At 68.7% G+C, this 51,951-nt stretch carries 29 protein-coding genes; 12 read left to right on the top strand and 17 right to left on the bottom strand.

Translation table 11 applies throughout. The annotated features are described in order from the left end of the window. Positions 1-132 precede the first annotated feature (132 nt). Together DB30_RS24860 and DB30_RS24855 are read right to left on the bottom strand one after the other, a co-directional pair. Positions 133-843 carry a hypothetical protein gene (locus tag DB30_RS24860; RefSeq protein WP_146660480.1) on the bottom strand — a complete coding sequence of 237 codons (711 nt, stop codon included), beginning with the start codon at positions 841-843 and terminating at the stop codon, positions 133-135. A 78-nt stretch (positions 844-921) separates the two neighbouring features. Beyond that, entirely contained in the window at positions 922-6,273 is a 5,352-nt protein-coding gene (locus tag DB30_RS24855) for an AAA family ATPase (RefSeq protein WP_052553294.1), read from the bottom strand. A 285-nt stretch (positions 6,274-6,558) separates the two neighbouring features. On the opposite strand from DB30_RS24855, the gene DB30_RS24850 reads away from it, so the two are divergent. Continuing rightward, the gene (locus DB30_RS24850) at positions 6,559-13,839 is read left to right on the top strand and encodes a condensation domain-containing protein (RefSeq protein WP_052553293.1); all 7,281 of its coding nucleotides are present in this window, start codon (positions 6,559-6,561) and stop codon (positions 13,837-13,839) included. A gap of 1 nt (position 13,840) precedes the next feature. Here the strand turns inward: DB30_RS24850 and ypfJ are convergent, their stop codons facing one another. Continuing rightward, positions 13,841-14,689 carry a KPN_02809 family neutral zinc metallopeptidase gene (ypfJ, locus tag DB30_RS24845; protein ID WP_052553291.1) on the bottom strand — a complete coding sequence of 283 codons (849 nt, stop codon included), beginning with the start codon at positions 14,687-14,689 and terminating at the stop codon, positions 13,841-13,843. A gap of 138 nt (positions 14,690-14,827) precedes the next feature. Between ypfJ and DB30_RS24840 the strand changes: the two genes are divergently transcribed. Then, positions 14,828-16,165, top strand: a complete 1,338-nt coding sequence (locus tag DB30_RS24840) for a cytochrome P450 (RefSeq protein ID WP_052553303.1) — start codon at positions 14,828-14,830, stop codon at positions 16,163-16,165. Here the strand turns inward: DB30_RS24840 and DB30_RS24835 are convergent. The 3 genes from DB30_RS24835 to DB30_RS24825 form a co-directional block, all read right to left on the bottom strand. Next, positions 16,095-18,821, bottom strand: coding sequence for a cation-translocating P-type ATPase (locus DB30_RS24835; RefSeq protein WP_276204378.1), 2,727 nt, complete (start codon positions 18,819-18,821; stop codon positions 16,095-16,097). The two genes, DB30_RS24840 and DB30_RS24835, sit on opposite strands and share 71 nt — an antisense overlap. Before the next feature lie 201 nt (positions 18,822-19,022). Continuing rightward, a complete protein-coding gene (locus DB30_RS24830; protein ID WP_052553289.1) occupies positions 19,023-19,532 on the bottom strand; it encodes an O-acetyl-ADP-ribose deacetylase in 510 nt (169 codons plus the stop codon). 69 nt (positions 19,533-19,601) lie between these two features. Beyond that, positions 19,602-20,822, bottom strand: a complete 1,221-nt coding sequence (locus DB30_RS24825) for a beta propeller repeat protein (protein WP_146660476.1) — start codon at positions 20,820-20,822, stop codon at positions 19,602-19,604. 110 nt (positions 20,823-20,932) lie between these two features. Here DB30_RS24825 and DB30_RS24820 point away from each other — a divergent pair, with 110 nt between their 5' ends. Then, complete coding sequence (locus DB30_RS24820) at positions 20,933-22,633, top strand: CotH kinase family protein (protein ID WP_052553285.1); 1,701 nt, start codon at positions 20,933-20,935, stop codon at positions 22,631-22,633. A 13-nt stretch (positions 22,634-22,646) separates the two neighbouring features. Here the strand turns inward: DB30_RS24820 and DB30_RS24815 are convergent, their stop codons facing one another. From DB30_RS24815 to DB30_RS24805, 3 genes are all read right to left on the bottom strand, one after another. Then, entirely contained in the window at positions 22,647-23,510 is an 864-nt protein-coding gene (locus DB30_RS24815; protein ID WP_052553283.1) for a poly(ADP-ribose) glycohydrolase domain-containing protein, read from the bottom strand. 70 nt (positions 23,511-23,580) lie between these two features. Continuing rightward, positions 23,581-24,144 (bottom strand): hypothetical protein, encoded by a 564-nt coding sequence (locus DB30_RS24810; protein WP_146660473.1) that lies wholly within the window; start codon positions 24,142-24,144, stop codon positions 23,581-23,583. Between the two features lie 85 nt (positions 24,145-24,229). Continuing rightward, positions 24,230-29,599: a type I polyketide synthase gene (locus tag DB30_RS24805; RefSeq protein WP_052553281.1), complete on the bottom strand. Its 5,370-nt coding sequence runs from the start codon at positions 29,597-29,599 to the stop codon at positions 24,230-24,232. 127 nt (positions 29,600-29,726) lie between these two features. Here DB30_RS24805 and DB30_RS24800 point away from each other — a divergent pair, with 127 nt between their 5' ends. The 3 genes from DB30_RS24800 (at position 29,727) to DB30_RS24790 (ending at position 35,748) form a co-directional block, all read left to right on the top strand. Beyond that, positions 29,727-31,460 (top strand): glycosyl hydrolase family 28-related protein, encoded by a 1,734-nt coding sequence (locus DB30_RS24800; protein ID WP_052553280.1) that lies wholly within the window; start codon positions 29,727-29,729, stop codon positions 31,458-31,460. A gap of 65 nt (positions 31,461-31,525) precedes the next feature. Further along, positions 31,526-32,137: an RNA polymerase sigma factor gene (locus DB30_RS24795; protein WP_052553278.1), complete on the top strand. Its 612-nt coding sequence runs from the start codon at positions 31,526-31,528 to the stop codon at positions 32,135-32,137. Further along, positions 32,137-35,748, top strand: a complete 3,612-nt coding sequence (locus DB30_RS24790; RefSeq protein WP_052553276.1) for a WD40 repeat domain-containing serine/threonine protein kinase — start codon at positions 32,137-32,139, stop codon at positions 35,746-35,748. Before DB30_RS24795 ends, DB30_RS24790 begins: the two co-directional genes overlap by 1 nt. Positions 35,749-35,921: 173 nt before the next feature. Here DB30_RS24790 and DB30_RS24785 read toward each other — a convergent pair whose 3' ends face one another. Continuing rightward, positions 35,922-36,434: a DUF421 domain-containing protein gene (locus DB30_RS24785; protein ID WP_052553273.1), complete on the bottom strand. Its 513-nt coding sequence runs from the start codon at positions 36,432-36,434 to the stop codon at positions 35,922-35,924. 102 nt (positions 36,435-36,536) lie between these two features. After that, complete coding sequence (locus tag DB30_RS24780; RefSeq protein WP_052553271.1) at positions 36,537-37,034, bottom strand: hypothetical protein; 498 nt, start codon at positions 37,032-37,034, stop codon at positions 36,537-36,539. Between the two features lie 385 nt (positions 37,035-37,419). Here DB30_RS24780 and DB30_RS24775 point away from each other — a divergent pair, with 385 nt between their 5' ends. After that, complete coding sequence (locus DB30_RS24775; protein WP_052553269.1) at positions 37,420-39,006, top strand: vanadium-dependent haloperoxidase; 1,587 nt, start codon at positions 37,420-37,422, stop codon at positions 39,004-39,006. A gap of 30 nt (positions 39,007-39,036) precedes the next feature. Here the strand turns inward: DB30_RS24775 and DB30_RS24770 are convergent, their stop codons facing one another. Together DB30_RS24770 and DB30_RS24765 are read right to left on the bottom strand one after the other, a co-directional pair. Beyond that, entirely contained in the window at positions 39,037-40,338 is a 1,302-nt protein-coding gene (locus tag DB30_RS24770) for a nucleotide sugar dehydrogenase (protein WP_052553267.1), read from the bottom strand. Between the two features lie 5 nt (positions 40,339-40,343). Further along, the gene (locus DB30_RS24765; protein ID WP_165703930.1) at positions 40,344-41,648 is read right to left on the bottom strand and encodes a glycosyltransferase family 2 protein; all 1,305 of its coding nucleotides are present in this window, start codon (positions 41,646-41,648) and stop codon (positions 40,344-40,346) included. A gap of 382 nt (positions 41,649-42,030) precedes the next feature. Between DB30_RS24765 and DB30_RS24760 the strand changes: the two genes are divergently transcribed. The 4 genes from DB30_RS24760 to DB30_RS24745 are packed head-to-tail and all read left to right on the top strand — an operon-like array spanning position 42,031 to position 46,310. Beyond that, complete coding sequence (locus DB30_RS24760; protein WP_052553264.1) at positions 42,031-43,434, top strand: sigma-54-dependent transcriptional regulator; 1,404 nt, start codon at positions 42,031-42,033, stop codon at positions 43,432-43,434. After that, positions 43,431-44,870: a HAMP domain-containing sensor histidine kinase gene (locus DB30_RS24755; protein WP_052553261.1), complete on the top strand. Its 1,440-nt coding sequence runs from the start codon at positions 43,431-43,433 to the stop codon at positions 44,868-44,870. Before DB30_RS24760 ends, DB30_RS24755 begins: the two co-directional genes overlap by 4 nt. Continuing rightward, a complete protein-coding gene (locus DB30_RS24750; RefSeq protein WP_052553259.1) occupies positions 44,867-45,502 on the top strand; it encodes a hypothetical protein in 636 nt (211 codons plus the stop codon). Before DB30_RS24755 ends, DB30_RS24750 begins: the two co-directional genes overlap by 4 nt. A gap of 55 nt (positions 45,503-45,557) precedes the next feature. Continuing rightward, complete coding sequence (locus tag DB30_RS24745; RefSeq protein WP_052553256.1) at positions 45,558-46,310, top strand: hypothetical protein; 753 nt, start codon at positions 45,558-45,560, stop codon at positions 46,308-46,310. Positions 46,311-46,414: 104 nt separating this feature from the next. Here the strand turns inward: DB30_RS24745 and DB30_RS24740 are convergent, their stop codons facing one another. The 3 genes from DB30_RS24740 to DB30_RS24730 form a co-directional block, all read right to left on the bottom strand. Next, complete coding sequence (locus tag DB30_RS24740; RefSeq protein WP_052553253.1) at positions 46,415-46,645, bottom strand: SRPBCC family protein; 231 nt, start codon at positions 46,643-46,645, stop codon at positions 46,415-46,417. 6 nt (positions 46,646-46,651) lie between these two features. Next, a complete protein-coding gene (locus DB30_RS24735) occupies positions 46,652-48,703 on the bottom strand; it encodes a S8/S53 family peptidase (RefSeq protein ID WP_146660468.1) in 2,052 nt (683 codons plus the stop codon). Positions 48,704-48,922: 219 nt separating this feature from the next. Then, entirely contained in the window at positions 48,923-50,350 is a 1,428-nt protein-coding gene (locus tag DB30_RS24730) for a hypothetical protein (RefSeq protein WP_146660467.1), read from the bottom strand. A gap of 208 nt (positions 50,351-50,558) precedes the next feature. Here DB30_RS24730 and DB30_RS41650 point away from each other — a divergent pair, with 208 nt between their 5' ends. Further along, entirely contained in the window at positions 50,559-51,236 is a 678-nt protein-coding gene (locus DB30_RS41650) for a hypothetical protein (RefSeq protein ID WP_052553247.1), read from the top strand. Positions 51,237-51,348: 112 nt separating this feature from the next. Here DB30_RS41650 and DB30_RS24720 read toward each other — a convergent pair whose 3' ends face one another. Beyond that, complete coding sequence (locus DB30_RS24720; RefSeq protein WP_146660466.1) at positions 51,349-51,882, bottom strand: hypothetical protein; 534 nt, start codon at positions 51,880-51,882, stop codon at positions 51,349-51,351. Between the last annotated feature and the right edge of the window lie 69 nt (positions 51,883-51,951).

The raw sequence follows: 51,951 nt of genomic DNA, 5'->3' as shown, positions 1-51,951 counted from the left end.
ACGCGGACGCCCCCGGCCCGGGCGCGCTCGGCGTGGAGCTCGACGCTGCTGCGCGCGGCGTCTGGCCGCTCCCGGCCTCGCGGCCACACCCCAGGGCCCACGCGAGCGCGACGGCGGCGACCCACGCTCGCATCAGGTCACGATGACGTGGGGCTCCTCGCGGGGGAACTCCGGCGACTGGACCGTGTGGATCTCACCTGCGATCTCCACGTCGACCTCGAGCTTGAACATGTAGCCAAAGCTGGACTGCCCGATCGCCGTGTCGACGGCGTTCCAGTCCGGCAGCGAGAGCTTGTAGCTGGCCTTGACCTCACCCTTGCCCACGGTCTCATCCCACGGCGCGTAGCCCTGATCGACCCACGCGCTGGGCTTGCGCGAGCCAAGCGTGCCGACGACCTTGCCCTGCTTGTCGAGCAGCCGGACCGCGGCGATCCGCACGGTCTGCGGCGCGTCGCCGTCTACCGCCAGGGTCAACTGCATGGTCGATTGCGTGCACGGCTGCTGGAAGCCGGGACCGGCCTTGCGCGCCGCGGCGCCCGGGTCAGCTCGCGCCCCCGCGGCTGGTGGTTGGGCGGGCATCGGCTCGGTGGGTGGGGGGCTGTCGTGCGCGGCGCCGCTTGGAGCTGGCTCGGGTGGATCCGGGCAGTCCTGGATCACTTGCACCGACGCGACCGCGAGCTTGACCGCCAGCTTGGCCGGTGCCTGCTCGCCGCCGTCACCGACTTCACCCGACGACTTCGCGCTGTCGGCCTTGGTCTTGTCGCTTGGGTTTGGGGTGTCGGTGGCCGCACACGCGGACACGAGCGACACACACAGCATGGGGATCAGCCAGGGCCTCGACATCGGCGCAACAATGCCACGAACGGGGCGCAAAGCCGAGCCAAATATTCTGGGATCGCTCGCGCTTCGGCCCGCGCGGAATCACTTCGTGTCGAGCCGAGCCACCCCCGTCCAGTCGCTGGGCACGCCCACCCGCCGAAAATAGTCACAATCATTCCGCATCAAGCGTGCCGGAATATCCTGGGGACAAACCCGCAGACAAGCATCGAACTCCACCGCCGCCTCATCAAACCGCGCCGCATAGAACGACTCGATCCCGCGCTCGTACCCGGCCAAGCTCGCGAGCTTGGCGTCGCGCACGGGCAGCCGCATCTCTGCGTCGATCACCTCGAACAGCGTCGTTGGGATCTGGCTCCCCGCCACCGTGACCCGCCCCACCACCCGGCTCGTATACCGCGCCGGATCCGCCAACGCGCCAATACACGAGTCCGTGACCAGCAAGAAGGTCTGGTACCGCTTGGTCAGCTCCTGGACCCGGGCGGCCAAGTTGACGCTCTCGCCGATCACCCCGCACTTGATCCGCGTGGGGCCGCCGATCGTGCCAAGCGTGAGCGGCCCGCTGTTGATCCCAACCCCCATGTTGACCGGGGCCTCGCCCCGCGCGGCCCGCTTGCCGTTGAGCTCGCGCAGCTCGGCGCTCATGTCGACCGCGGCCTGCACCGCGGAGTCCGAGGTCCCCTCGAACAAGGCCATGATCGCGTCACCAATGTAGCTGTCGACGAAGCCGTGATTGGTTGCGATCGGCGGCTCCATGTATTGCAGGTACTCGTTGATGAATTCGATGTGCTGCCGGGTTGGCAGGCTCTCGATCATGCTGGTGAACCCGCGAATGTCGGAGAACAGGATCGACATGTCCTTTGACACGCTCAGCCCCAGCCCGACCTCGAGCAGCGTGTCTTTGCCAAGACAACCCAAGAACTCGCTGGGCACGAAGCGCGACATTGACTTGTTGACGCGCTCGAGATCCTGCGAATAGCGGTTCAAGTTGGCGTAGAGCCGCGCGTTTTGAATGGCGATGACCGAGTGCGAGGCGATGAGCTTGAGGGTCTCGACCCGTCCGGGCGTGAACGCCCCGGCGACGAGGTTGTTCTCCAGGTAGATCACGCCAAACAGCCGGCCCTGGTGGACCAGCGGCGTGCAGATGATCGATCGCACCCGACTGCTGGAGATGTACGGGTTTTGAACCACGCGGCCCCGCGCGTGGGCGTCGTCGAGCACCATCGTGTCCCCGGTCCGCGCGACGTACTGCGCGACGCTGACACACACAGGCAGATCTTCGGCCTGCTCGAGCGAAATCGGAGCGTCGGCGAAGGTCTGGATGTCGGCGCGTGGGCCATCGAGGCGGCCCGAGGCCTCGACCCGCAGCTCGTCGCCTTCGGCGATCAACAGCACGCCACGCTCGGCCCCGGCGTTCTCGAGCACGATCGTCAGCGTGGTCTCCAACAGCCGCTGCAGATCGATCTCGCTGGTCAGGACCCGCGAAGACTTGAGCACCGAGGCCAGGTCGATGCCGCGCGGATCTCGGGATGTCAGGTCCCCCTCGTCTTGCTGCGCGTGGCTGTCGGCCACGGCGTCGGGGAATTCTTGGCGCAGCTGCTCGACCTTGGCGCTGGCGCCCCACATCGCGTAGCGGTTGCTGGCCTCGCGCAGGTAGCCCATCGCAACCTTCTCGCGGCCTTGCTCGAGGTGGAAGCGGCCGGTCCGCTCGTTGGCGAACGCCTCGATGTGAACGAGCTCGTGCTCGCGCGCGGCCATGATCGCCTGGTCGTAGCCGTTCATGGCGTCGAGCTGATCGCCGTCGAGCCGGGACTGCTCGGCCTGCAGCAACAAGCGCATGGCCTCGAAGTTGGAAGGTGCGTTGCGGGCGAACAGGTCCAGCCGCTCGCAGCAGGCGTCGGCGGTCGCGCGGCGCTCGTCTGTGTGTTCGTTGGCGGGCTCGCTCGACAGCAGATCACACAGGGCCATGCCCTGAAAGAACACCCACCAGGCGTTGACGACCTGGGCGAACAGCACGATCGCCGGGTCGCCCGATCCAAGCGAAGACTCCGCGAGCTCGACGGCCTCGCGGCTGCGCCCGAACAACACCAAGCCCGTGAGCGCCGCGACGTAGTAGTGCTTGAGGCCCAGCACCCGGCCGGGCTCGCTGTTTTGCGCGATGAAGGCAGCGTCGTCGAAGCCGGCGTCCGACAGCGTGCCGGGCTCGGGCGTGCGCCCGGTCAGGCTGAGCACCAGCTGCATGTAGCCGCGCGTGCCGGCAGCCGAGAGCGGGTCCATTAGTGGTTGGTAGCGCCCGACCACGTCCTCGACCTCGTCGAGGCGCGCGCCGCTGACCAGCGTGTGCACGGGGACGAAGAAGGTGTTGTAGGCGGCCCAGATCGGCGCGCCGATCCGCAGCGCGTGCTCGACCCCAGCCTTGAGGATGGGGATCCCGTCCGCGATCGGTGCCCGCCAATGGTTGGAGAAGGCCGCGAACCAAAACGCAGCCTGGCACTCGGCGCGGCGATCACCTTGGCGGCGCGCGAGCTCGAGCCCAACCTTGCCGAACGCATAGCCCGACTCGTAGTCGCCCAGCGCGCTGCCCACGACCATGCCGTGGGCGCCGTAGGCCGGCCCCGAGACCCGCGAGTTGCCGCGCTCGATCGAGAGCGTGACCCGCTTGAGCGCGCCAATTGACGCGAGCTGCGGGTTGTAGAACATGCCGATCAGCGACAGCTCGTTGTAGAGCTCGGCCTCGGCGAGCGCGTGGGGGTCGACCATGGCCGGCAGATCCACGAACGCCGAGATGCTGTGGCCCTCGAGCAGCTTGGCCAGGGTCGCGCCCTCTTTGGCCGCGAGCGCGTCGAGGCCCGCGGCGTCGCTGACGTCGGGGAACTCGTGCCCGAGCACCAGCAGGCCGGCCCGCGCCGCCGCGAGGGCCTCGGGGTACTTGGCGCTGTGGTACGAGAGCGTGGCCTTGAGCTTGTAGATCTCGACCCGCGCCAGCTCGGTGCGCGCGTGCTCGAGAATTTGATCGAAGTGCAGATCGGCGGCCTCGGCGTCACCGATGAGGTACTCGCACTCGGCCAGCTCGCGGTGCAGCGCGAACGCCAGCTCCTGCCCGCGCGCCCACGCCTGGTCCCCACCCGCGAGCTCGAGCCCGGCCACGAAGTAGCTGCGCGCGGCCTCGTAGGCCGTGGACGCCTTGGCCTGGCGCCCAGCCGCGAGCTCGAGGCTGGCGATCCGGCGGCGCTCGTCGGCGTCGTCGATCAGCTCGATGCACATGTTGAAGTGCCGGCAGATGTCGAACAGCTGCTCTTCAATTTGTTGCTCGCCTGGGCGCCCCTCCCACAGCAGCCGGCCGATCCGCAGGTGCGCGCGGCGGCGAGCCTGGGCGTCGAGCAGCGAGTACCCAGCCTCTTGCACGCGGTCGTGCGCAAACCGATAGCGGACGTTGAGCTCGCCGGTCTCGTCGGCGCGGACCAGGCCCAGCTGCACAGCCGCCCACAGCTCTTCGACGACCTCATCGACCGAGCAGTCCATGACCGTGGCCAGGGTCATCGCGTCAAACCGACTGCCAATGCACGCTGCCAGCTCGATCACCCGCTGGGATCGATCGGCGAGCCTGCGCAGCTTCGAGACCATGAGCGCGATGACGTTCTCCGTGTAGCCCTTGGCCCGCAGCGCCGCGATGTCCCAGCTCCAATTTGAAGTCTCCCCGACTTCAGCGTCCAAGCTGACGCCGCCCGGCTGCCAGGTCAGATCGCCGCCCTCGTGCAAGCTGGCAAAGAACTGACGCAAGAAGAACGGGTTGCCACCGGTCTTGTCGCGCAACAACGCGGTGAGCTCGACGACGCGATCGCTGTCTTCGTGGAGCGTGTCGGCGACCAGCTTCGTGACCGAGCCGGCGTCGAGCGCCCGCAGCTCGAGCTCGGTCAGCGTGACCTCGGTGTCGCGCAGATCAGCGAGCGCCAGGGTCAGCGGGTGCTTGGGGCCAATCTCGTTGTCGCGGTAGGCCCCGATCATCAAGAGCGAGCGGCTGTCGGCGTTGCTCGCCAGGTGCTTGAGCAGCTTCATGGACGCCGCGTCGGCCCACTGCAGATCGTCGAGGAAGATCACCAGCGGCCGCAGCTCGGCCGTGAACACCTGCACGAACCGGGTCAGCAGCCCGCGCAGACGCTGCTCGGCCATCGCCGCGTCGACGACCGGCACCGGCGGCTGCTTGCCGATCAGCAGCTCGAGCTCCGGGACCAGCTCGATCAGGACTTGGGCCTGGTCGCCGAGCGTGGCCTGAAAGTTGCGCTTGTACTGGGCCACGCTCTCGGCCGACTCGGTCAGCAGCTGCAGCAACAAGTCACGAAACGCGGCGACGAAGCCCGAGTAGGGCACGGTCTGGGCCCGCACGTCGAACTTGCCGGCCGCGAAGAAGCCCCGCCGAACCACCGTGGGGCGGTGCAGCTCGTAGACCAGCGCGGTCTTGCCGATGCCCGAGTAGCCCGAGACCAACAACAATTCCGGCCGGCCATCGGCGACGCGCTCGAACAGCTCGAGCGCGCAAGCGAACTCGGCCTCGCGCCCGTACAGCTCCTGTGGGATCAAGAATTGCTCGGATAGATCGTCGCGCCCGAGCACCATGGACTCGTCGACCCCGCGCGCGAGCTGGGCTTCGATGCGCTCGAGATCGCGGAGGATGCCCGACGCCGTCCGGTAGCGATCTTCAGCGTTCTTGGCCAGCAGCTTGAGGATCAGGGCCGACAGCGCGCGTGGGATCCCAGCTGACTTCGAGCGGGGCCGCGGCGGATTGCGGGCGATGTGGGCGTGGACGAGCTCGACGGGATCGCTGCCCGAGAACGGCAGCTCGCCGGTTGCGAGCTCGTAGAGTGTGACCCCGAGCGAGTAGAAGTCCGTGCGATAGTCGACCTCGCGGTTCATTCGCCCGGTCTGCTCGGGTGAGACGTAGGCCAAGATCCCGTCGGTCGCCCCGGTCCCGCCGATGCTGCTGCGCTCACGCGACACCCGCGAGGCCAGGCCGTAGCTGATCAGGCTGACCCGCCGCTCGCTCAGATCCACGAGCACGTTGTGCGGCGTGACGTCGCGCAGCACCACGCGCTGCTGATGGGCGCGATCGATCGCCGTGACCAAGCTCTTGGCCAGCGCCAACATCGTGTCGAGATCAAAGCCCGAGCCAAGCAGCGGCTTGAGGACCACGCCGCCGGGATCGGGCGTGACCACGGCCATGGCTGCGTCGAGATCAGCCTCGCGCGGGTGGACGGGCGTCGGGCCCTGCCCAAGCAGCTCGAGGATCTCGTGCTCGCGGCGCAAGGTGACTGGACCCTTGCGGGCCGCCGGGATCCGAATCAGCACCTTCTCGCCCGTGTCGCGATGCCGGGCGCGATAGGTCTGGGTCCGCGCGTTGCGGTAGAGGAGCTCCTCAATCTTGTATACGCTCGACGCCATCGCGGTCCTGGGCAGGGCTCGGGCGAGCCATGAAGCGCCGACAGTAACAAGATCTGGAAGACTAGGATCGGATGGGGACCACCCAAGTGCGGTCAAACGCAGGCCGCGGGGTCCGCGAGACCGACACTTGACCGCCGACAGTGACACGGTCACGAATGCCGCCCGGACCTGGGCGAGAAGCCTCGTCCAAGCCCAGAACCGCCAACAGGCGCGCTCCTCGCTCGTTCGAATAGTGGTAGACAGCGATCACCGTGCTGAGCGACGAACTCGCGGAGACGCTCTCGCGTGAGCGCTGAGGCCAAGCGGCTGTACGAGGAGCTCCTCACCCGCGGGCTCGAGTTCGGGGTCGAGGGTGATCAGCTGCGAATCCGAGCACCCTCGGGGGCGATCGATGCCACGCTTCGCGACCGGCTGCGCGCGCTCAAGCCCGAGCTGTTGGCGCTGCTGACCGGCCGCGACGCGGGGGCCCCGTTGACCGGGCCCCAACGGCAGCTGTGGTTCGTCGCGCGGGTCGAGCCGGACAGCGCCGCGCTCGAGCTGGTGTTGCGCTTGCGCCTGCGCGGGCCGCTTGACCGTCGCGCGCTCGGCCTCGCCCTCGACGCGCTCGTTGATCGCCACGAGGCCCTGCGCACCCGGTTTGAGGACCGCGAGGGCCAGCCGATCCAGATCGTGGCCAACGACCGATCCGTGTGTTGGTCGGGCGGCCCGACCGACCCGCTGCGCGGGCGCCCATTCGTTGTCGCGCTCGAGCCGATCACGGCGACCGAGCACGACCTGGTCCTGCGGGTCCACCACCTCGTGTGTGATGGCTGGTCGATGTCGCTGTTGTTGACCGAGCTTGGCCAGCTGTACTCGGCGGCCTGTGGGGGTAAGCCGATCGAGCTCCCGCCGCTGTCGATCCGGCTTGGCGACGTCGCGCGGGAGCTCGCGCGACGCGAGGCGAGCCCCAACTTTCGCGCCCGCCTCGACGCCTGGGCGACCCGGTTGGCGGGCGTCGGCGCGATCGAGCTGCCGCTCGATCGCCAGCGCCCCGAGCGTCCGTCCTCGGCTGGCGCGAGCGTGACCCGAACGCTCGACCCGAACAGCTGGACGGCCGCGCTCGGGTACGCGCAGGCCAACGCGGCGACGCCGTTCATGCTCGTGGCTGCAGCCGTGAGCGTGGTGCTTGCGCGGTGGACCGGCAGCCGGGATCTCTGCTTTGGAATCCCGCTTGCGAACCGACCCCACGCCCAGCTCGAAGCGGTGGTCGGAATGCTGGTCGACACGCTGCTGCTGCGCGTCGAGCTAGACGACGACGCCCTCGATCTCTCGCAGGTGCTCGCGCGTACGCAAGCGGCCGTGCTGGCCAGCTTCGAGTACGCCGACCTGCCCCTCGATCGCGTGGTCGCGCGGCTGCATCGTGACGGCGGGCGGCCGACCGTCCCCAACGTGATGCTGAACTACGTCGCGTTCGCCCAGGCGCAGCCGCGCTTCGCCGGGCTCGACTGCGAGGTCGAGGCGAGCATGCCTGGATCTCGCTTTGATCTGACGATCTACGCGTACCCGCGCGCGCACGGACTCGAGCTCGAGGCGGCGTATCGAACCGAGCTGTTCGAGGCGGCGAGCGTGGCGGCGTTGCTCGACCAAGTCGCGCAGGTGCTCGCGGGGGTCTTGGCGCCGCCGCGGCCGTGGACGGCGATGGCGTTGGCGCTCGACCAGCTCGAACTGGGGCCCGAGCCCAAGCCCGAGCCGTTGGCGCTGCAGCCCGCGCGTTCACACAGCGCGTGGATGCGGGCAACCCTGAACACGACGCCGGCCGAGCAGGTCGCGGTGGTCGGTCCCGACCAGACGATCACCCACGGTCAGCTGCGGGCGCGAGCGCGGGCGCTGGCGTCGGCGCTCGACCAGCTCGAACTGGGGCTCGAACGCGAACGCGAAGAGTCACCCCTGCGCGTCGCCGTGATCGCGCGGCGCGAGCCCTCGCTGGTCGTCGCGCTGCTCGCCACGATCACCGCGGGCGCCTCCTTCGTTGTGTTGGACGCGAGCTACCCGGCCGCGCAGCTGATCGAGATGCTCGCGCTCGCGCGGCCGCGGGCCTGGATGTGCCTGGACGGACAGCCCGACGAAGCGCTCGCGCACGCGCTGCGACAGCTCCCGCGCGTCGTCGAGCCGGCCGGTCCCCTGCCCTCGCCCGACCGGCAGCCGACCCCGCGCCCTCGAGAACACGCAGAGGCGTATCTCGCGTTCACCTCGGGCACCAGCGGCCGGGCGCGGGCGGTCCACGCCACGCTGGATCCGCTCGCGCACTTCTTGGCCTGGTACCGCGACACGCTGGGGATCGACGCGCACGATCGCTTCGCCGCGCTGTCGGGGCTTGGCCACGACCCCACGCTGCGCGACGTCTTTGGGGCCTTGATCGCGGGCGCGCGCGTGTGCATGCCCCCGCGCGAGCCCGGCCAGATGGGCGCAGCGCTGGCGACGTGGATCGACGCCGCGGGGGTCACCACCTTGCACATCACCCCGTCGCTGGCCCGGTCGCTGGCTGGCAGCGCCACGTGCAGGCTGCCGAGCTTGCGTCGGGTTTGCTTTGGCGGTGATCAGCTGCGCGGGCGCGACGTGGAAGCCTGGCGTCGCCTCGCCCCCAACGCCGCGCTGTTCAATTTTTACGGGGCGACCGAGACCCCCCAGGCGATCGCGGTCCACCGGATCAGCGCGGCGGACGAGCGCCGCGCGATCGTGCCGATCGGGCGCGGGATCGAGGGCGTGACCCTGGAGGTCCAGACCCCCGCGGGCCCGGCCGCGATCAACGAGCTCGGTGAGATCGTCGTGTGCACGACCCACCTGGCCAGCGGGTACCTGGGCGAGCCCGAGCTGACCCGCGCGCGGTTCTTGTCCGACCCCAGCCCGCGCTACCGAACCGGGGATCTTGGCCGACGCCAACCCGATGGCCAGGTGATCTGCGTGGGTCGGCTCGACGCGATGCTGAAGATCCGCGGGGTCCGGGTCGAGCCGGCGCAGGTCGAGGCGGTGATCCGCGAGCTGTCTGGCCTGGATGTGGGGGTGGTCGCGCGCGCGTCCAGCGATGGAGAGCGCGAGCTGGTCGCGTGGCTCGCTGGACCGCTGACGACCTCGCTCGATCAGCTGCGCTCCCGCCTGGCCGCCAGGCTGCCCGCGGCGATGCTGCCGACCCGCTTTGGGCTGATCGATGCGCTGCCGCTGACGGCCAACGGCAAGCTCAATCGCCACGCGCTCACCGAGCGGGCCCGCCACGAAGCCATGGACGCGCGCGCCAGCGGCCACCACGAGGCCCCCGCGGGCGGGCTCGAGACCGCGCTCGCTACGATCTGGTCGGAGCTGCTCGAGCGCGAGCGGGTCGGGCGACACGACGACTTCTTCGCGATCGGTGGCCACTCGCTGTTGGCGGTTCAGCTCGCCGCGCGCGTGCACGCGACGCTTGGGCTCGAGCTGCCCGTGCCCGCGTTGTTCGAGCAGCCAACCCTGGCCGGCTGCGCCAGCGCGATCGAGCAGCATCGCGCCAAGCAGCTCCCGCAGCTGCGCGCGCGGCCGGATCCTGGACCGGCGCAGGCATCGTTCGCGCAGGCCCGGATCTGGCTGCTGCACGCGCTCGACGACGACGCCGCGCCAGCGCTGGCGGGCGAGCTGGACCCGCGGCCGCAGCTGAGCATCACGCATACCCTGCGGCTCGACGCCGCGATCGACCACGCCGCCCTCGATCGCGCGCTGGTCGGGCTCGAGACCCGCCACGACGTGTTGCGCACGACCTTCGAGCTGCGCGGCGACTGCTTGATCCAGCGCGTCGGCCCGCCCCGCGCGGCCGTGCTCGAGCGCGGCCCCCCACCTAGCGAAGCTGGGCGCGCGCGCTTCGATCTCGCCCGCGGTCCGGTCTGGCGCGCGCGCAGCTGGACCGGTACAGACGGCAGCGAGCGGCTCGAGCTCGAGCTGCACCACATCGTTGGAGAGGCGGGGTCGATGCGGATCTTGGCGCGCGACTTGGTCGAGCTGGTTCGCGCCGCACGTGAGCAACGACCCCCGCGCTTGCCCGAGATCGAGCTTGGCTACGCCGACGTCGCGGCCTGGCAGCGCGCGCTGGTGGATCGTCCGCGCTCGCGCGAGCGCGAGATCGTTGCGATGTGGCGCGAGCGCTTGGCAGGGATCGAGCCGCTCGAGCTCCCGCGCGCGCGCGCTCGACCGCCGCGCCAGGGTCACCGCGGCGCGTGGCTCGAGCTCGAGCTCGAGCCGGCGTTGGCCCGGCGGATCAGCGCGCGGGCGTCGGCGGCACACACCTCGATCTACGCGGTGATGCTCGCCGCTCTGACGGCCGTGCTGGCCCGCTGGTGTGGAACCACCGACGTGACGATTGGCTCGCCGGTTGGACTGCGCCCGCATCCGGCGACCGCCAACATGCTCGGGCCGTTTCTCAACTTGGTCTGCCTGCGGCTCGACGCTTCTGGGGATCCCAGCCTGGCCGAGCTGCTTGCCCGCGCCCGGGCCTGCGCGCTCGAGGCCTTCGCAAGCTCCGAGCTGCCGTTCGAGCAGGTCCTGCAGGCGCTGTACGAGAACACCGAGGATCCCGATCGACCCGCGCGCGACCTGGGCCGCACGCCGCTGTTTCAGGTCATGCTCAACATGGTCGACGTCGGCGAGACCGAGCGCAGCTGGGCGGATCTCGGGGCGCAGCGCGTGCTCGAGCGCGAGCCGATCGCTCGCTACGACCTGGCTGTCTACGCGATCCGCCACCCGGGCGGGCTGAAGGTCTGCTCGCTGTACGACGCGGACCTGTTTGACGCCGAGCAGATCGAGCTGCTGCTCGAGCACCTGCACGCGTGCTTGCAGGCCCTGGTCGCGCAGCCCGAGCAGCGCTTGTCGGCGCTCGCGCTGCGCCGTCCGGGCGACCTGCTCGAACAGGTCACACCGAGCCCCGTCGCGCCGCAGCCCGTGTTCGAGCGCTTCGCTGCGATCGCCAGCGCCCAGCCCGACGCCGTTGCGATCGACACCCGGCTAGCGCAGACCACCTACGCGACGCTGCACACCCACGCGCGCGCGCTGGCTGGGGCGCTGACCCGTGCTGCTGTCAGCGCAGGACCGGGGCGCGCCGGACTGCTCGTCGACGAGGACGCGCGGATGGCCGCCGCCATGCTCGGCGCGCTCGCGGCTGGCGTGGCCTATGTGCCCCTGGATCCGCGCCTGCCACCCGCCCGGCTGCAAGAGCTGATCGAGGACGCGCAGCTCGAGCTGATGTTGTGCAGCTCGGATCGCGAGGCGCTCGCCACCACGCTCGCGCCCGATCTGCCGCGGCTGGTGATCGACGCGAGCAACCATGCGACCACGCCAGCACCCCAGTCCACAGCCCAGCCCACAGCCTCGCCCGAGCAGCTCGCGTACCTGCTCTACACCTCGGGCTCGACCGGTCGCCCCAAGGCCGTCATGCAGTCGCAGGCCAACCTGCTTCACCACGCCTGCACCTACGCGGCGCGGCTGAGGCTGGGCCCGGGTGATCGCGTCAGCTTGGTCGCCACCCACGCCTTTGATGCGGCGGTCATGGACATCTACGGCGCGCTGCTCTCGGGCGCGACGCTGTGCCCGATCGACCTGCGCGGCGAGGCGCTCGTCGATCTGCCCGGCGAGCTGCGAGCGCGGAGCATCAGCGTGTTTCACAGCACGCCAACGGTGTTTCGTCACCTCGTCGCCAGCCTCGACGCCGAGCGTGGCGCCGCACCCAGGCTCGAGGCGATCCGCTGGGTCGTGCTTGGCGGGGAGGAGGCGCGGCGTGACGACGCGATGGCGATCACGCGGTGGTTCGGGCCGGCGACCCGTCTGATCAACGGCCTCGGACCAACGGAGTGCACGCTGGCGCTGCAAGAGCTGGTCGACACCCTTGGCGTGCCAGACAGCTTGCCGGACAGCCTGCCAATTGGGGCGCCGGTCCCCGGCGTCCGGGTGCGCCTCGAGACACCGGTTGGGGAGCAGCCGGCGCTCTACGGCGTGGGGGAGATCGTGATCGAGAGCCCGTACCTCGCGCTTGGGTACTGGCGGCGGCCGCAGCAGAGCGCCGCCGCATTCTCGCAGGTCGAAGGACAGCGTCGCTATCGCAGCGGTGACCTCGGCCGCGCGCTCCCGGGTGGCCGCCTCGCGTTCGCCGGGCGCCGCGACGGGTTCTTCAAGCTCCGCGGACATCGGATCGAGCCCGGCGAGATCGAGGCCAAGCTGCGCGCGCTCCCGGGCGTGCGGGCGGCGGCCGTCGATCTGCGCGAGGACCGATCGGGCCCCGCGCGGCTGCTTGGGTTCTATGTTGCGAGCGAGGGCAGCCCGGACCCGGCGGCGCTGCGTGACCAACTCGCGGAGGCCCTGCCAAGCGCGATGGTGCCGGCCGTGTTGGTTCGCGTCGACGACCTGCCCCGCACGCCGACTGGCAAGCTGGATCGCCGGGCCCTCGCGCTGCGACCTGCGCCAGCTGCAGCGACGCGCGCCCACGCTGATCCAAGCGACGCAGCGCAGGCCGCCGTCTGGGCTGTGTGGACCGATCTGCTGGGCCACCCCCCGCCGGGCGTCGACGTCGACTTCTTCGCCAGCGGCGGCGACTCGCTGGGCGCCGCGCGGCTGGTGTCCGTGCTCGAGCAAGCCCTTGGCCTGCGGGTGAGCCTGGCCGAGCTGTTCGAGGGCATGAGCGTCGCGCGGCTGGCTCGCCGGCTCACTGGCGCGGGCGCGGGCGATCGCGCTGGTGATCGTGAACCCAGCTCGTCGCGCGCGCGCCTGCACCAGCTCGCCGACGGGCCCGGGTCTGCGATCGTCTGTGTGCTGCCGCCCGGCCAGCGACCGCGCTCGCTCGCCGCCCTCGCCGAGCTGCTCGCAGGTCCCATGTGGGCGCTCGAGCCACCCTCGTTTGGCGAGCGAGGCCCGCTGCCCACCCTAGAGGCGATCACCGCGGACATGCTCGAGCTGCTCGCCAAGCTCGAGCTCACCCGCGGGCCCTTCCTGCTCGCGGGGGTCTCGAACGGCGGCCTGCTCGCGTGGGAGCTCGCGCGGGTGCTGGGCGAGCGCGAGCGTAGCCCCCGGGCGGTGGTCCTGCTCGACAGCCTGCCCCCCGAGCAGCTCGCCGCGCGGCCCTGGGAGCAACGCGACGAGCTCGAGCACCTCGCGGCCTTCGGGTACCAGCTCACCGGTGACGCGGCGCTGGTGAGCGCGCTCGCCGAGGTCGCCCCCACGCGACCTCCCGCGCACGCGCTCGAGCGCATCCTCGCCAGCGGTCACCTCGACCCCAGCGTCAGCGCGCACGCCCTCGATGCGATCTACCAACGCTATCTCGCCCACGGTGCGCGGGTGTGGCGAGTGCTCTCGGCGCTGGATCTGCGCGACGGCGTGGCCGCCCCTCGTCCCGAGATCGAGCGCGTGCTGATCGAGGCCAGCGAGGGTCGCTCGCGCCAGCTCGGCGAACACTGGGGTGCACGGGTGAAAGGGCTGCGCGTGGTCGCGGTCCCCGGCAGCCACCTGGGCATGCTCGCGCCGCCACACGTCAACGCCCTGGCCCTGGCGCTGCGGCAGCTCGTCAGCGAATTCGGCCGGCCGTGACTCAGAGCGCGCCAGAGAAGCTGTCGCAAGCCCGTGGATCTCCGCGCTCGTACCCCCGCCTGAACCACTCCACCCGCTGGGCCGAGGTGCCGTGCGTGAAGGTCTCGGGCGAGACCGTGCCGCGGCCCATCCTCTGCAGCCGATCATCACCGATCGCCGCCGCTGCCGTCAGCGCCTCGTCGATGTCACCCACCTCGAGCAGCCCCTTGCGCTGGGCGTCGTGCGCCCACACCCCGGCGTAGCAGTCTGCCTGCAGCTCGAGCCGGACCGAGAGCCCGCTCGCGCCGCGCTGGCGCGAGCCAGAGGCCCGGTGCACGCGCTCGCTGGTGCCGTTCAGGTTCTGCACGTGATGCCCGATCTCGTGGGCGATCACGTAGGCCTGGGCGAAGTCCCCCCCGGCGCCAAGCCTGCGCTCGAGCTCGTCATAGAACGACAGATCGATATAGACCCGCTGATCCGCCGGGCAGTAGAACGGCCCCGTCGCGGCGTCGCCAAACCCACACGCGGTCCGGGTCGAGTTGCGAAACAGGACCAGCTCGGCCCGGCGATAGCCCGGGAGCTTGCGGGCCCAGCTGTCCTGCGCGTCGTCGAGCACGAAGCCGACGAACGCGGCCTGCTCGTCGGTCCCGGCCTGACCCGAGCCGCCGACGCTGGACGCTTGCTGGGCGACGCCGCCGAACAGCTGTAGGGCCCCGTAGCCAAGCAAGACCGCGATCACCCCAGCCCAGCCCCAGCGGCTGCGGACCACGAGCATGAGCAACGTGAACAGCAGCCCGCCGCCACCGCCAGCGCCACCCTCCGAGCGCCGATCGATGAGGTCCGAGCTGCGGTGGTTGGGGTCCCATCGCACGGCGCCATGATGGGCCGCCGCGGCGACGATGCAAGCCCCCTTTTGCCCGAACGGCCGCCCCCTTCGTCGGCGTGGCGCCCGGCGCGGCAAACCGAGTACGATCGCGCGGCGGACCCACGCATCGCCATGACTGACCCGATGACGACCCTGCCAAACGGATCACGCCGAACCCTGCGCAACACCTATCAATTCGCGCTGCACCCCTACGAGACCATGCGAGACATGCGGGAGCGCTACGGCGACCCGTGGTTTGCCTCGGCGCTCAATGGCCGGCTGGTGATGACCGCCGAGCCCGAATTGATCCGCGAGATGTTTGCCAACCGCGACGGCGAGCTGTTCGACGTGTTCGCGACCCAGGCGATGGACGCGTTCTTTGGCTCGCACTCGTTGCTGACCATGCGCGGCGAGCCCCACAAGCGCGAGCGCAAGCTGCTGACGCCGCCGTTTCACGGCGAGCGCATGCGGGCCTACGGCGCGGTCATGGTCGAGGCATCGCGCGCGGCGCTTGCCAACTTGCAGCCGGGCCAGGAGTTTGTGGCGCTCGACTGCACGACCAAAATCTCGCTCGAGGCGATCGTCCGCGCCGTGTTTGGGGTCGAGGAGCGCGAGCAAGTTCAGGAATTCCAGCGGGTGATCCTCGCTACATTGGACGCGGTCAAGCCGGCGTTTTTCTTCTCCAAGGCGACCCAGATCGCGCCATTTGGACGGGGCGCCTGGGCCACCTACATGCGCCATTCAAACGAGGCCGACCGCCTGCTCTACGCCCAGATCGAGCGCATGAAAGACCGCACACAGGGCCGCGAAGACATCCTGTCATTGATGCTCGACGCCCGCTACGACGACGGCTCGCGCATGAGCGACACCCACCTGCGCGACGAGCTGCGGACCTTGCTGATCGCCGGGCACGAGACCACCGCGATCACCTTGGCCTGGGCGCTCGACGCCGTCCACCGCCACCCCGCCGTGCTGCGCAGGCTGCTCGAAGAGATCGACCCGCTCGGCCCCGATCCTGCCCCCGACGCCCTGGCCAACTTGCCCTACTTGGGCGCGGTCATTGACGAGACCCTGCGCATGTACCCGGTCGTTGACGCGGTGTTTCGGGTGCTGCGCAAGCCCTGGCGGTTTGGCGGCTACGAGCTACCGGCTGGCGTCGCGGTCACGGCTGCGATCATGGTCGTCCACCGGCGCGAGGATCTCTACCCCAACCCCCACGCGTTCGAGCCCGAGCGGTTCTTGGCGCGAAAGCCCAAACCCTGGGAGTACCTGCCGTTTGGCGGCGGCAACCGGCGCTGCATTGGCGCGGCCTTCTCCCACTATGAATCGCGCGTCGCGCTGGCCACGATCTTGCGCGAGTACGAGCTCGAGTGCGCGCAGGCTGACGCGCCGCAGACCGAACGACGCAGCATCACGCTGGGCCCCAAGGGCGGCGTCCCCATGCGTCTGAAGGCGCGGCGCGAAGCTTCTGCCGGATCCTGACGATCTGTCCAACCACCATCGGCACCAAGCTCATACCCACAATCAGCGCCCACCCGCGCACCGATGGCGGCCGCGTATCGAGCAGGTCCGAGAGCCCCGGCAGGTACAGCGCCGCGACCACCAGCACGGCGCACACCCCCAGCGCGCCCCACATCCATGGGTTGCGGGTGATCTCGTTGCGCAAGATCCCCGACTTGGGATCGCGCAGGCTCAGCGGAAACCACAGCTGACACAGGACCAGCGTCAAGAACGAGATCGTGACCGCGGACGGGTCGTCGAGGCCCAGAACCCGCTGCGCTAGCTGCCCGCTCACCAGCACACAAGCTCCCATGACCGCGGCGAATCCCACGATCTCGAACCAGTGCCGCCGGGTCAATACAGGCTCGGTCGGGTCGCGAGGTGGATCGCGCATCTCGTCCCCGCTGCCCGGCCCAACCCCGAGCGCGAGCGCCGGAAACACGTCGGTCAGGACGTTGAGATACAGCAGCTGCAGGGGCAGCAGCGGGAGCATCCAGCCGGCCAGGCTCGCCACGCTCACGGCGATGATCTCTGCGACGTTGGTGCAGAGCATGAACATGACAGCCTTGCGGATATTGGCGAATATCACCCGGCCCTGCTCGACCGCGACGACGATGGTCTCGAACGCGTCATCGCGCAGGACCATGTCCGCGACCTGCTTGGCCGCCTCGGTCCCGCGCTTGCCCATGGCAATGCCAATGTCGGCCTGCTTGAGCGCGGGCGCGTCGTTGATCCCGTCGCCGGTCATCGCAACGATCTCGTGTCGGCCCTGGTAGATCCGCACGAGGTGGAGCTTTTGCTCGGGGCTGACCCGCGCGTAGATGTTGGCCGCGTGCACGCGATCACGCCCAGCCGCGTCGAGCCGCGCGGGCGGCTTGAGATCGCGGCCGTGCATGACCACCGCCTCGGGATCCCCGACGTCGCCGATGATGCCGACCGCGGCGGCGATCGCCATGGCGGTCTCGGGGAGGTCCCCGGTGACCATCGCAACCCGGATCCCGGCGGCCTGACACCTGTCGATCGCCGCCTTGACGCCCGCGCGCGGCGGATCGAGCAGACCGACCAGGCCGACGAAGCGCAGCTGCTCGTAGGGCCGGGCCCGGACCGAGTCGACCTGCTTGTCCGCCAGCGCCAGGACCCGCAGGCCCTCGCTGCCAAGCGCCGCCGCCTGGGCCTGCCAGGCGCTGCGTTGTTGTTCGGTCAGGGGGGCGCCGCCCTCTCCGGTCGCGCCCACGATCTGGGTGCAGACCGCCAAGACCGCCGCGGGAGCGCCCTTGACTGTGACGTAGACCTTGCCGTCGAGCGCGTGAAAAGTCGCCATCTTCTCCACGCGCGGCTCGAAGCGCTCGACCCGGAGCTCGGGCATTTGCTCGAGCACCGTGCTGCGCTCGAGCCCAAGCCGACGGCCGGCGGCCAGCAGCGCGAGCTCGGTTGGATCACCGCGCGGGTTGTCCTCGTCGGCGAGCTCGTCGAGCGACGCGCCATTGCAGAACACCGCGACCTCCAGCGCCCGCAACGTCCCCGTGTCCAGCCGCGCCCAGGTCTCGCCCGGGCCGCCGTCGAGCGCGATCGTGTATTCGCCAGCGGGCGTCACCACCTTTCGCAGGCGCATTCGGTTCTCGGTCAAGGTGCCGGTCTTGTCGGTGAAGATCACCCGCGTGGCGCCCAAGGTCTCGACCGCGGTCAGGCGATTCACCAGCGCGTTTCGCTGGGCCAATACATACATGCCGCGCGCCAGCGCAATTGTGGCGACGATCGGAAGGCCCTCGGGGATCGCCGCGATCCCCAGGGCCAGCGCCGTCTCCAGCGCAAGCGTCGGGTCGCGCCGTTCCACGCCAAGGTCTTGCCATAGCGTCAATCCCACGATCGCGAGGGTCACCCACGCCAACCGATGCCCAAGCTGATCCAAGCTCCGCTGCATGGGCGCGAGCCCGGACTCGGCGTGACCGGCGAGCGCGGCGATGTGCCCGAATTCGGTCCGGCCCCCGGTCTCGACCACGACTCCAAGCGCGTGACCATCGACCACGCTGGTGCCCTTGTGCAAGATGTTGGTGCGCTCGGGGACCAGCGCATGTTCGGCGATCTCGTCGGGTAGCTTGTCGACCGGGACCGACTCCCCGGTGAGCGCGGCCTCGTTGATGCGCAGGTGTTCGCCGCTGATCAAGCGCAGATCCGCCGGGACCAGATCCCCGACACCAAGGGTCACGATGTCGCCCGGCACCAGCTCGGTCGCGCCGATCTCACGCTCGTGTCCGTCACGCCGGACCCTGGTTTGGTGCTCGCTGAGTTTGCGCAGCGCCGCGATCGAGCGGACCGCCCGATACTCGGTAAAAAACCCGATCCCCGCGTTGATCACCAGCACCGCCAACACCGCCAGGCCCTCCGGCCAGCGGCGCGTCGCAAACGCCAAGATCATCGCGGCGCCCAGCAGCGCCACGACGATGCTGCGAAATTGACCCACCAGGATCTTGACCCACGAGCGCGTCTCGACCTGATCGAGTTGGTTGAGGCCGTGCTCACGACGGCGCGCGTCGGCCTCGGCGTCGGACAGCCCGCGCTCGGGGTCGACGCCAAGGGTCGCTAGCGTCTCGGCCACTGGTTTCGCGTGCCAGTTTGGGCTCGCGGGAGGGACTTGCACCGCGGCTTCGTAGGACCGGCGGACGCTTGGCGCAATCGACTACGTCGCCTGATCACCGTGCGAATTATGCTTGCAACATTGTGGCGGTTGCGGCGGCTTCACAACCGCCGCAAAAACAGCCGTCCGGGTCGAGGCCCCGGTCGAGCCCCGGTCGAGCCCCGGTCGAGCCCCAGTCGCCAAGGACGGCGTCCCGTCACCCCGTCACCCCGCCAGCGCGCGCTCGAACGCCTCGAACACATCCGCGCGCGCGAGCACGAACCGGACATCGACCACGCTGCCCCAGCGGCGGCGGGCGACCCCCACGGCGATCGTCGCGGCGGCGTCGAGCGGAAACCCGTAGGCGCCGGTCGAGATGGCCGGGAACGCCACGCTGGTCAGGCTGTGGTCCATGGCCAGCGCGAGGCTGTTCTCGTAGGCCTGCGTCAGCACGGCCTCCGGCTCGGGCGTGCGCTGCCAGATCGGTCCAACCGTGTGGATGACCCAGCGGGCGGGGAGCTCGAAGCCGGGTGTGATCCGGGCCTGCCCGAAGGGGCAGCGGATGCCGTTGACGGCCGGGCTGCGCCGACACGCCTCGAGCAACAAGGGGCCTGCCGCGGCATGGATCGCACCGTCGACGCCGCCGCCGCCGAGCATCTTTGGGTTGGCGGCGTTGACGATCGCGTCGACGTCCACGGTGGTGATGTCGCCGCGGAGCAGGATTGGCTCTGGCACGGCGTCGACACTACCACCTCGGCGCGACGCGTCGCTGCCTGGCGGCGCTGGCGGCCGGGGCCGCTTGCGTCAGTCCGCCGGCGCCTCGAGTTCACGCAACGCATACAGCGACCCGGTGCGGGTCCCCAAGTACAGATCATTGAACAGCAAGGCCATCGACACGAAGGTCTCCCCTTCGACCGCCGCGATACTCGCGACGTGCTCCCAGCCCATCGGACCCGCGCTCAGATCCTCGCTGCGATGCACGCTGACCCCGCCATCGGCCCGCTCCATCAACATCAGCAGCGCTTCACCCCGATCGCCGTCCGCGGCTTGCCGCGCCCAGGTGACCAGCTCGAGCACCCCGTCCTCGTGGACCGGCCACGGTTGATCCTCCGCGAAGCCCTGCCCCTCGACTCGATAGCTCCCATAGTACTCACTGCGCCCCGGCGTGCCCGAGAATGCAGCGATCACCATCTGGTCACCCAGCGTAATCGGGATCAACGAGCCGCTGGGCAGGCCCTCGAGCTGCTCGAATGCGCCTTTGCCCCGGCGGATCCACGCGAACGCCTCGCCTGGTTCGGGTGAATCGCGGCCGCTCACAAACAGCAATTCGGGCGTCGCCCCCAAGTAGTAAAACCGTGAGAATCGATCGGGGCCAGACTCGCGCCGCAGCGCTTCGGTCCAGCTCTTGCCGCGATCCTTTGAAGCCATCAACAGCGCAGGCTGGCCGTTGAGCGAGCCGGTGCACGCGTACAGCGTGTCGCCCTGCGCGGTCACGTCATACACATGAACCCCGCCGGGGATCGGCGTTTGCACCGACCACGCCGCCGCGCCGCAGTCCAGCCGATACACGCCGCCGGACTCTTGATGACCGTCGGGATCGGTCGCGGGGCAGTACAGGGCGTCGGACGTTGCGAACAGGTGCTGGACCTCCTCGGTTGGCGCCACGCCCAGGTCCACGAAGTCCTCGATCCGTGGGTCCCAGGCGTGCATGGCGATCGGCCCGGTGTTGTCGCTGTAGTCGCCGTAGCCAAGGTGCAGGCGGCCGTCGAACGCGGTCAGCACCCCCAACACCTGCCCGCGCGCGGTTGGCTGATCGGCGAGACCGGGGATCTCGCTGCGGGTCGCGACGAGCTCGAGCTGCTGCGCGCCGGGGACCCCGCTGACCGGCACGGCGATCGGCTCGCACGCCTTCGGCCCGGCGTCGCTGTCCTCTGCGCTGTCCTCCCCGTCGGCCTCTGGCCCACCGCAGCCGCCCAGCACGAGCGACAGCGCGAACAGCGAGACGAGCCGGAGACCTGGGCACACACACACCTCGTATCATGTTCTCGGCCCCGCGATGCGCGAACTCTCGCTCGCCGCGAGCACGCAACCCCTGCTCTGGTCCATACTCGACCCGGACCCAACGCCGTACGCCCATGACCCCTCGAGCCCCCTCGCCAGCTGCCTGGATCCGCCGCGCCTCGACGCTGGCGGCCGCGCTGTGTGGCGCGCTCGCCTGCGGCCAGCCGCCCTACCAGTTCGACGACGGCCCCGCGACCAACTCTGACGAGCTGTTCTCGATCGATCGCCTGCCCCGCTTCGAGATCGAGCTGAGCGCGAGTTCGTGGGCCGCGCTCGAGGCCGAGCCCAAGGAGTGGGTCCCCGGCAGCTTCGAGTACGACGGGGTCGTCTACGCCAACGTGGGGGTCCGGCTCAAGGGCAACCACTCGTTTCGGCCGATCGACGACAAGCCTTCGTTCAAGATCAAGTTCAACAAGTATATCCCCGGCAACCGCTTCTTGGGGCTCGAGGGCCTCACCCTCAACAACATGGTGGTCGACAGCTCGATGCTGCGCGAGTGGATCGGGTACCGCGTGTTTCGAGCGCTCGGCGTGCCGGCCCCCCGGGTTGGCTATGCGCAGGTGTGGGTCAACGGCGAGCGCTACGGGCTGTACCTCGACATCGAGCCGTACGACGATGAATTCCTCGAGCGGGTCTATGCGGATCCCAGCGGCAATTTGTATGAGTCGGACAAGAGCGCCGACCTCGATGAAGCGCTCGACAGCTGGGACCAAGACGAGGGCGAGGACCTCTCCCGCGACGATCTGCTGGCGTTCTCGCAGCTGGCGTTGCTCGACACCAACGAGGTGTTCTACGCGGACGCGGGCGGCGTGGACTTGCCTCGGTTCCTGGCGTTCTTGGCCGGCGAGACGATCGTTGGCCACTTCGACGGGCACATCGGCGGCCATAATTTTTTTGTGTATCACGAGCCCACGCTGGATCAGTGGAGCTACCAGCCGTGGAGCTTGGACCAGGCCTTGGTCCGCAAGGTCACGCCCTTCGAGCACGCCGGCTACCTCGGGTTCAAGTGCCTGCGCGACTCGCAGTGTCTGGTCGACTATATCCAGGCTTCGCAATTGGCGTTGACGCAGCTTCAGGCCGTGGACATCGAGGCTGAGGTCGAGCGGGCGATCGCGCTGACCGATGAGGCAATGCGCGCGGATCCGCGGCGGCCGTATTCGGCCAAGAGCGTGGAGTCAGGGCGCGAGCGCTCGCTGGACTTCATCAAGGCCCGGGCGGCGGAGCTTGGGCCGCAGCTCGACTGCCTGGTCGATGGCGCGGAGCCAGATCGGGACAACGATGGCTTTGGTCCGTGTTTTCAGGACTGCAACGACGACGATCCGGCGATCCATCCTGACGCGGAGGAGCTCTGTGATGAGATCGACAATAATTGCAGCGGGTACGCCGATGACGTTCCTGCGTGCGAATGCCCGATGGTGGAGAGCGAGGGGCGTCAGTTTTACTTGTGCTACAACTCGATCACGTGGCTCGCGGCGCGGGATTTTTGTGTGGCGCAGGGGCACGTGCTGGCGCGCTTTGACAGCGCTGCGCAGATGGCTGTGATCGCGGAGGCCGCAGAGGCCGTTCATTCTAGCTATTGGTCGTTTGGGCTCAATGATCGGGACGTGGAAGAGGACTACCGCTGGCTCGACGGTAGCGCGCCCTCGTTCATGGCCTGGGCCAACGGGGAGCCCTCGCATCAGCTGGGGTGGTTTGACTGTATCTTCTTGAACGATGGGTTGTGGTCGGAGCGCAATTGTATTGAGAAGGCGCCGTTTATTTGTAGTGACGACTAGGCTTGGGTGGCGGTCAGCCGCTGGCGAGCGCTCGCTCGAAGGGGGTGAAGTTGTCCGGGCCGTAGCCGGGGTCGAAGATCGCAAACGCCACGCAGTCAAATGCATCCGGCCGGCCGCGCAGCGCCGCCGCGTAGAGGCCCGCAACCTGATCCGCCGGGTTGGCGAACGCCCCGCAGCCGAATGCGCTGAGCACCGCATGACGAATGCCGGCCTCGATGAGGGTGTCGAGCTGGGCGCAGATCTTGGCGCTCGCCTGCTCGGGATCGAAGCGCCGGCCGTCACGTAGATCCAACGCGGCGGCACGCAGCTCGTAGAACGGGAACACTCGGTCGTGGGGGAGCCACGCGTAGCCAAGATCGTCGCGCTCGCGATCTTCACCCCCACGCAGGCATACCCGGGGTCGCCGGGTGTCCAACAATACGCGCCCGTGGTCCGCGTTGAGCAGCGCCGTCATGCGCGGTCGGTAGCGCTCGGTGATTGGGTCCATGTCGTCGGCGACGACGGCGAAGTGGCAGTCGGTGCGCCGAAACATGTTCTCTTCTTGGGCGGGCGATCCCTCGACGTAGCCGCCGCCGGGCATATAGGCGTTGGCCATGTTGAGAACGGCGAAGGTTTGGCCGTAGGTCTGGGTGAGCGCGAGGGTGACCTCGCCCCAGTCGCCGGGGAGGACTTGTACGGTTGGTTGTTGGCTCGCGGCGGGCGCGGTGGCGTGCCAGCGGGCGAGGTTGGTCTGGGCGAGTTGGTGGTAGTGGTCGGGGGGGTCGGCCTCGAGGAGGGTGGTGATGGTCTCGCGTAGGACGGCGCGACGGCGGGCGAAGATCGGGGAGGCGTGGCGGCCGACGGAGAATGCTTGCTCTGAGGGGATCGTGCGGCCCATTTTGACTGCATAGCACACGAACCCAGACACTCCAGATCGTTCATGAGCGCCCTCTGAATGCCCAGACGCGCTACAGATCATCGATATACCAGCGGTCCTGAAACTCGTTGAAGTCATCCATTTGTTCGCCAAGGACGCCGAGCGCCCCGCCCTTCCAGCGCTCGAACGCGACCGCGCCATCCGGCGTTCGCAGTCGCTCCGGGAACGTTCGGATCGTGTACACGGGGTTTTGCCCGGCGTAGTCGCGGCCGATCTCTTGGAACCCCGCCCCGTCCAGAACAAACTTGGTCTCGCCTCGAAACGCCAATTGGACAGCGTCGAAGCGCTGCCCCTTCATCGCGTCTGCATACTGCAAGAACACCCGAAACACGTCGATCGGGGCCTTGTCGCGGCCGACGTCACGCAGGTCGTAGACCAGCACGCCAGGCGTCACGTAGTGCTCGAGGTGGACTTGCACCTCGATCCCAGCGTTGCGTGGATCGTTGGCGATCACGTCACGCATCGGGTCTTGAAGAAACACCTGGTTCCACGCGAACACACCTCCGGTGACCAACAGCAGCAGGATCAATGTCCCAACCGCGGACCGAATGTTGCGTCGTTTCCGCGTCTTCGCGTCGCTCTTGTCGTCGTTCATCGGCGGTACAGTGACCGCGGGGCACGTTGGGATCAGTTAAAAATTACGCGGAAGCACTTCGACCTCGAGCCGGCCTTTGATCCGCTCAGATCGTCAGCTCTTCCCAGTCGCCATCCTCGGGGACTGCCGCCCCCGCCCCCGCCCGCGCGTCGAGCTGCGCGTCGACAAGCTCGATCAACTCCGCCAGCGAGATCCCACGCAACAGCTCGACGACCGCCGGCGCCGCCCCGGTCTCCGCCTCGATCCGATTGCGCAGCTCGAGCGCCATCAGCGAGTCGATCCCCAGCCGAGTCAGCGCAACGCCCGGATCGATCGTGTCCAGCGCCGCGCCAGGGATCTGCAACACCCGCCCAAGCTGCTCGCGCAAGTACACACCAAGCCGCTCGCGACGACCATCAGCATCGCCCAAGCGCAGCGCGGCGAGCGAGCCGGAGCTGGCAGCAAGCGCCCGCGCGGCCCCGTCACCAAAGCGCGCGAGCGCCTCGAAGTAAGGCAGCTCCGCGAGCTCGGCGTGCCGACTCAGCCACGCCCGCCAGTCGATCGCCATCACCCCAACATGCCCAAGCTCGGCCGCGAGCGCGCGCTCGAGCGCGGCATAGGCCGCCGCGGGGTCCATGTCGTCAAACCCATGCAGCTCCCCCCGCGCGGCGAGCTGCCTGCTCGCCATCTCACCCGCCGCGAGCAGCCCCCAAGACACCGCGGTAACCGGGCGCCCAGCCGCGCGAGCGTGAGTCGCCAGCCCATCGAGGCACGCGTTCGCGGCCGTATACGCGCCGAGCAGCGGCGACGGCAGCACGGTCGCGGCCGATGAAAACAGCAGCGAGAACCCAAGCTGATCCCCAAACACGCGCTCGAGCGCCCAGCCGCCGGCGAGCTTGGCCCGCAAGCAAGCGCGCAGCTGTTCGACCCCCAGCTGCGCGAGCGCGAGCGGGTGCTGGACACCTGCGGCGTGGACCAAGCCGCGGATCGCAGGCCGCTGCTCACACCGCCACCGCTGCGCAAACGCGCGCAAGCTCGGCTCGTCGGCGACGTCGAGCGCGACCACATGAACCGCGGCGCCGCGAGCCTCGAGCGCCCGCACGGCCGCGACCCGAGCCTGCTCGCGGGACCCCGCCGCGAGCTCGCCCCAACGTTCACGCGGCGGCAGACCGGTTCGGCCCAGCAGGATCAGCCGTCGCGCGCCAAGATCGATCAGGTGCGCGGCCATCCGCAGCCCAAGCCCGCCAAGCCCACCCGTGATCAAGTAGCTCGCCCCAGGATCCAGCCGGCTCATCGGGCTGGCCACCCCACGCGCGTGCGCGGGCGTGCGCTGCTCGAGCCGGGCGGCGAGGCGCTGACCGTCTCGGTAGGCGACCGCCGGCTCCTGATCGTCGATCCCCAGCTCGTCGGCCAGCTGCGTGGCCATGCCAACCACCCCCGCGGCCGGGTCCAGATCGACCGAACGCGCGAACCGCTTGCCGCCCTCGATCTGCATGACCCGACCCAGACCCCACACCGCGCTGAGCATGGGATCCACGAGGCCAACCAAGCTCGGCGCCGCCGCTTGGGTGACGAGCCAGATCCGCTGATCCGCCCCGACCGCTCGATGACTCGCCAGCGCGCCCTCGCATGCCGCGGTCCCAGCCTCGAGCGTGGCGGCGGCGCTTTGATCCGCGAGCGCGTCGGCACGTGGCGTCGGCGCAAAGTGGACGATGTCCGTGGCGGCCGCTGGCTCAGCCAGACCAACCCCGCGCGCGGCCAGACATCGAAGCAGCTCGCGCTGCAGCGGCGCGGCCTCCCCCACCAACGCGAAGCGCCGCTGTGCATGGTCCGGCTGCGCGGCCCCAGTCGGGCGCCACGCGAGCGCGTGGTACCAGCTCGACTGCTGCTCGTGCAGGTACTGCACGCGCAGCCCCTCGACCTCGACGATCGCTGCCCCGCCCGCGTCGGCAACGATCACGTCCCCGCGCAGGCTGCCGCGGCGCTGCTGCTCGTCGACGCGGATCCAGCTGGCGTGGACCCCCTCGGCGGCGGCGTAGATCGCAATTCGATCGATGCGCGCCAGCACCAGGGAGCCGCGATCCCGCTCGGCCCCGCGCAGCAGCGGCTGCGCGCAGGCGTCGAGCAGCGCGGGGTGAAAGCAGTGACGCGAGAGCTCGTCGGCGATCGGCTTGGGGACCGCCAGATCCACGAGCATCTCGGCGCCGCCGCGGGCGATCGCGGTGACGCCTGCGAACGCGGGGCCCCAGATGTTGCCCGTTTGGTTGAGCCACTCGTAGAACGCCGACCCGCTCATGTGGGGCGCGCAGCGGCTGCGCAGCGACTCGAGATCGAGCGCCGCGCGGCGGGGCTGAAGCTCGACCACCCGGCCGCGAACCCGCCGGGTCCACTCGCGCTCCGCTTCGCCGCGAGCCCAGATCTCAAACTGGCTGTCGTGCGCCTCGCCCTCGACGCGCAGCTGCAGCTCGAGCGACTCGCCTTCGCTGAACACGATCGGCCGCTCGAAGTCGACCTCGCGCAATTCATGGACCGCGCGGCCTCGCTGGGCCAGGGCGCTGAGCACCAGATCGACGCTGCCCATGCCCGGCAGCACGCAGCTGCCTTCAACCAAGTGATCACGCAAGAACGGGGCGTGGTCCAGTGACACGCGGCTGGTCCACGCGCGGCTCGGGGCGACAGCGTTGGCGTGGGCGAGCTCGACCCGCGGACCGAGCAAGGGGTGAGCCCCGACGACAGCGCCCGCCTCCACCCGCGGCAACCAGTGGGCCTGGCGCTGAAACGGATACGAGGGCAGCGCGGCGTGGGTGCGGGCGCCAGCGTAGACCCGATCCCAGTCGAGCTTCGCGCCGGCCTCGTAGAGCGCCGCGAGCCCAGCGGCGAGCTCGGCTTGCTCGTTGGCGTTGCGCCGGCCCGAGCTGACCAACAGCCCCCGCACACCGAGCGCGTCGAGGCCCTCGCGCACGGCCGGCAGCAACACCGGGTGCGGGCCAAGCTCGATGAAGGTGTGGTGTTCGTCGGCGACGGCGGCCTGGATCGCCGGCCAAAACCGAACGGGCTCCCGCAGGTTGCGACGCCAGTACTCCGCGTCCAGGCGGGTGCCCGGGTCGAGCAGGCCGCCGTGCACAGTGGAGTAGAGCGACAGACCCGCGCCGCTCGTTGGGCGGGTTTCCACGCTGGCGAGCGCGCGCAACAGCTGCTCGCTCGAGTGATCCACGGCCGGGCTGTGCGAGGCCACGCCAACCGCGATCCTTCGACAGCGAACCCCGCCCGCTTCGAGCGCGGCCACCAGCGCGTCCACGGCCGCGAGCGGCCCCGACAAGACCGCAGCGTGAGGCGCGTTGTCAGCCGCGAGCGCCATCGCGTGATCGCCCGCCTGCTCGATCCGGCGGGCGAGCTCGGCCGCGGGCAGATCGACGGCGACCATGGCACCGACCGCGGGCAGCGTCTGCATGAGCGCGCTGCGACGCACGATCACGCAGACAGCGTCTTCCAGGCTCAGCCGCCCAGCGAGGTGCGCCGCCGCGACCTCGCCCATGCTGTGGCCGATCAGCGCGTCGGGTCGGACCCCAAACGCCTGCCACACCGCGGCGAAGCCCACGCTCAGCGCGAACAACATCGGCTGGACCCGATCAACCCGCTCGACCCACTCGAGCTCCGCCGGCCTTGGATCGCGCAGCGTGTCGATCACCGACCACCCCGCGAGCGGACGGATCACCGCGTCGCACAGCTCGAGCTGGGCCGCGAAGGCCGGCTCGTGCTCGAGCAGACACCGACCCATGCCGAGCCACTGACCGCCCTGCCCGGGACACACGAACACGACCCCGCGCGGGGTCGCGTGGGGGGCGATCGACTGGGTGTTGGCCCGCTCGGCGAGGGCCGCCCGCAGCTCGTCCGCGCTCGCGCCCGCGACCGCGATCCGATGCGAGGGGTGATGCGTGCGGGCTCGGGCCGCGCTCGCGCAGTACTCGTGAAGGTCAGCCGCGCGCGCCAACGCGGCATCGGTCGCGGAGATCAGCGCGCGCAGGGCCGGGGCGTCGTGGGCAGACAGCGGCAGCACGAAGCCGCTGCGCGCTGGCGTGGCCAGCTCGGTCCGCGCGGGCGCCTGGGCCAAGATCACGTGGGCGTTGGTGCCCCCCATGCCAAACGAACTGACCGCGGCGTGACGCTGCGCTTGGCTGACCCACGCCCGCGGCTCGCTGGCGATCTTCACCCGCGAGCCGCCAAGATCGATCGCGGGGTTGAGCGTCTGGAAGTGCAGGCTCGCCGGGATCTGTCCGTGCTCCAAGCATGCGATCGCCTTGGCGACTCCGGCCAGACCCGCGGCGGCCTCGAGGTGGCCAATGTTGCTCTTGACCGATCCAACCGCGCAGACCGGCGCCGCGCTGCTCGGGGCTCCATACTCGGCGACGATCGCCTGCATCTCGATTGGATCCCCGAGCGCCGTCCCGGTCCCGTGCGCCTCCACGTAGCCGATGCTCCCCGCTTCGAGCTCGGCGTCGCGCAGCGCCGCGCGGATCAACGCGCGCTGGGCCACGACGTTCGGGGCGGTCAGGCCGTTGCTGTGTCCGTCTTGGTTGACCGCCGTCCCGCGGATCACCGCCCGCACCCGATGCCCCTGCGCGACCGCTGTGGCGAGCCGCTCGAGCACCAACACGACGACCCCCTCGCCGCGCACGAACCCGTTGGCGCGGGCGTCGAAGGGCTTGCACCGCCCGTCGCTGGCGAGCATCCCCCACCGCGACAGCGCGATCGATTCTTCCGGCGCCAGCATCAGGTTGGCGGCGCCGACCAGCGCCAGCGAACACTCCCCGCTCAGCAAGCTGCGGCAGCCAAGGTGCAGCGCGACCAACGAGGACGAGCAGGCCGTGTCCACGACCAGCGCCGGGCCGCGCAGATCCAGCAGGTACGCCAAGCGACCGGCCGCGATGCTGTGGTGGGTGCCCGAGGCCGTGTACGCGTCGATCGCAAACCGGTCGCGGGTCGCGAGCTTGGCGTAGTCGCGCTGGTAGCTGGCGACGAACACCCCCGTCGCGCTGCCCTCGAGCTGGTCGCGCCGCAGGCCGGCGTCCTCGATCGCAAACCAGCTGTGCTCGAGCAGCAAGCGGTGCTGTGGATCCAAGGTCGCGGCCTCGCGCGGGCTGATGCCGAAGAAGCTGGCGTCGAACTGATCGACCTTGGCCAAGAACCCGCCAAACTGCGAGGCGATCGATCCGCGTCGCTGCGGATCGGGGTGGTAGTAGTCGGCGATCGGCCAGCGCGAGGCAGGCACCGGCACGATCGCGTCCACCGAGTCGCGCAGCAGCTGCCAGTATCCGGCCTCGTCCGCGGCCCCGGGCAGCCGCAGCGCCAGGCCAACCACGGCGATCGGATCATCGGCCAGGCGACGGGGCCCCGCGCTGGCGCGCAGCTGCCGGAGCAGCTCCTGCTTGGCCGGCGACAGACCACGCGCGCCGGGCTTCTCGACTGCATCGGACATGACTGAGCGCGACACTCTACCCCCGACGCGCGGGGTCGTCTGCGTGCACCGCGTGCATCACCGGGCTGTCGGGACTGTCGATCTGTCTGTCACCGCCGACCATCAGGGCGACGAGTAGACTCCGGCCATGCGCCGGCTCGCCATCGCTTCGCTCACGCTGCTCACGCTCGGCTGCCGGGCGGACTCCCCCGGGACCGAGGCGGCCAGCGACGGATCCGCGACGACCACGAGCGAGTCCGGCTCGAGCACGGGCGACGAGGCCGAGACCGCCGGCACTGGCACCGAGACAGACACCGGCGCCGAGACCGAGACGACCGGCACCGACACCGACACCGACGAACCCGAGACCTGGCGCAGCTCGCTGTACCCCGAAGACTGGATCCCCGGCTTCACCGACGAGGCCGGCCGGTTCCTCCACGACTTCTCGTGGGCCGGCTACCACAACGGTGAAGCCCCGATCCCCAACGCGATCGCGGGCGTCGAGCGATCAGTGCTCGAGGACGGGGCCGATCCAAGCGGCGCCGCAGACAGCACCGCCGCGATCCAAGCGACGATCAACGCCGTCAGCCAGGCCGGCGGCGGCGTGGTCCTGGTGCCCGCTGGCTCGTATCGGTGTGACGGCCTGCTCACGCTCACGACCAGCGGCGTGGTGATTCGCGGCGCCGGGCCTGATCAGACCTTCGTGTGGTTCACCCGCGATCAGGGCATCACCGACGTCGATCACCTCACGGTCCGCGGCGTGGTCAGCCACGCTGACGAGCTCGCGCTGACCACCGACGCGCAGACCTTGGACACCGAGGTCTGGGTCGCCGCCGCCGATAATTTGAGCGTCGGTGACGACGTCGCGCTTGGCTGGGTGATCACCGACGACTTCGTGGAAGACCACCAGATGACCGACACCTGGGTCAGCTTCAACGGCCAGTGGCGGACCTTCTTTCGGCGCGAGGTCGTTGCGATCGAGTGCGGCGACGAGGGCTGCCGCGTGAGCTTGGACGTGCCGCTGCGCTACCCGGCGTTGCTCCGCGACGCGGCCAGCTTGCGGATCGAGACCGGCTACCTGCGCGAGGTCGGCGTCGAGGATCTGTCGGTGTCGACGGTCGGTGACTGGGACGCCGCGTGGCAAAACGATCGCAGCCACGCGCTCGCGCTGATCGGCGTGGCCGATGGCTGGGTCCGCCGGGTCCACAGCTTCGAGTCGCCAAACTCCAGCGACGATCGTGCCCGACACTTGAGCTCCGGCGGGATCTTGGTGCGCGACGCCAAGCGGGTGACGGTCGCCGACTCGGTCATGGCGCGCCCGCAGAACCGCGGCGGCGGCGGCAACGGCTACCTGTTCGAGATCTCGCGCGGCAACGAGATCCTGACCCGCGACTGCCAGGCCCACGAAGGCCGCCACAACTTCATCCAGAACTGGGACTTTGGGACCACTGGCTGCGTGTGGCTGCGGACCCACTCGGAGGGCGGGGTCGCCTACGTCAGCGCCAACGAGACCATCAGCACGCTGGGGCTGAGCGAGTATCATCACTCTCTCGCGCTCGCTAACCTCGTCGACGACAGCGTGGTTCACGATGGTTGGCAGGGCGCGAACCGGCTCGGGTACAGCAGCGGCGCCGGACACAGCGCGACCCAGAACGTGTTCTGGAACCTGCGCGGGCGCGGTGAGATCCGCAGCTTTCAATATGGGTGGGGCTACGTGATCGGTACAATGGGCTTGGCGGTGTACCGTGAATTGGCGGAGGCCACCTTGCTGAGCTCGCTGCACACGGAGCCGGTCGATTGGGTCGAGGGCGAGGACGAAGGCGCGACCCTCGAGCCTGCCTCGCTCTACGAAGACCAGCTCGCGCGCAGGCTCGGTCGCTGAGCGGCGCCCGCCACCCACGGGTCGGGCTCGCACACCGCCGGGGCCGGCGCGTACAATGCCCAGCGATGTCGAGCGATCCCGAGCTGTTCCTCGCCTGGGCTGCAGGCGACGCCGGCGCGGGCGAGCGCCTGTTCGAGCGGCACTACGAGGCGGTCGCCAGGTTCTTTCGCAACAAGGCCAGCGACGACTGGCCCGAGCTGTGTCAGCGCACCTTCCTGGCCTGCGTCGAGTCGGCGCCCAAGCTGCGCGAGGCGGCCAGCTTTCGCAGCTTCTTGTTCGGCATCGCCTACCGCCAGCTCTATCGATTCTACAGCGAGCGCGCCAACGACCGCGAGCGCCTCGACTTCGAGCTGAGCTCGGTCGCGGATCTCGATCCCAAGGCCAGCTCGATCGTCGCCGCCCACGAAGAAGAGCTGCTGCTGCTCGCGGCGCTGCGGCGGATCCCCCTCGAGTATCAGGTGATCCTCGAGCTGCACTACTGGGAAGACATGACCGCCAAGGCTTGCGCCGAGGTCCTGGACCTGCCAATCGGAACAGCCAAGACCCGGCTGCGACGCGCGCGTCAGCTGCTAGAGGTCGAGCTCGCCGCTTCGGCCAGCTCGGAGCAGGTGCTGACCCGAACGATCTCGGGTCTCGAGAGCTGGGCTCGCGGGCTGCGTGCCCAGCTCGAGCGCTGATGACGACGACCGAACACGACAGCGACCATGACGAGCGCGACGACGAGGACGATCGCGCCGCGCCAGGGTTGCTGCGTGCGGGCCAGCACCAAGCCGGATTCGAGACGCGGCGGCAAAAGCAGCTGATCGCCAGCGCGATCTTTGGCAAGCCCCCCGCGCCGACCATGCTGCAGCGCTACACCGTCCTGCGTGAGCTCGGCGCGGGCGGGATGGGCATGGTCTACCTCGCCTACGACGATCAGCTGGATCGGCGGGTGGCGATCAAGCTGCTGCGAAGCCGCAGCACCAACCCAGAGGCGCAGACCCGACTGCAGCGCGAGGCCCAAGCCATGGCGAGGCTCTCGCACCCCAACGTCGTCACGGTCTACGAGGTCGGCAGCGTCGACGACGAGCTGTTCGTCGCGATGGAGTACGTCAAGGGCCACAACCTGCGGGACTACCTCGGCCAGACCTCGCGCACGTGGGCTGAGATCTTGGCGGTGTTCATGCCGGCCGGCGAGGGGCTCGCGGCGGCCCACGCGGCCGGGCTCGTGCACCGTGACTTCAAGCCCGACAATGTCCTCGTCGGCGACGACGGGCGGGTGCGTGTCGCCGACTTTGGTCTCGCCTACGGCATGCGCGAGCTGCCCAAGCCCGACCCAGACGCGAACCCCAACGCGAACCCAGACGCGAACCCCAACGCAGACCTCGCAGGCGTCGTCGATCCCCTGCGCACGCCGCTGACCAAGACCGGCGCGCTGCTTGGCACGCCGGCCTACATGGCGCCCGAACAATTCGAGGGCAAGGTCAGCGACGCGCGCACCGACCAGTTCAGCTTTTGTGTCGCGCTGTGGGAGGGGCTGTACGGGCGCCGCCCCTTCGCTGGTGCCAACCTCGCGCGGCTCGCCGAGGCCGTCTCCACCGGCAACATCGACGCGCCAGGCCACGATACAGCCAAGGTCCCACCGTGGTTGCGAGCGGTCGTCGAGCGTGGGTTGGCGCCGGACCCCGACGCCCGCTGGCCGAGCATGCCCGCTCTGCTGTCGGCGCTCGCCCTCGATCCGATCGCCCAGCGCCGCCGCCGAGTCCGAGCCCGAGCGATCACAACCGCGACGGTCTTGCTGCTTGGTGCGCTCGCGTGGCTGGCCGCCAGCGAGCTGCAACACAACGCCCGGCAACGCTACTGGAACGCGCTGACCGAGCAGCTCTTGGACATCGAGCGGGCCCGCGGCCTGGGCCAGGCAACCGACGACGCCGAGCGAGCCCGGGCCGCGACCAAGATGAGCGTGTATCGCAGCTACCGGGCGAAGATCGGCATCACCGATCACAGCGACCCCACGATCGCGGCCACCTTGCTGAAAGAAATTGGCGACAGCGGGCGGACCGATCCCGCCTGGATCTCTGCCGCGAACCTGACCCTTGGCCGCCCGCTGAGTCACGCGCTGCTGACCGGCCACGACGACACGATCTTCGCGCTCGCGTTTGCGCCGGGCGAGGACGCGCTGTACTCGGCCGCCGCCGACGGCGAGGTCTGGCGCTGGGAATTCTCCAACGCGACGGGGGCCAGCGGGCGCGGCGAGCTGTTGTTCGCCCATGAAGGGACCGTGACCAGCCTGGTCCTCGACCCCACCGGTCAGCTGCTGGTCTCGGCCTCGGAGGACGGCACGGTCCGCGCGTGGCCGACCACCGCCACCGCCAACCCCAACCCGCAGCTCCTCACCCGTCACGCCGCCGGGGTCACGGCCGCGCGCTTCGACCCAAGCGGGCGCGTGCTGGCAACGAGCTCTCGCGACAACAGCGCGCGGCTGATCGAGCTCGACACCCGGGTCACGACCGTCCTGGGTGGCCACACCAAGGCGGTTCAGGCGGTGAGCTTCGACCCGACCGGAGCCCGCGTGCTCACGGCGTCGAGCGACAACACGGCGCGGCTGTGGCGGGTCGAAGACGGGGCCCCGCTCGCGCTGCTCGAAGGCCACACGCGCCCGGTCTTTCATGCCCAGTTTGTCGGCGAGGACTGGGTCGTGACGGGCTCCGACGATGGCACCGTCCGCGGCTACCGACTCCACGCCGACGCGGGCGAGCCGGGCTTTGTCACCGATCACGGCGCCGCTATCACCGATCACGGCGCCGCTATCACCGATCACGGCGCCGCGATCACGGCGATCGCCACGTCTGGCTCGCGCTTCGCATCGGCCGACGTCAACGGCAGCGTGAGGGTCGTGACACCCAGCGCGCCCGAGCTCGCGGTCTCGATTGAGGGCCACACGGGCGGGGTCTGGGCGCTGGCCTTCACCCCCGACAACAACCACCTGATCACAACCTCGTTCGACGGCACCGCGCGGGTCTCGAGCGCCGACGGTCGCGGGCCGGCGCGGGTCCTGATCGGTCACCGCGAGCCGCTGCTTCGGCTCGCGATCTCGAGCTCGGGGCGATGGCTGGCGACCGGCTCCTGGGACACCGACGTGCGCACCTTCGACCTCGAGCGCGCGCCGCTCGAGATCCCGCTCGCAGCCCACAAGGCCCCGCTGCAGCGGGTAGCGATCGATCGCCAAGGCACCCGCGTGTTGACGGCCTCGAGCGACGCCACGGCCCGGCTGTGGGACGCCCGAACCGGCTCCGAGCTCGGCGTGTTGCGGGGCGATCAACCGCTCAACGTCGCCGTGTTCAGCCCAGACGGCGAGCGCGTCGCAACCGGCCACAGCGACGGCGCCGTGCTGATCTGGGAGCTCGCGTCGGGCAATCAACTGCGCCTCGACGAGCACGAATCGGCCGTCAGGGATCTCGCGTTCTCGCCGACCGGCGACCGGCTCGCGTCGGCGGGCTCCGACGGCGTGACGCGAATCTGGGACGCCCAGACCGGCGCGCTGCTGCTCGAGCTGCGCGGTCACGACGACGCCGTCCTGCAGGTCGAGTTTGGCGAGCTCGGGGCCCGCGTGTTCACGGCCTCCGCCGACGCCACGCTGCGGGTCTGGGACGCCCGAACCGGCGCCGTCCAGGCGGTCCTCACGGGCCACGAGGGGGCGATCCGAAGCTTCGCGCGCAGCCCCGATCCGGGCGACGATCAGCTCGCTACCGCGTCCGACGATCACAGCGCCCGAATCTGGCCCGACGACGATCCAACCCACGCGCTCGTGTTGCGCGGCCACACCAAGAAGCTGCACGCGGTCGCGTTCGATCCTGCTGGAACCCAAGTCGTGACCGCGTCGGCCGACGGCACCGCGCGGATCTGGGACGCCCACACCGGGGCCCCGCTCGCAACCTTGCGCGGCCACTCGCAAGCGCTGTGGGGGGCAATGTTCATCGACTCGACCCACGTGGTCTCCCACGCCGACGACAACACCTTGCGGCTGTGGACGCTTGGCCGCGACGCTTCGACGATCGAGCTCTCGGGACACACGCAACCGGTCACCGGGCTGGCGCTCAGTCCAGACGCGCGCTGGATGGTCTCGGCTTCGGTCGACGGGAGCGCGAGGATCTGGGACATCAGCCAGCTCAGCAGTGATCCTGCGGTTCTGGTCGAGCGGCTGCGGGCCGCGACGGTTGCGTGTCTGGGCGTGGATCAGCGCATGCGCGATCTTGGCGAGAGCCAAGCCGAGGCCGAGGCCGAGGTCGCCCGCGCGGCTTGCCAGTAGACCCAAATCAAGCGCTGAATTGGAAAAGGTGAATGATTTGGGGCCAGTACGAGCTGAGAGGCGAGCGTTTGGGGTGAGCGAAGGGGGCTCCGCCGCCGAAGCGAGGGGGCTTTTTGAAAGCCCCCTTGAAGACATAGTAGGCCCGAGTCGAGCGCGCAGCGGTCGATTCGGGACTAGAGTACATCGATCGCCGATTCAGAGGAGTGCTCCTTGCTCATGGGGATCACCGCCAGGCTTCCGTCGGTCTCGAGGATCACCCACCGCGCGTCGGCGACGCTCGCTTGTCCACTTTGACGGATCGCAGCGCGGACCTCGTCCTTGGTGATCCGTTCGCGTCGCATCGCCGCTTCGATGTACTCCCCACGCTCGACGAGCATGGTCGGCTCCGCCTTGACAACTTGGCTCGCTATCCGAAAGTGGTAGATCAACTTGGTCAGCACCCATTGCATGAACAAGAGCAGCGAGATAGCCACGGCGGCGTCCGCGATCGCCACATCCTCGAGCATGATGCCGGATCCCACGATGGACCCCATGGCCACTGTCACGATCCAGTCAAAGTTATTGAGTTGCGATGTCGAGCGTTTTCCACTAATGCGCACCAAACAGATGATCAGCAGGTACAGCACCGCCGCCGACAGGGCAATACGCGCAATGGATGTCCAGCTAGAGAAGAAGACGGTTTCCATGCGATCCACGCGGTTCCCAGGAGTGGCAGGCGCTCGCCCCGTTTACCGCACAACGGCCCAAGAACGAGGCGAGCGTGACCCACGATCACGGGTCTAGAGTGACTACGCGGCGGCCGTGTTGAGCGCCGAGGTCGACTCGAACACGGCGCGGGCAACCTTGATCCGGTCGCGGTCGTCGTGGCTCACCGCGATCACGACATTGCCGTTCTTGATGGCCTCCTCCACGACCTTCGCTTCGTTCTCGCTGATGCCAAGACCCACGAGGCCACCGACCAAGCCGCCAACCGCGCCGCCGGCACCCAGGCCGGCGAGTGCCGCCAGCAGCGGCCCCGCCACAACGAGGCCAAGACCCGGAATCACGATGCTGGCCACCGCCGTGAGGCCGGCCGCGATCGCACCAAGGGTGCCACCGACCGCCGCGCCCGTGGCGACGCCCTCTGGGGCCTTGGTGTTGGTCTCGATCGCCAGGTGTTTGTCCTTCGTGGCATCCGAGAGCAGCATGCTGATCTCTTCGTTTGTGAAGCCCTCCTCGAACAGGCGCTCGACCGCACGGTTCGCACCGTGAACATCTTCGTAGGTTGCGATGATTGTTTTGGACATCAGCGGACTCGACTGCAATGTGTGGTCCAGCGTAAAAACCCCGTTCTAGTGTATTGGAGCGGCCGCCAGTTGCTGTGTGTCATTTCATGGTGTGACGCTTTGACCCACCTGAGCGCGGGCGCCCGCGGCCGCATATGTTGCACGCACGCCGCGGTGGTCGCCCTGACCGCGCGGCGGCTGGGCCTACTTGGTCGCAACCAGCGGCACCGCCATGCCAGCGAAGCCTCCAATGTCACAACTATCTGTGACCCCGAGATCGGGAGCGGCGCTGCCGATCAAATTCTGATCATGGCGCCATCTTCAGGAGTTGAACCGCTCTCGAGACGCTCCTCATTGCCGAGCTAAAATTTGGCGCTACGGTCGCATTTCTGATCCGGAGAAGGCAATGCAGAGCACGAGATTCTCGACCAGCTCCTCACTCCTCCTGCTCGGCGCGCTCGCGACCGCCGCGTGCGATCCCACGCTCGATCCCGCGGCGACGCGGGTCGCAGCGAGCGACGAGGGCGTCAACGACCAGGAGTGCACGACGCTGTTGCCAGCAAACGTCCCGGGTCTGCAGGCGCAGCTGCCCACACAGACGATGGGGGCCGACTTCGACTTTGACACTGGCAACGCGCCGATCGAGATCGTCATCCCTGCCGTGCTGCCCGTGATCGCTGGCAGCGTCGCGCCCGGCGACGCCACGATCGTCCTGCGCTTCACCACGATGCTCAGCAACGCGTGGTTTGACGCGACCGCGCCATACCACCCCACGGCGGTCGGCGTGTACTCAAACCTCGGGCGGCGCCCAGCGAGCGAGTCAACGACCCACGCGAACATGAACATCGCGATCCTCTACGCCTCATACCGAACGCTCAACAGCCTCGCGCCACAGCACGCCGCGGACTGGGACGCGCTCATGGTCAGCCTGGGTCTCGATCCACACGACGACCACGAGAGCACCACCGATCCAATCGGCATCGGTAACGCCGCTGCCGCCGCCCTCCTCGCGGTGCGCGAGAATGACGGCTTCAACCAGCTCGGGTTCGAAGGCGGCCGCGAGTACAACCCGATCCCCTACGCCGACTACACGGGCTACGAGCCTAGAAACACGAGATTCGAGATCAAGGACGAGCGCCGCTGGCAGCCGGCCATTGTGACCAGCCGCTACGGCATCACCCGCGCCCAGCACTTCGTCACGCCGCAGTACGCCCTCACGCTGCCGTACAGCTACGACGACCCGCAGGACTTTGGCGTGCCGCTCCCCGACAAGAGCCTGAAGAAGGGTTCGCACGCCAAGAAGAAATACCGGGCTCAGGCCGACGAGGTGCTCGAGGTGTCGGCGAACCTCACCGACGAGCAAAAGGTCACCGCCGAGCTGTTTGAGGACAAGATCCGAAGCCTCGGCTTCTCGGCCCTGTTCGTGTCGCTGTCGTCGGGCCACAGCCTGCTCGACTTCGTTCACTACGACTTCTTGACCAACCTCGCTGCGTTCGACGTGGGCATCGTGGTGTGGCAGGAGAAGACCCAGTACGACGCCGTGCGGCCATTCACCGCAATCCGGCACATCTATGGTGACGACGAGATCACGGCGTGGGGCGGCCCTGGCCAGGGCACCGTCAACGACCTGCCAGCCAACGAGTGGCGCTCGTACCTCGACGTCGCCGACCACCCTGAGTACCCGTCGGCCTCTGCCGCCTTCTGCGCCGCGCATGCACAGGCCTCGCGCCTGTTCCTTGGCACCGACGATCTTGGCTGGACCGTGCCGATCCCGGCCGGCAGCTCGATCGTCGAGCCTGCTATCACGCCCGCGGCCGACCTGAACCTGCACTTTCCGACCTTCACCGACTTCGCCACCCGCTGCGGGTACTCGCGGCTGTGGGGCGGCGTGCACTTCGAAGACGCGATCCTCGCCAGCTTCGAATTGGGCGACGAGATCGGTGCGGGCGCCTACGAGTTCGTGCAAGCGCACATCGACGGCACGCCCCCCTGAGCCCCAACTTGGCTTTCGCCTCGGCTTCAATCACAGCCGCCAGTACGAGAACCCAGCCTGCTCGGCGTCGGCCCGGGGATAGATCGCCTGCACGTCGACAAGCGTGGGATTGGCCCGACACAGCTCCCGCAAGCCGCTCAGCGCCAAGCTGCGGTGCTGACGATGCCCCACCGTCGCCACGATCCCGTCGACGTTGCGAACCTGGGCCAGCGGGGTCAGGCCAAGTCCATACTCGCGCTCGACCTCGGCCGGATCGGCCAGCGGATCACACAAGATCACCTCGACCCCGTGATCGGCCAATTCCCGGGCGACCTCGCGGACCCGACTATTGCGAAGATCCGACACGTCGGGTTTGAAGGTCACGCCCAGCAACACGACCCGAGCCTGGGCGACGTTCTTGCCCGCGGCGATCAACTGTTTCACGGTGATCTGACCAATGAAGTGACCCATCGAGTCGTTGACCCGGCGACCGGCGAGGATCACATCGGGGTGATAGCCCAGCTTCTCGGCCATGTGGGTCAAATAGTAGGGGTCCACGCCAATGCAGTGTCCACCGACCAAGCCCGGGCGATAGTCGGCGAAATTCCACTTGCTCGCGGCTGCGTCGATCACCGCGTGGGTCTCGATCCCGGCCCGCGCGAAGATCAGCGCGAGCTCGTTCATCAGCGCAATGTTGAGATCGCGCTGGGTGTTCTCGAGCACCTTGGCCGCCTCGGCGACGCGAATGCTGGGGGCCCGATGGGTCCCGGCGGCGACGACCTTGCGATACATGGCGTCGACGATCTCCAGGGTCTCGGCGTCCTGCGCGGCGACGACCTTGACCACCGACTCGAGCGAGTGCGCGAGGTCGCCCGGGTTGATGCGCTCGGGTGAATAGGCGAGCTTGAAGTCCACGCCAGACACCAACCCCGAGGCCCGCGCCAGCGCCGGGGCGCACACGTCCTCGGTCGCGCCGGGGTAGACCGTGGACTCGAACACGATCACGCTGCCGGGCCGCATGTGGGCGCCGACCAGCTCCGTGGCGGCGATCAGCACCGACAGATCCGGGCGCCGGGTGTCGTCGAGGGGGGTCGGGACCGCGATGATCACGATCTGCGCCGCGCGCAGACGGGCCGGCTCGGACGTGAACTCGACCGCTGTGTCGGCGAACGATTCCGCGCCGAGCTCTCGGCTGGGGTCGCGGGCCTCACGGTAAGCGGCGATCCGCCCCGCGTCGATGTCGAACCCAATGACCGGACCATGCCGCCCGAGCGCGAGCGCGAGCGGCAGCCCAACGTATCCAAGCCCAACGACGGCGACGGTCAGCGACGGCAATTGTATGGAGGTCGCCATGCTATTCACGAGAGCGCGGCGGTTGGTGCAGCCGGGTTGACCTCGGCGGCGGGTGAGCTGGGGCGCTGGCGCGTGAGCCAGCCCGAGCGGTGCGCGGTGATCAGCGCGAACGCGGTGATCCACGACAGGCACAGCAACGAATAGAGCGCGTACCCAAACGCCCAGACCGCGCCACGCCGCGATCGCGTCATGGCGTAGACCGCCGCTGGCAGCAGCCCCGCGATCAGGGCGGCGCCCAGCATCCACGGGATAGCGATGGGTGCAAGCAAGATCATCACCACCGTCGGAATGACGGCCAGCCCCCCGCCGATCGTGCGGATCAGCGACAAGCCCAGGTTCAAGCGGGGCCCCACCTGGCTGCCCTGACGAAACCTTCGAAGCGCGAAGCCCGTCATCACCAGGCTCTCACGCACGTTGCTGCGAGCCCAACGCAGCAGCATGCGCGCCAGCTGCCCGGTGGTGGTTGGCACCTCGGTCAGCACGATCGCGTTGGCCTGAAACCGCACGTGGTGACCGCGGCGCAGCACGTGATTCGTCATGGATCGGTCCTCACCGATCGCCGCAGGTGCGCCAAGGAAGGTCTGGGTAATCCACTGCTCGCGGAATTCGTCGATCAACACCCGGCGATAGGCCGAGAGCGCCCCCGGGCAGCACATCACGGCGGCGACCTGGCTCTCGCTGGCGCGCATGAATTCAAACGCATGGTTGAAGCTGACGTCGAGCATGCGGGCGATCGCCCCGGCGTCGCGGTTGAGCACCCGGACATTGCCGGCGACCGCCCCGATCCGGGGATCGACGACCAGCGGGCTGACCAGGTTGCGCAGGGTGTCAGACAGGACCTCGGAGTCGCTGTCGACCGTCACGATCACCTCGCCGCGCGCGCGCAGGAACCCTTCATAGAGCGCGTGCCGCTTGCCGCGATTGACGGGACAATGGACCAGCTCGATCTGCTGGCCGAGCTGGGCGGCGGCGCGCTTCATCCACGTCCAGGTGTCGTCGCGGCTGCCGTCGTCGATTGCGATGATCTGCAGTTTGTCGCGGGGATAGTCGCTACACACCAGCGAGACCAGCGAGCCGCGGACCTGCGCGCCCTCGTTGTACGCCGGCACCAGCACGGTCACGGTCGGCAGCTGCGCGTCGGCGACACTCGCTGTCGGGCGGTAGCGGGCCACGAGCAACACCCGCCACAGCAGCACGGCGGTGGCCGCGATCGCTGTGACCTGACCGAATACCAGCAGCAGCGGCCAGGTCTGCGCGCCAGCCACGGCGTTGAACCCAAGCCACAAGAGCGCCGTTTGACCGCTCAGCACAATTGCGAGGATCGGCGCCAATCGCCCCACTCGCGCGGTCGCGGTCTTGGCACAGACGCTGGCATGTTTTGATGGATGAGCCCGAGTGACAAGCTGGAAGTCGTGAGGGATAGGCGAGCGAGGCGACATTGGGCCCGCCCTCGAGCAATGCATGTACCGAGCTGAATGCCCGTGCAATTTCAAGCAGTTGATCAATTCAGCGGGACCGGCGTCGCGCTTGCGGCGTACGCAACCGGGCATTCGTCCCGGCCGGGTGATTCGGGCGCTCGCTGAACCCGGGAATTATTACCGTGTTCACCTGCGACCAACTCGAGACTCGAACATGGGCATTGGACGAAGCGCCAAGGCCCCGTATGCTCCGCCCGATTTGACGGAGGCACACATGCCGAGGCGCCTGTGTCGCGTGCTCGTGGTCGACGACGAACCCGCGATGCGCGAGGTCCTTCAGGCGCGAATCGAGCGTTGGGGGTTTCCCGTGCGCACCGCCGAGTCCGTGCAAGCGGCGCGGGTTCTGACCGGGAGCTTTGACCCGCACCTCGTCATCTCGGATCTGGTGCTACCCGACGCCACCGGGCTCGCGCTGCTCGAGCACTTGCGCGGCGAAGCCCGCGAGCGGACGATCCTGATGATCACCGCGTATGGGACGATCGACATGGCCGTGCAGGCGATCAAGGGTGGCGCGGCCGACTTCTTGACCAAGCCGCTCGACTATGTCGCGCTGCATCGCTTCATTGCGGAGATCGAGGATCGGCTGCGCGCGAGCAGCCAAGCCCCAACCCAAGCCCAAGCCCAAGCCCAAACGACGGAGTTCGAGGCGCCGGCGCCTGCGCTAGATGGCATGGTCGGGGCCAGCGACGCGCTGCTGCGCATGCAAGCGCGGGTGCGGGCGGCGGCGTCGAGTGACGCACCCGTGCTGATCGTGGGTGAGAGCGGATCGGGCAAAGAGCTGGTCGCGCGCAGCCTGCATCGGCTCAGCGGCGCGCGGGCGCCTGGGCCGTTTGTCCCGGTCAACGCCGCGGCGATCCCCGAGGCGCTCGCCGAAGGTGAACTGTTTGGGGTCGAGCGGGGGGCCTTCACCGGAGCCACGAGCGCGCGAATGGGCCTGTTCGAGCACGCAGATGGCGGCACCCTGTTCCTCGACGAGATCACCGAGATGCCGCTGGCCCTGCAAGCCAAGCTGCTGCGCGTGCTCGAGGATGGCAACATTCGCCGGGTCGGCGCCCGCGCGCAGACACGCTGTGACGTGCGCCTGATCGCGGCGACCAACCGCGACCCCGCGGCCGCCGTCGAGAACGGCCGGATGCGTCAAGATCTGCTCTATCGCCTCGACGTGCTGCGGATCGACGTGCCGCCGCTGCGCGAGCGCAGGGAGGATCTGCCCGCGCTCGTCGCCCACTTCGTTCGAGATTGCGCCCAGCGCTACGCAGCCCCGGCGCCAAGGATCGAGCCAGGCGCGCTCGCGGTCCTGCACGGTCACGACTGGCCTGGCAACATTCGCGAGCTTCGCAACGTGATCGAGCGGGCCTTTACCCGCGCCCATCGAGGGATGATCAGCGCGGCAGAGCTCGACTTGGACGGCGTGGGGATCGAGCTTCGCGCCGAGCTGCCGCGGGGGATCGTGCTGCCGCATGGCGTGACCGCGGCCGACGCCGAGCGCATCGTGATCCTCGAGACCCTCAAGACAACAGGCAACAACAAGGCCGAGGCCGCGCGGCGGCTTGGGCTCGACGTCAAGACCATCCGCAACAAGCTCAAGACATTCGAGGGGGAGGGCTCAGCGACGTGAGACTCTCGACCCGGTTTGGGATCAGCGTGGCGCTGGCCGTGCTGCCGCTGCTTGGGGTCGTTGCGTTCAGCGTTGACCGGCTTCATGAGCTCGCGCGTAGCAATGAGCGGCTCACGACCCGGCGCTTGGTCGACGCGCGGGTCGGCGCCGAGGTCATCACGCGACTCGAGCGGCTTGGCGAGTACCGCAACAAATACGCGATTAGCTCGGACCCGGGCTATGCACATAAAATTGACGAGGTCGCGGTCAGCGTTGACGCTGAGCTCGACCGGCTCGCCAGCGCGGATCTCTCTGAGTCCGAGCGGCTCGCGCTCGAGCGCCTGCAGGCCGCGTGGTCGAGCTTTCTGGCGAGGGGGCCCACGTCGGCGGCCCAGGACGCGCCCGCGGCCCTGGTCGAGCTCGCCCGCGAGGTCCAACGCAGCGCCCGCGAGCGCGCTGGCCTCGAGGCGTCCGTGGCTCAAACCCTGCGCGAGCAGACCGGCGTCACCGCGGTGTGGGTCCCGGCCCTGGCGATCATGCTGAGCCTGGTGCTGATCACACTGGCGGTTCACTCGCTGCGCGCGCGCCTGGACCAATTCATCGTGGGGACCCGCGCGGTGTCGCAAGGTGAGTTCTCGGTCCAGCTCGACGCCAGCGGCGACGATGAGCTTGGCCTCGCGGCGCGGGCGTTCAATCGCATGGTCAAGAACCTCGAGCAGCTCGAGCAGATCAAGGCTGACTTCATCGCCAGCGTCTCACACGAGCTGCGCACACCGATCGTCGCCATGCTCGAGACCAACTTGCTGTTGCTCGACGAGGTCCCGGGGCCGCTGACCAGCAAGCAGCGGACCATGCTCGCGCTCAACACCCAGGCGGCCCAGCGCCTGTCGGCGATGATCTCCGAGCTGCTCGATCTGCATCGGTTGCGGACCGGCATTCGCTATGACTTCAGCGAGCACGACCTCGTGCAGCTGGCTAGCGTGGCCGCGCACGAGCTCGAGGCCTGGGCCAGCGAGCGCTCGATCGGCGTTCGCGTGCAGTCGGTCGAGCCCTCGATCACGCTGGCTTGCGACCGCGATCGAACGATTCAGGTGATCCAGAACCTGATCGAGAATGGGCTCAAGTACACGCCGCCCGGCGGACAGATCGAAGTTTGGGTGCGGCGCTGCCCGACCGCCGCGCTCCCGGCCGAGCTCGACCCGCGCAGCGATCTGCCCGAGCACGCGCTGCTGAGCGTGGTCGACTCGGGGCCAGGGATCCCGCAAGCCGATCGTCGACGCGTGTTCGAGAAGTTCTTTCGCCGGCAGGGGCGATCCTCGGACGGCGGCATCGGGCTGGGGCTCGCGCTGTGCCGAGAGATCGTCGAGGCCCACGCAGGCACGATCGCGGTCGGAGACAGCCCGCTGGGCGGGGCCGCGCTGCACGTCGCGCTGCCGATCGAAGGCGGGCCTCGATGAGCGCGGGCGCCCGGGTGGTGCTGGCGCTCGGGCTGGCCCTTGGACTGGCGTTGGTGGCCTGCAAGGCGCCGCTGCAACCGGCGACAGCCCCCGCGTCCGACGAGCCAACCCTCGAGCAGCTGTACACGGCGGGTCGCCACGGCGAGGTCGTGCTGCTGGCTACCTCGATCATCGACGGCCACCCCGAGCGCAGGGAGGCCGTCGCCCACGCCCGCTTCTTTCGAGCCCTGAGCTGGCTCGCGCAGGGTCCTCGAATCGAGCGCGCGCGCGGGGAGCTCGAGCTGCGCACGCTCGAGCTCGACCACGCCGACAGCGTGTGGGGCAAGATCGCGGCAGCGCATGCGAGCAAGATCCTTCGGGCTGACGCGCTCCAAGAGGCGCTGCTCGAGCTCACCCTCGAGCTGCGCGAGCTCGAGCGCCAGACCAGCGACCTCGAGCACGCCCTCGCCGAGGCCGAGGCCAGCGTCGAGCAACGCGACGCCAAGCTCGCGACCCTCGAGCGCGAGCGCGAGCAGCTGCGCGCCCAGCTCGACGCCGCGCAGGCGGCAGCGAAGCTCGCTGCGGGCAGGATCCTCGCCCTCGAAGAGGAGCTCGCCGCGCTCAAGCAAGTCGACATGCAGCGCGAGCCGTGATCACCATTGCTGACCTGCGCTCGTGCCAAACTGCCGGTCATGCGACAATCGGTGCGTGGCTGGCCTCACCCGATTGTGCCCCTGGCTGCTGGGTGTGGCGGTTGGCGTGGGCGCGCCAGCCCAAGCGGCGCTGGCAGAGCAACCACCCGGTGAGCCCACTGAGCAGCGGGATGCCGAGGCGCCTGCGCTCGATCCGGTCGACCTGCCGCCCGATTTCCGGCCGCGCAGGCCCCCACCCTCCGCGCCGCTGGAGCCCGCGCCGGAGCCCGTCGAGAGGCGCCATCATGACTCGGATGACGGGGTTACGCTGCCGTCGCTTCGCCTCGATCTTGGCCCAGCGTTTCGCCTGGGTCAGTCCCGGCGGCCCAGCTTTTCGCTGCTGGTGGACGTGGGCGTGTCGTTCCATTCGAAGAGCCACGATGAAAGCCCGATCATGTTCACTGTCCGACCCGCGATCGGCTACCGATTTGACAGCTTGGTCGGGCGTCGCCAACTTGGCGAGCTGGGCCTCGAGCTTGGCTTGTTTCAGGATGTGAACAATGCCTACTTTAGCGAGACGATCGGCGCGAGCTATCGCGGCGCGTTCGTGTTTGGCTCGACCCCGATCACCGAAGACGTCCGCACCGCGGCCCTGGGCGTTCGCCATGGCCCGGTCCTGACCTACTTGAGCGGGATCTTGTCGCTGACGTTCAGCCACGAGTACCTGGGCCTCCCTGCGCCGGAGCACGGCCTGCGCGTTGGCGTCGCGGTCGACCTCAGCCCCATCGTGGTGCTGTACTGGCTCGTCCGCGGCACCGGTGCGTTCTGATTCCTACATGGACCTCAGACTTCGGCGACTGCAGCCGCTGGCGCGTCGCTCCTCGGGGTGGCTTCGGCGGACGTGTACAGGTCGTGCGTCCCCCGAGCCGCTCTCTACGAGCCCGTTCGGGGCTCGCGCTCGCCCTCGAGCGTGGTTTGAATCGCGAGCCCAAACCCCTCGAGCGCCTGCGACATCTGCTGCTCGATCTGAGGCTGCTTTGGCGCCCCGGCGGCCGCGACTCCGAACTGCGCCACGCCAACCACCCGACACCGGCCGCCGTCGAGCGCCTCGATCTCCCAGTCGTTGCGCAGGCTGGTCAGGAACGGAGGCAGGCCCTCCTGCATGGCGTACTAGTTCACGACAATCCCGTTCAGCTGGGTGGACACGACCCCCGTCGGGCTGAGCAGCTCGAACTCCAGCGAAGCCGCGATCGTATCGGGAACATCAAAGGTCACCGTGGTCACCCCCGTGCCCCCATTATTGAGGCTAGCGATCACCGCAGAGTCAAAACTATAGGTCGTCTCGGTCCTGGTGCTGTCGTAGAGGGTCATCGTCAGATCCAAGATCGTGTAAGACGCATAGTCGGGGTGGATCGACATGCTCAAGACATCGTCGGGATCGGTCGACGCCGCCGCCGGGGGCACGTCGATGTTGCAATAGGGGCACACGGGCACCTCGGGCTGGGGGTCGGCGAGGTTGGACCAATTGCTGGGCGAACAAACCGGCGCCGCGCCGCTCGAGCCCGCGAACGCGTCGATCGTCGCGGAAGCCAGGACCGTGTCCACCTCGGCGCTGAATGGCCCGAGTCCGCCGTCGGCGTCGGGTGCCTGCGCGCTGCAACCAAGGTGCGGGCACCAAGCGGGGCTGTGGCTCGCGCAGGCCTGGTCGAGCGCGGCGCAGACCGACAGCCTTCGCACCGCCGGCACCCCAGACAGCGCGAAGTCGGCGGTCGGACCGGTCGCCCAGCCAGTGTCATAGAGCAGCGCGGCGACGTCGTCAGGCGTCAGGTTTCGGTCGTAGGACCAGATCAACGCGGCCGTCGCCGAAGCGACAGCGGACGCGACAGAGGTCCCGGTCAGGGCCTTGTACGAGCTGGAAGCGGCCACGCCGTTGGCCCCGGTCGCAACCAGGCGCGGCTGGCCGTCCTCGCGCGAGTTGATCAGCGGCTCGTCAAAGCCATCGACGCCACCGACCGCGTAGACCAGCGGCCGATAGGTGCTCACCCCGCCGTGGATCGGCAACCCGCTGCCGCCGCCGCCAAAGCCCTTGCTCGCGCACATGAACGAGTCGAGCGCCGGGTACTTCTCGAACTCCGCTGGCGCGAGCGGTCCGGTGTGGAGCTCGGGGCAGGACGGATCGGGGTTGTTGCCGGCAGCGGTAAACACCAGCGCGCCCTGGCAGCGGGCGTACTCGAGCGCGGACAGCAACGCCATGGTCGCGCCGCGGCCCTCGTTGAACACGTCGGGGGCGTCGCGCTCCCAGCCAAGGCTCAAGTTGAGGACCAAGCGCTTGGCCGCGCCCGGGTTCGAGAGCCGCGCCCGCCACTCGCCCACGGCCTGGTAGATCGCCAGCGCGATGTCGCCTTGGGTCCCGTGATGGCCGCCGTCGATCCAATCCGGCGCGTCAACCCAGGTCTCGCGCGGCATCGCCAGCACGTAGCCAATTCCGTCAGAGCAGCCAGGGTCGAACACCGGACACGCGATCCGTTCGATCAGCGCGCCAAGCTGCCACGCGTGCTCGTTGGCGGGGTTGACCGCAGACTGCGAGACCGTGTCGAGCAGGGTCACGTCGATCTCCTTGCGCGCCCAGCTGGTGCCCAACAGATCCACGACTCGATCGACGTTCTTGTCGAACGCGAGCTCCATGGCCCCCACCACCGCGGCGTCGTTGAGATCGGCCTGGGCGAACTCTCCCATGCAGTCGACGGCGACCTCGGTCAGCGCCATCGTTGGGGCCAGGTCGATCGCCTGAAACATCCCGATGTAGTCGTCGGGGCTCATCGGCGGCGACTCGCGCTCGAACACGCAGTAGCGCGCGAGCTCGCTCGGGACCGGCGCGGTCAGGCCTTTGACCCCGGGCGAGGCTTCCTCGAACATTCGGTAGCCGTCCCAATTGGGCGGCAGCGTCCCGCCGAGATCGCAGCCCTCGTTGGGGCCCATGAGCACGCCGATCAGCCGCGCGCCGGGACAGGTCACCGCCGGTTGCCCCAGCAGGGGCGGCGGTGGGCCGCTCGCGGGGATCTGCTCCGCGCCGCTCCCATCAATGTCGTGGGCGCTGGCGTGGTCGGACCCGTGGTTCCCCGGTTGGCCAACGACCGCGAGCTCCGCGTCGATGTCATCGTCAGGCAGCGCGCACCCAAACAGCGAGAGGGCAACGGCAACTCCGTAGTAATTGAACTTCATGTTGAACACCCTACCTCGCAGTGCCAGCGCCGGTCCGAACAGCTCGCTGCCCACGGTCAGCCCGTTTACGAATGTGTCCGCAAGCGGGCGAGAAGCCCTCGCCCGAGCTGAAAACAGCCCGCTGCCCCACGGTGAACCTGTTTACGAATGCGTCCGCAAGCGGGCGAGAAACCCTCGCCCGAGCTGAAAACAGCTGGGGCGAGGGCAGTTTCCGAGCTGTCACAGCGGATTGTGATAACCGACGTCGAGCGGGTTGCTGTCGGGCGTGGCCCCATCCACACCCCACGCCGGGCCAAGGTACAGGCCGCCAGGAAGCGGGTACGGGGAGGTCGGCGCGAACGAGGTCACCCAGTACAGATCCGTGAATGGCGCGGGGATCCCCGGAAATCCGGGGACGAGGTCGGGCGTCATCGCGCCCGAGATCGGCGCGGGATTCCAGGTCCCCATCCCAGGCGGCATGCAGGCCAGTGGGTCGGCGTCAACGCGGTTGTCCCAGAAGAACGAGTCGATGCCTTGTACTGGCGGACACCCAGGCCACCACGTGCTCATCGAGAACACCTTCCCCCAATTGTGCGCCAGGATCGTGTGGTCGACGATCAGCTGACCCGAGCCAGCAGCGTCAACGTTGAACACCAAGTCGGTCTGATTATCGATGATCGTGCTAGCGATGATCTTGACCACGCCGCCGCTCTGATGCTGAAGGATCTTCCCGTTGGTGTTGGTGCACGGGCCGCCGCCGCACGCCGTTGGCGAGCTCCAGGCCGACCACGGCAGCTGGACGCCGGGGTTGGGTTTTGCGTCGTTGTCGTAGATCAACGCATTGCGCACGGTCATGTCGGCGTTGCCATCAACCTCGAGCAGCGCGGGGCTGATCGGTGCCCCCGGCAACAGGCGCAGGTTGCCGGCGAACAGCGTGTGGTCAACCGTCACATTGGAGTTGCCCTTGGCGATGATGCCCTCGTCGTTGCGCATGATGTAGTTGTGCATGGCGAGGCCGTAGTCGCTTCGGATGTCGAGCACCGGACCCGACGCCCCATCGCTCACGATCGCGCGGTCGTTGTTGAGCGCCACGATCGACGTCGCGTTGACGCGAGGGCCTAGCGGGCCAGCGAAGCCTTGCAGCTCGAGCCCGGTCTTGTTCCAGACAAAGGCGACGTAGAGCAGATCCACGTTCGAGCCGCCCTCGACGTACACCCCAGTCGTCCCCGATGTCCGGGTGTAGCGGCCAATCCCCGGGTGGCCGACGACGAACGCGTCCGAGTTGATGATCTCGATCGCGCGTCCGTTGGCGTTGAAGTGGTCAAACCCCTCGACCACGATCTGCGTGCTGTTGTGGATCATCAGCGCGTTGGGTGAGTACGAATTATTGAAGCTCACCGGGCCGTTGCCCCACAGCTCGGCCGACAGCACGGTGATGTCGTTGAGGCCAGCGATCGTCGCGCTTGGGTGCACGCAGCCGCCCAGGGGGCAGTAGACCTCGATGATCGAGCCCACGGCACCGCAGCCACCGAGCGCGATCGCGTCGTCTATCGTCGCGAAGGGCATGCCAAAGGCACCCGCGGGATCGACCTGACAGATCGCCGCGTTGGCGATCCCGGGGATCAAGAACATGGAAGCGGTGAGGAGTAGGGTTTTGACGGTTCGCATGGCGAGGCTCTCGATCGAGCAGTGCAAGCAACCCCGTGAAGGGATTGCGCGGCGAACGAGAAAAACGGTGATCTTCCTCACCGACCCTTCAGAGGGCGTGTAAACGAAGCCGAACGCGTGAAATTTATGCGTCGTCGATCCGGCACAGCCCCCCACACCGTAGAGTTCGGAGGTGCCGGCCCGTAGCGCATCGAGGCGATCGAGTCCCATGTCGATGCGGCTGCTCGCGCTGTTGGTGTCGCTCGGGCTCGGGGCCTGTCTCATCGAGCGCAACCCGCTGTTCCAGGACGAGACGCCAACCATCGCGGCGAACACAGACGGCGGAGATTCAACGAGCTCCGGGTCGGACAGCGAAGCCGGCGATGGCGACGGCAACGGCGACGGCGATGGCGATGGCGACGGCGATGGCGATGGCGATGGCGACGGCGATGGCGACGGCGATGGCGATGGCGACGGCGACTGTCAGGACCCCGTCGCCCCCGGCGGCGACCCCTGCCCGCCCGCGTGCTCGACCTGCGAAGACAACGTGTGCGCGATCAACTGCATCGGCGACAAGGCCTGCGACAGCGACGACATCCTCTGCCCCCCAGGCTTCGCGTGCGCCGTCGTCTGCGACGGTGCGACCGCTTGCAAGGATGTCGACGTGACCTGTTCGGACCAATACGCCTGCTCGGTCACCTGCAACTCCGGCGACGAAGCGTGCAAGAAGCTGACGATGATCTGTGGCGGGGGCTCGTGTTCGCTGACCTGCGGCGCGACGGATGAGATCTGCTACGACGCTTCGGTCGAGTGCGGCACCGGAGCCTGCAGTGCTTCTTGTCAGGGAACCTCGGCGCCCAAGAGCATGCCCGGCTGCGATGCGGCGTGCGCTTGCACGCCGTGCTGATCCGCCTTCCAGTGAGCGGGCACGAGCCCACTGCCGGCTGGTGTCGGGTCCTGGGGGAGGCCTAGAGTTCAACGTTGGGCATACGCCCGGACCCGGCGGCGGCTGAACGCCGCTACCAACCCCAGCTCCGGCTCACATGGACGACGGAGCAACACGGGAGGTGGCGGTCTAGAAACTGCGAGAGCTTGTTCAGAAAATACCCGCCGGATCCATGCACCCGGCCCAATTCGGCGACCGCTGCAGCAAGCTGCGCGGTCGCAATCTCAGCGGAGAACGGCGCCCTACCTTCGGGGTAATAGCCCAATTCCTCGACTTCGACGATGAACGCGTCAAGGGTCGCGCAGGTGCTCGCCGCGACCTGGTCAAACACCGCTTGGTAGGTGCGAACGAGCTCCTCGAGTCCGATATCAATGCAGTCTTCGTCCTCGCTTTGGAACTCGAGTACCTCCCTGCCGTGGACCTCGTCGGCCAACCGATGCACAAACACGGCGCCAATTTCTAGCAGCCCGTGGTGCAATGCATCGCGTCGCCTCGCGCCGGGATTTTCGTCGAGATTGAGGAGCCGAAACGCAGCTGTACCGGGCGTACTGCAAGTTTCGGCGACGAAGAGCTCGGCGGAAAGACCAAGCGAGGCGGTGCGAGGCATTGCACCACGGGCTGCTAGAGCGGCGATCAGTTTGAATTCTTAATAGATTCCGATCGCTTAGCCGCCCGG

The sequence above is a fragment of the Enhygromyxa salina genome, from assembly GCF_000737335.2.
In the GTDB taxonomy this organism is placed as follows: Bacteria; Myxococcota_A; Polyangia; order Nannocystales; family Nannocystaceae; genus Plesiocystis; species Plesiocystis salina_C.
This window is presented reverse-complemented; position numbering and strand designations above follow the sequence as displayed.

Excerpts from the sequence above, each read along its gene's own strand:
- DB30_RS24860 (WP_146660480.1), bottom strand. The coding sequence starts at position 843 with ATGTCGAGGCCCTGGCTGATCCCCATGCTGTGTGTGTCGCTCGTGTCC.
- DB30_RS24855 (WP_052553294.1), bottom strand. The coding sequence starts at position 6,273 with ATGGCGTCGAGCGTATACAAGATTGAGGAGCTCCTCTACCGCAACGCG.
- DB30_RS24840 (WP_052553303.1), top strand. The coding sequence starts at position 14,828 with ATGACGACCCTGCCAAACGGATCACGCCGAACCCTGCGCAACACCTAT.
- DB30_RS24820 (WP_052553285.1), top strand. The coding sequence starts at position 20,933 with ATGACCCCTCGAGCCCCCTCGCCAGCTGCCTGGATCCGCCGCGCCTCG.
- DB30_RS24815 (WP_052553283.1), bottom strand. The coding sequence starts at position 23,510 with ATGGGCCGCACGATCCCCTCAGAGCAAGCATTCTCCGTCGGCCGCCAC.
- DB30_RS24810 (WP_146660473.1), bottom strand. The coding sequence starts at position 24,144 with ATGAACGACGACAAGAGCGACGCGAAGACGCGGAAACGACGCAACATT.
- DB30_RS24805 (WP_052553281.1), bottom strand. The coding sequence starts at position 29,599 with ATGTCCGATGCAGTCGAGAAGCCCGGCGCGCGTGGTCTGTCGCCGGCC.
- DB30_RS24800 (WP_052553280.1), top strand. The coding sequence starts at position 29,727 with ATGCGCCGGCTCGCCATCGCTTCGCTCACGCTGCTCACGCTCGGCTGC.
- DB30_RS24795 (WP_052553278.1), top strand. The coding sequence starts at position 31,526 with ATGTCGAGCGATCCCGAGCTGTTCCTCGCCTGGGCTGCAGGCGACGCC.
- DB30_RS24790 (WP_052553276.1), top strand. The coding sequence starts at position 32,137 with ATGACGACGACCGAACACGACAGCGACCATGACGAGCGCGACGACGAG.
- DB30_RS24785 (WP_052553273.1), bottom strand. The coding sequence starts at position 36,434 with ATGGAAACCGTCTTCTTCTCTAGCTGGACATCCATTGCGCGTATTGCC.
- DB30_RS24780 (WP_052553271.1), bottom strand. The coding sequence starts at position 37,034 with ATGTCCAAAACAATCATCGCAACCTACGAAGATGTTCACGGTGCGAAC.
- DB30_RS24775 (WP_052553269.1), top strand. The coding sequence starts at position 37,420 with ATGCAGAGCACGAGATTCTCGACCAGCTCCTCACTCCTCCTGCTCGGC.
- DB30_RS24770 (WP_052553267.1), bottom strand. The coding sequence starts at position 40,338 with ATGGCGACCTCCATACAATTGCCGTCGCTGACCGTCGCCGTCGTTGGG.
- DB30_RS24760 (WP_052553264.1), top strand. The coding sequence starts at position 42,031 with ATGCCGAGGCGCCTGTGTCGCGTGCTCGTGGTCGACGACGAACCCGCG.
- DB30_RS24750 (WP_052553259.1), top strand. The coding sequence starts at position 44,867 with ATGAGCGCGGGCGCCCGGGTGGTGCTGGCGCTCGGGCTGGCCCTTGGA.
- DB30_RS24740 (WP_052553253.1), bottom strand. The coding sequence starts at position 46,645 with ATGCAGGAGGGCCTGCCTCCGTTCCTGACCAGCCTGCGCAACGACTGG.
- DB30_RS24735 (WP_146660468.1), bottom strand. The coding sequence starts at position 48,703 with ATGAAGTTCAATTACTACGGAGTTGCCGTTGCCCTCTCGCTGTTTGGG.
- DB30_RS24730 (WP_146660467.1), bottom strand. The coding sequence starts at position 50,350 with ATGCGAACCGTCAAAACCCTACTCCTCACCGCTTCCATGTTCTTGATC.
- DB30_RS41650 (WP_052553247.1), top strand. The coding sequence starts at position 50,559 with ATGTCGATGCGGCTGCTCGCGCTGTTGGTGTCGCTCGGGCTCGGGGCC.
- DB30_RS24720 (WP_146660466.1), bottom strand. The coding sequence starts at position 51,882 with ATGCCTCGCACCGCCTCGCTTGGTCTTTCCGCCGAGCTCTTCGTCGCC.